Source organism: Streptacidiphilus carbonis (genome assembly GCF_000787775.1).
Classification (GTDB): Bacteria; Actinomycetota; Actinomycetes; order Streptomycetales; family Streptomycetaceae; genus Streptacidiphilus; species Streptacidiphilus carbonis.
On record NZ_BBPM01000008.1, the window covers coordinates 1 to 57,671 of the forward strand.

Annotated in this window: 45 protein-coding genes and 1 pseudogene (1 of these 46 running past the window's edge); 14 read left to right on the forward strand and 32 right to left on the reverse strand. The window is 70.9% G+C overall.

Going from position 1 to position 57,671, the window contains the following annotated elements:
- Both TR46_RS08305 and TR46_RS08310 read right to left on the reverse strand, forming a co-directional pair.
- Window positions 1-438: hypothetical protein (locus tag TR46_RS08305; protein WP_152626349.1), on the reverse strand; the 438-nt coding region annotated here is incomplete at its 3' end.
- 12 nt (window positions 439-450) lie between these two features.
- Window positions 451-915 carry a hypothetical protein gene (locus TR46_RS08310; RefSeq protein ID WP_152626350.1) on the reverse strand — a complete coding sequence of 155 codons (465 nt, stop codon included), beginning with the start codon at window positions 913-915 and terminating at the stop codon, window positions 451-453.
- 912 nt (window positions 916-1,827) lie between these two features.
- On the opposite strand from TR46_RS08310, the gene TR46_RS08315 reads away from it, so the two are divergent.
- A complete protein-coding gene (locus tag TR46_RS08315) occupies window positions 1,828-2,925 on the forward strand; it encodes a glycoside hydrolase family 5 protein (RefSeq protein WP_052432628.1) in 1,098 nt (365 codons plus the stop codon).
- Here the strand turns inward: TR46_RS08315 and TR46_RS08320 are convergent.
- A complete protein-coding gene (locus tag TR46_RS08320; RefSeq protein WP_236655261.1) occupies window positions 2,915-5,260 on the reverse strand; it encodes an FUSC family protein in 2,346 nt (781 codons plus the stop codon). The genes TR46_RS08315 and TR46_RS08320 overlap by 11 nt on opposite strands.
- A 300-nt stretch (window positions 5,261-5,560) precedes the next feature.
- On the opposite strand from TR46_RS08320, the gene TR46_RS08325 reads away from it, so the two are divergent.
- The 3 genes from TR46_RS08325 (at window position 5,561) to TR46_RS08335 (ending at window position 10,056) form a co-directional block, all read left to right on the forward strand.
- Window positions 5,561-6,745: a cytochrome P450 gene (locus TR46_RS08325; protein WP_042396255.1), complete on the forward strand. Its 1,185-nt coding sequence runs from the start codon at window positions 5,561-5,563 to the stop codon at window positions 6,743-6,745.
- Window positions 6,746-6,939: 194 nt separating this feature from the next.
- Complete coding sequence (locus tag TR46_RS08330) at window positions 6,940-8,400, forward strand: aldehyde dehydrogenase family protein (RefSeq protein ID WP_042396256.1); 1,461 nt, start codon at window positions 6,940-6,942, stop codon at window positions 8,398-8,400.
- Between the two features lie 153 nt (window positions 8,401-8,553).
- Entirely contained in the window at window positions 8,554-10,056 is a 1,503-nt protein-coding gene (locus TR46_RS08335; protein ID WP_042396257.1) for an MFS transporter, read from the forward strand.
- 57 nt (window positions 10,057-10,113) lie between these two features.
- Here the strand turns inward: TR46_RS08335 and TR46_RS08340 are convergent, their stop codons facing one another.
- Window positions 10,114-12,450 (reverse strand): D-alanyl-D-alanine carboxypeptidase, encoded by a 2,337-nt coding sequence (locus TR46_RS08340; protein WP_152626351.1) that lies wholly within the window; start codon window positions 12,448-12,450, stop codon window positions 10,114-10,116.
- A gap of 257 nt (window positions 12,451-12,707) precedes the next feature.
- On the opposite strand from TR46_RS08340, the gene TR46_RS08345 reads away from it, so the two are divergent.
- The 3 genes from TR46_RS08345 (at window position 12,708) to TR46_RS08355 (ending at window position 15,120) form a co-directional block, all read left to right on the forward strand.
- Complete coding sequence (locus tag TR46_RS08345) at window positions 12,708-13,433, forward strand: GOLPH3/VPS74 family protein (RefSeq protein ID WP_042396258.1); 726 nt, start codon at window positions 12,708-12,710, stop codon at window positions 13,431-13,433.
- Between the two features lie 278 nt (window positions 13,434-13,711).
- Window positions 13,712-14,611 (forward strand): helix-turn-helix domain-containing protein, encoded by a 900-nt coding sequence (locus TR46_RS08350; protein ID WP_042396498.1) that lies wholly within the window; start codon window positions 13,712-13,714, stop codon window positions 14,609-14,611.
- A 290-nt stretch (window positions 14,612-14,901) separates the two neighbouring features.
- On the forward strand, window positions 14,902-15,120 hold the full coding sequence (locus TR46_RS08355) for a DUF397 domain-containing protein (protein WP_042396260.1): 219 nt from the start codon (window positions 14,902-14,904) through the stop codon (window positions 15,118-15,120).
- Window positions 15,121-15,302: 182 nt separating this feature from the next.
- Here the strand turns inward: TR46_RS08355 and TR46_RS08360 are convergent, their stop codons facing one another.
- On the reverse strand, window positions 15,303-16,139 hold the full coding sequence (locus tag TR46_RS08360; RefSeq protein WP_042396262.1) for a hypothetical protein: 837 nt from the start codon (window positions 16,137-16,139) through the stop codon (window positions 15,303-15,305).
- A gap of 163 nt (window positions 16,140-16,302) precedes the next feature.
- Between TR46_RS08360 and TR46_RS08365 the strand changes: the two genes are divergently transcribed.
- Window positions 16,303-17,031, forward strand: coding sequence for an XRE family transcriptional regulator (locus TR46_RS08365; protein ID WP_152626352.1), 729 nt, complete (start codon window positions 16,303-16,305; stop codon window positions 17,029-17,031).
- On the opposite strand, the gene TR46_RS08370 is transcribed toward TR46_RS08365, so the two are convergent.
- A complete protein-coding gene (locus TR46_RS08370) occupies window positions 17,017-18,291 on the reverse strand; it encodes an amidase (protein ID WP_052432631.1) in 1,275 nt (424 codons plus the stop codon). The two genes, TR46_RS08365 and TR46_RS08370, sit on opposite strands and share 15 nt — an antisense overlap.
- A 144-nt stretch (window positions 18,292-18,435) precedes the next feature.
- On the opposite strand from TR46_RS08370, the gene TR46_RS08375 reads away from it, so the two are divergent.
- From TR46_RS08375 to TR46_RS08385, 3 genes are all read left to right on the forward strand, one after another.
- Window positions 18,436-19,230, forward strand: a complete 795-nt coding sequence (locus TR46_RS08375; protein WP_042396265.1) for an SDR family oxidoreductase — start codon at window positions 18,436-18,438, stop codon at window positions 19,228-19,230.
- A 70-nt stretch (window positions 19,231-19,300) separates the two neighbouring features.
- Window positions 19,301-19,960: an MSMEG_1061 family FMN-dependent PPOX-type flavoprotein gene (locus tag TR46_RS08380; RefSeq protein ID WP_042396267.1), complete on the forward strand. Its 660-nt coding sequence runs from the start codon at window positions 19,301-19,303 to the stop codon at window positions 19,958-19,960.
- A 375-nt stretch (window positions 19,961-20,335) separates the two neighbouring features.
- A complete protein-coding gene (locus TR46_RS08385; RefSeq protein ID WP_042396269.1) occupies window positions 20,336-21,721 on the forward strand; it encodes a sugar porter family MFS transporter in 1,386 nt (461 codons plus the stop codon).
- 101 nt (window positions 21,722-21,822) lie between these two features.
- Here TR46_RS08385 and TR46_RS08390 read toward each other — a convergent pair whose 3' ends face one another.
- Window positions 21,823-24,450 (reverse strand): bifunctional FO biosynthesis protein CofGH, encoded by a 2,628-nt coding sequence (locus tag TR46_RS08390; RefSeq protein ID WP_042396271.1) that lies wholly within the window; start codon window positions 24,448-24,450, stop codon window positions 21,823-21,825.
- Window positions 24,451-24,681: 231 nt separating this feature from the next.
- On the opposite strand from TR46_RS08390, the gene TR46_RS08395 reads away from it, so the two are divergent.
- Together TR46_RS08395 and TR46_RS08400 are read left to right on the forward strand one after the other, a co-directional pair.
- On the forward strand, window positions 24,682-25,929 hold the full coding sequence (locus TR46_RS08395) for a LolA family protein (protein ID WP_052432632.1): 1,248 nt from the start codon (window positions 24,682-24,684) through the stop codon (window positions 25,927-25,929).
- Window positions 25,930-26,285: 356 nt separating this feature from the next.
- Window positions 26,286-27,602 carry an ABC transporter substrate-binding protein gene (locus TR46_RS08400; RefSeq protein ID WP_052432633.1) on the forward strand — a complete coding sequence of 439 codons (1,317 nt, stop codon included), beginning with the start codon at window positions 26,286-26,288 and terminating at the stop codon, window positions 27,600-27,602.
- Window positions 27,603-27,750: 148 nt separating this feature from the next.
- Here the strand turns inward: TR46_RS08400 and rarD are convergent, their stop codons facing one another.
- The 22 genes and pseudogenes from rarD to TR46_RS08505 all read right to left on the reverse strand — a co-directional run bounded on the left by rarD (window position 27,751) and on the right by TR46_RS08505 (window position 55,103).
- Window positions 27,751-28,737 carry an EamA family transporter RarD gene (gene rarD, locus TR46_RS08405; protein WP_042396272.1) on the reverse strand — a complete coding sequence of 329 codons (987 nt, stop codon included), beginning with the start codon at window positions 28,735-28,737 and terminating at the stop codon, window positions 27,751-27,753.
- Between the two features lie 73 nt (window positions 28,738-28,810).
- A complete protein-coding gene (locus TR46_RS08410; RefSeq protein WP_084718103.1) occupies window positions 28,811-30,856 on the reverse strand; it encodes an APC family permease in 2,046 nt (681 codons plus the stop codon).
- A 134-nt stretch (window positions 30,857-30,990) separates the two neighbouring features.
- Window positions 30,991-31,989 (reverse strand): 2-oxoacid:ferredoxin oxidoreductase subunit beta, encoded by a 999-nt coding sequence (locus tag TR46_RS08415; protein ID WP_084718149.1) that lies wholly within the window; start codon window positions 31,987-31,989, stop codon window positions 30,991-30,993.
- A gap of 55 nt (window positions 31,990-32,044) precedes the next feature.
- On the reverse strand, window positions 32,045-34,114 hold the full coding sequence (locus tag TR46_RS08420) for a 2-oxoacid:acceptor oxidoreductase subunit alpha (protein WP_052432634.1): 2,070 nt from the start codon (window positions 34,112-34,114) through the stop codon (window positions 32,045-32,047).
- Between the two features lie 265 nt (window positions 34,115-34,379).
- Window positions 34,380-35,039: a response regulator transcription factor gene (locus TR46_RS08425; protein WP_042396515.1), complete on the reverse strand. Its 660-nt coding sequence runs from the start codon at window positions 35,037-35,039 to the stop codon at window positions 34,380-34,382.
- Between the two features lie 171 nt (window positions 35,040-35,210).
- Complete coding sequence (locus TR46_RS08430; RefSeq protein WP_042396276.1) at window positions 35,211-36,236, reverse strand: polyprenyl synthetase family protein; 1,026 nt, start codon at window positions 36,234-36,236, stop codon at window positions 35,211-35,213.
- 214 nt (window positions 36,237-36,450) lie between these two features.
- Window positions 36,451-38,106 carry an NADH-quinone oxidoreductase subunit NuoN gene (gene nuoN / locus TR46_RS08435; protein WP_042396278.1) on the reverse strand — a complete coding sequence of 552 codons (1,656 nt, stop codon included), beginning with the start codon at window positions 38,104-38,106 and terminating at the stop codon, window positions 36,451-36,453.
- The gene (locus TR46_RS08440; protein ID WP_042396279.1) at window positions 38,103-39,755 is read right to left on the reverse strand and encodes an NADH-quinone oxidoreductase subunit M; all 1,653 of its coding nucleotides are present in this window, start codon (window positions 39,753-39,755) and stop codon (window positions 38,103-38,105) included. The genes nuoN and TR46_RS08440 overlap by 4 nt, the downstream gene beginning before the upstream one ends.
- On the reverse strand, window positions 39,752-41,647 hold the full coding sequence (nuoL, locus tag TR46_RS08445) for an NADH-quinone oxidoreductase subunit L (RefSeq protein WP_042396281.1): 1,896 nt from the start codon (window positions 41,645-41,647) through the stop codon (window positions 39,752-39,754). The genes TR46_RS08440 and nuoL overlap by 4 nt, the downstream gene beginning before the upstream one ends.
- 19 nt (window positions 41,648-41,666) lie before the next feature.
- A complete protein-coding gene (gene nuoK / locus TR46_RS08450) occupies window positions 41,667-41,966 on the reverse strand; it encodes an NADH-quinone oxidoreductase subunit NuoK (protein ID WP_030261239.1) in 300 nt (99 codons plus the stop codon).
- On the reverse strand, window positions 41,963-42,877 hold the full coding sequence (locus TR46_RS08455; protein ID WP_084718151.1) for an NADH-quinone oxidoreductase subunit J: 915 nt from the start codon (window positions 42,875-42,877) through the stop codon (window positions 41,963-41,965). Before TR46_RS08455 ends, nuoK begins: the two co-directional genes overlap by 4 nt.
- A 5-nt stretch (window positions 42,878-42,882) precedes the next feature.
- Entirely contained in the window at window positions 42,883-43,482 is a 600-nt protein-coding gene (gene nuoI, locus TR46_RS08460; protein ID WP_042396284.1) for an NADH-quinone oxidoreductase subunit NuoI, read from the reverse strand.
- Window positions 43,472-44,809 (reverse strand): NADH-quinone oxidoreductase subunit NuoH, encoded by a 1,338-nt coding sequence (gene nuoH, locus TR46_RS08465; RefSeq protein WP_042396286.1) that lies wholly within the window; start codon window positions 44,807-44,809, stop codon window positions 43,472-43,474. The genes nuoI and nuoH overlap by 11 nt, the downstream gene beginning before the upstream one ends.
- Window positions 44,806-47,319 (reverse strand): NADH-quinone oxidoreductase subunit G, encoded by a 2,514-nt coding sequence (locus TR46_RS08470; protein WP_042396288.1) that lies wholly within the window; start codon window positions 47,317-47,319, stop codon window positions 44,806-44,808. Before TR46_RS08470 ends, nuoH begins: the two co-directional genes overlap by 4 nt.
- Complete coding sequence (gene nuoF / locus TR46_RS08475; RefSeq protein ID WP_042396290.1) at window positions 47,316-48,692, reverse strand: NADH-quinone oxidoreductase subunit NuoF; 1,377 nt, start codon at window positions 48,690-48,692, stop codon at window positions 47,316-47,318. Before nuoF ends, TR46_RS08470 begins: the two co-directional genes overlap by 4 nt.
- Window positions 48,689-49,633: an NADH-quinone oxidoreductase subunit NuoE gene (gene nuoE / locus TR46_RS08480; RefSeq protein ID WP_042396291.1), complete on the reverse strand. Its 945-nt coding sequence runs from the start codon at window positions 49,631-49,633 to the stop codon at window positions 48,689-48,691. Before nuoE ends, nuoF begins: the two co-directional genes overlap by 4 nt.
- Window positions 49,630-49,734 (reverse strand): annotated as a pseudogene (locus TR46_RS45295) (NADH-quinone oxidoreductase subunit D-related protein); the annotation flags it as partial. The gene nuoE and the pseudogene TR46_RS45295, both read right to left, overlap by 4 nt.
- A 71-nt stretch (window positions 49,735-49,805) precedes the next feature.
- Complete coding sequence (locus tag TR46_RS08485; protein ID WP_042396293.1) at window positions 49,806-51,149, reverse strand: NADH-quinone oxidoreductase subunit D; 1,344 nt, start codon at window positions 51,147-51,149, stop codon at window positions 49,806-49,808.
- Window positions 51,149-51,871, reverse strand: coding sequence for an NADH-quinone oxidoreductase subunit C (locus tag TR46_RS08490; RefSeq protein ID WP_042396520.1), 723 nt, complete (start codon window positions 51,869-51,871; stop codon window positions 51,149-51,151). Before TR46_RS08490 ends, TR46_RS08485 begins: the two co-directional genes overlap by 1 nt.
- A 68-nt stretch (window positions 51,872-51,939) precedes the next feature.
- Window positions 51,940-52,494, reverse strand: a complete 555-nt coding sequence (locus TR46_RS08495) for a NuoB/complex I 20 kDa subunit family protein (RefSeq protein ID WP_042396295.1) — start codon at window positions 52,492-52,494, stop codon at window positions 51,940-51,942.
- Window positions 52,495-52,569: 75 nt separating this feature from the next.
- Window positions 52,570-52,929, reverse strand: a complete 360-nt coding sequence (locus tag TR46_RS08500; protein WP_030261217.1) for an NADH-quinone oxidoreductase subunit A — start codon at window positions 52,927-52,929, stop codon at window positions 52,570-52,572.
- Window positions 52,930-53,786: 857 nt separating this feature from the next.
- Complete coding sequence (locus TR46_RS08505) at window positions 53,787-55,103, reverse strand: geranylgeranyl reductase family protein (RefSeq protein WP_042396302.1); 1,317 nt, start codon at window positions 55,101-55,103, stop codon at window positions 53,787-53,789.
- A gap of 128 nt (window positions 55,104-55,231) precedes the next feature.
- Between TR46_RS08505 and TR46_RS08510 the strand changes: the two genes are divergently transcribed.
- Entirely contained in the window at window positions 55,232-55,642 is a 411-nt protein-coding gene (locus TR46_RS08510) for a hypothetical protein (RefSeq protein WP_042396303.1), read from the forward strand.
- A gap of 22 nt (window positions 55,643-55,664) precedes the next feature.
- Here TR46_RS08510 and TR46_RS08515 read toward each other — a convergent pair whose 3' ends face one another.
- The 3 genes in view from TR46_RS08515 to mqnC are tightly spaced (at most 42 nt apart) and all read right to left on the reverse strand, a layout consistent with a single transcriptional unit that may run on beyond the window.
- A complete protein-coding gene (locus TR46_RS08515; RefSeq protein WP_042396522.1) occupies window positions 55,665-56,357 on the reverse strand; it encodes a demethylmenaquinone methyltransferase in 693 nt (230 codons plus the stop codon).
- Window positions 56,358-56,399: 42 nt separating this feature from the next.
- Window positions 56,400-56,807: an imidazolonepropionase-like domain-containing protein gene (locus tag TR46_RS08520; protein WP_042396304.1), complete on the reverse strand. Its 408-nt coding sequence runs from the start codon at window positions 56,805-56,807 to the stop codon at window positions 56,400-56,402.
- A 4-nt stretch (window positions 56,808-56,811) separates the two neighbouring features.
- On the reverse strand, window positions 56,812-57,671 hold the 3' portion of the coding sequence (mqnC, locus tag TR46_RS08525; RefSeq protein ID WP_042396305.1) for a cyclic dehypoxanthinyl futalosine synthase. The gene runs 355 nt beyond the window's last position; 860 of the gene's 1,215 nt are visible here — the last part of the coding sequence; the start codon falls outside the window, past its right edge; it ends in the stop codon at window positions 56,812-56,814.

The following is a 57,671-nucleotide window of genomic DNA, read 5'->3' on the forward strand; positions in this document are numbered from 1 at the left end:
CGTACAGCCCTCCAGAATTCCCTCGATCTGTCTGCGGATACAGGTTTCCCGGTCTCGGAGATCCTGACCAATCCGATCCTTGATCATCTGAGCCAAAAACTCGCCCAGCATCCGGTCGGATTCCGACGCCAGCACCCCTACTCGTTCCAGCACTGCGTCCTCAAGTCGGAAACTGAGGCTGACCGATCCGCCCTCGTCTGGGTGCAGCGAAACGATAGCGTCCACCGGGAGGAGTTGATCATCGGCAATGTCAGCCCAGGTCCGCGCGAACGCTTCATCCTGATTTTCCGCCAAGATTACCACTGCGATACGGGACCGGTCCGCAGAAAACGCGAAGTGGCCATCACCGATCAGCTCGACAGCCCGAACCCACCCAATCCCGATGGGCCGCTCCAGCAGAACCTCCAGCGCAAACCCCTGAGGCATTGCAACTCCCATGGATCACCGATTCTATTCGAGACGCAAGTCGCCATCCGGAAGCCGGCCGTCGAAATATCCATCAATGAGGCTGACGATCCCCGGTGGATAGATATGGCGGCGATTCTCAAGCAACTGATCCTGCCCCCACCAGACATGTCGCCCATCATTCAAATGACCGACGCGATCCGGCCGGGAAGTCTCTAGGCGGATAATGAGAACGGTCAGCGCCGTCCTTCGGTCGCATTCCCAGCCCTCCACCGGGCTCGGCCAGAAACGACCACGCATTTCGCCGAACCGAAAGGCAATGTCACCGAAAGCAGCGGACATGAAGGCGCGTGCGGCCGAATAGCAGGTGACTTCCGACTCCAGCAACAACTCGGGAGGCGTCCACCCCCTGCAGCAGGAGCCGCAGAGAAACAGGCTCTTCTCGGCGTCCGCAATCAGGAGCATCGTTCGGCGCGCGAAGCGCGGCTCAGGAATCCACACAGGATCCAAGATCCGATGCTGCTACTTAAATAGCAACTCGACTGGGCTATTCGGGACCTACATGACGAGTGCCCCGAGCTGGAAGGCCTGGCCCCGAGAGGGGCTCTCAGACGCGCTCGCGCCGGCCACCCACAGGGACGCCACGGGCCACAGGTCAGCGCTTCGTCCCATCAATGACAGAGGCCGCCTGACCTGCGCGTTCGCCCTAGGGGCGTTGGAGAATCCAGGGGTACGCGTTGCTCACCCTGACAGCCTGGGCCCACCGACCTGCAGGGTTCGGGTTTCCGACAGATCCCACTAAGGCGGGGTGCACCGCTGGCGTGGTGTACCGGGTCACAGTGTAGCGGCTGTCGACCATCGTCCGGGGCGACGGTCCGGGCGACGTGGACCACGGGCGGATCGTGGTCGTGGTCGCGCTCGGAGTGGTCGGCGATCGGTCACGCCGGGGGGCCTTCCTGCTATGTCGGCATCGGACCGCACATACCCGAACGGATAGCTACACAAACCAATGAGCTGGCCGTACCTGATTGAGTGTTATGCCGGAAATGGTGGTTTCCCAGCCTTCGCACTTCCAACAGAAACCTTCGGGCAACGGTCTTGACATGCACCGGCACCGCATCCCAGACTCACTGACCAGGCAGCCGATGTTCACGTAAACATTGATCCGACCGGTCACTGTGAGCGACGGCGCCCCGTGCTGACCAAGGCCGTTTTTCCATCCGCAGGCGGGCCCGACAGCCCAGTGCTCCACCGTTCACTCGGGCGTCCTCCACCGCCGGCAAGGAAAGCCGGGCCAGCTTCCGTCCCACTCGCGCGAACCGACGCGCAGCACCTCGAAGACCTCCAGCACCGGCTACCAGGTGACCCCTGCCTGGTTCGCTGCTGCCTCCACCCCCGCGAACACCCTGGAGAGGCACGCCCATGCCCAGCAGCAGCAACTCAAGCTCCAGCAACCCCCGCCCCGGGTTCCGGCGCCGGTCGCTGACCGGCGCCGCCCTGGCTGCCGCGGCGGCGGCTCTGGTCTGCGCGGCGGCAGTCCCGGCCGCCGCGGCCGGGACCCCGCACGCACCGGCCCTGGTGCCGGGCCAGTTCCACGGCGTCAACTGGGCCGATCAGCGCGACAACTTCGCCGACGACGCCCTCCTGCTGTCCGGGCTGTCGCCGACTGACGACTACCGGACGACGTTCCACAAGGCCACCCGCATCATCGCGGCCTTCCGGGCCAACCTCGGGGCCAACACCGTCCGAATACCCGTCAACCCCTACACGGTCAACGCCGGTTACTGGAACTCCTACCGCGCCGTGTTCGACGCCGCCACCGCCCAGGGCTTCAACGTCGTCGCCGCCTACTGGGAGGGAACCGGCGCCCAGAAGGACGGCAGGATCGACGACACCGCGCAGTTCTGGCGCATGTGGAGCACCCTCACCCGGACCTACGCGCACAACCCGCAGGTCTACTTCGAGCCCATGAACGAGCCGTTCGGCTACACCCCGGCCGAGTGGGCCGACATCGCCGCCCAGTGGCTGCAGACCTTCCCCGCCGTCCCCCGTGACCGGGTCTTCGTCAGCGGCAGCGGGTACAACGACAACGTCACCTCCGTCTGCGCCGACAGCCGCCTCGACGGCACCTATCTGTCGCTGCACCACTACGGCTACTGGGGCACCCACACCTACGCCGAGTGGCTCGCCGACTTCAAGGTACGGGTCGGCGGCTGCGCCCCGCGCACCGTCGTCGACGAGTTCGGCGCATCGATGACCACCGGCCTGGACTACGACCAGCCGGCCGCCGGCAACAACGAGGTCGCCTTCATGCAGGCAGACACCGACGCCATCCGCGCCCTGCACATGGGCGCGGTCTACTGGCCCGGCCTGCGCACCGACGACACCTACAGCCTGGAGACCCTGATCGGCACCGCCGACCGGCCCTGGCTGGCCACCACCAACCAGTCCGGCGCCGACCGACTGGCCTGGGCCTGGGGCCGTGGCAAGCCCGCCCTGGAGGATCCGGTCACCGGCTGAGCCGTGCTCCCGGCCGGGCCGCGGCGGCCCGGGCCAGGGTGGGTTGGAGGCGGCGGGCGGCGTCCACGTGGTCGCCGGTCCAGATGATGCGGACGGCGGTGGCGGTGCCCTGGCCGTCGGCGCCGGTGAGGTCGTGGCGGACCGACTCGACCAGGCGGGCCGCCGACGCCGGGTCGGGCAGGACCGGGGCCGGGACGGCGGTTGCGTGGTCCAGGCCGGTGGCCAGGTCGCGGTACCAGTCGGTGACCCGGGTCGCCGTCCCCAGGATCTCCAGTCGGGCGTCGGTGCGCTCCACCTCGGTGCGGGCGTCGCCCGGCTCGCGCCAGAGCGAGACCACCGCGTCGGCCGCCAGGCGCAGTCCGACCACGCCGGTGACCAGCGTGGTCATACTGGCCAGCGGGAGTGGCTTGGAACCGCGTTCGGCGAGGTAGCTGCGGAAGGCGTCGTCCAGCCTGCGGGCCGAGGCGGCGGCGTCGCGGCCCTCCTGCAGTGGTGCGGCGGCGGCCGGCATCGGGCCGGCGGTGCAGCAGCCGACCGCGTACTCGACCGCGCCGACCAGGTAGCGGGCGCTGTCGGTGTAGGCGTCCGCCAGCGCCCGGTCGACGGCGGCGTCGGCGCCTCGCGGCCAGAAGAACAGCGCCACCAGCACGCTCACCCCGCAGCCGAGGGCGATGTCCTGGAGCCGCAGCAGCACGATGTGCCAGTCCGGGTTCTGGCCGATGTTGAACAGCACCACCAGGGTGACCGTGAAGGCCGCCTGGCCCGCGGTGAAGGAGATCGCGGCGGGGGCGATGCCGGCGATCAGCACGGCCACCGGCAGCAGGAACCACAGGACGGTGCCGTGATGGCCGATGAGCTGCAGCAGCCCGGCCCCGATCACCGAGCCGATGACGGTGCCGAGTACCGCCCGGGCCGCGTTCTGGCCGGTGTTGAGCGCGTTGGAGCGCAGCACCGAGAGGGTGCCCAGCAGGACCCAGAACGAGTGCTGAGCACTGGTCAGGTCGGCCAGGGTGACCGCGATGCCGAGGCCGACGGCGCCGCGGAGGCTGTTGTGCAGCCACACCGAGTGCGGCTGCAGGTGGGCCGCGGCACGCTCCCGCGCGGCGGCCAGCGGCTCGGTCAGGGCACCGGGCTCGCGGCCGAGCAGGCGCTCCGGCCAGCTGCGGCGCTCGGCCGCCGAGGCCAGGTCGACGTTGCTCGCGATCTGCAGCACCGCGAAGCCCAACTCCTGGGCTCGGAAGGAGAGGTCGAGGGTGGCCAGGAAGCCGTAGACCGCCGTCGCCGCACCGTCGGCGGACGGCCCGTTCGCGACATCGCCCGACGCCCCGACCGACGGCCCGACACCGTCCGACGGCCCGGCACCGTTCACCGGCCGGTCCACCGGCAGGCGCGTGGTGGAGCTGCGTTCCATGCCGTCCATGTCCGCGCGCAGTTCGGCGCAGGCCGCCTGCAGTCTGCCGCCGTCGCCGTGCAGGTCGCCGAGCAGGTCGGCGGCGCGGTCCAGCAGTTCGGCGGCGGCCCGGCGCACGGCGCGGGCCGCCGGGTCGCAGGCCGGGACGTCGTCCGTGTAGGACGCCTTGTCGGCCAGGATGCCGGTGAGCCAGGTGAGTTCGTCGACCAGGCGGACCAGGGCGCGGGAGGTGCTGGACAGTCCCGTGGGCCGGTAGGGAGTGGCGTCGAAGGTCCGCCGGAGGTCGGCCGCCGCGGTGGCGACCCGGCCCGCGGCGGCGTGGCAGTGCTTCGCGTCCGGAGCGCCGGGGCCGCGGTCCAACCGGTCGGCCTCGGTGCGCAGTTGCTCGGCGGCGGCGCGGCAGACCCGGGCCGCGGGCGCGCTGAGCGGGTCCGCGGCAGGTCGGGGCCACAACAGCGAGATCGCCAGCATGGCCGCGGCCGCGGCCAGCCCCGCTCCGGCGAGCCGGTCCGGCAGCTGCGACAGCGGCACCGGGCTGGTCACCGGAAGCACGAAGGCCAGCAGCAGCGCGGTCGCCGATCCCGCCAGCACCGAGCTGACCACACCGGCGAAGAGCACCATGAAGCCGACCGCCACGGTGGCCAGGACGGCGAGCCAGGTCAGCTTGGCGGCCAGGGTGCCCAGGCAGATCAGCACCACCCAGGCCACCCCCAGGCCCAGATGCGCCCGCAGCCGCTGCACCATCCGGCCGGTGAACTCCACCAGCAGCAGCATCGAGAAGGATCCGAAGGCCGCGAAGCTCGCCATCGCCGGCGAATGGAACACCTGGGAGCAGAGGGCGAACAGTGCGGGCATCACCAGCGCGGTGCGCCCGGCCTTGCGCGTCGCCGCCAGCCCCGGGTCATGCGCCCGCAACCACCCCACGGCCCCCCTCACGGCCCCGCTCACGGACCCACCCGCGGCCCCGACGGCTCCACCGACTGCCCGGTCCGGTACCTGCATCAGCCCGTGCACCTCCGGTCTCAGGGCGGCGACCTGCCCCGTCCAGGACGAGTATCCACGCCGACCCGCCCCCGGGCGCGAGGAAGCGCCGCCCCGGGCTGCCCGGTACCCGGCGCGGCGGCGCGTATCAACAGCGCGTGTCGAGCAGCAGGTATCGACAACTGCATCTATCGACAGGTACGCGTATCGACAGCCGGCCGCCGCCCTGGATAGCCTCGGTCGATGATCACTGGCAGCTCTCCGCTCGGGGCGGCCGCGACCCTGGCGGAGCTCACCGAGGACCCCCATCCGCTGCTGGCCCGGCTCAGGGCCGCGGAGCCGGTGTCCTGGCTTCCCACGCTCGGCGGCTGGCTGGTGACCCGTCGCGATCTCGCGGTCGCGGTGATGCGTGACGCGCAGACCTACACCGTGGACGATCCGCGCTTCTCCACGGCCCAGGTGGTGGGCCCGAGCATGCTCTCCCTGGACGGCCCGGAGCACGCCGTCCACCGTGACCCCTTCACCGCGCCGTTCCGGCTGCGCGAGCTGCACGGGGCGGGGTTCGCCGAGCGCATCCAGCAGGAGGCGACGCGGCTGGTGGACGGACTGGGCCCGCACGGGACGGCCGAACTGCGCCGGGCCTTCGCCGGACCGCTGGCCGCCGTGGTGATGACGGACATCCTCGGTCTCGCCGGAGCCGACACCGCCACCGTCCTGGCCTGGTACGACGGCATCGTCCACGCGGTCAACGAGATCACCGAGGGCCGCCCGGCCGGGACCGAGGGCGCCGCCGCTTACACCGAGTTGCGCCAGGCTGTCGCGGACACGGTGCAGGCGGGTGCGCGCGCCGACAGCGGTCGCTCACTGCTCCTCAGCGCCGCCGGGCGGCTCGGCCTGCCCGAGCTGACCTCCAACGCGGCGGTGCTGCTGTTCGGCGGCATCGAGACCACCGAAGCGATGATCGCCAACGCGCTGCTGCACCTGCTGGCCGACCCCGACCTGCCGGCCCGGGTACGCGCCGACGACAGCCTGCTGGACAACGCTGTCGAGGAGTCGCTGCGGCTGGAGCCGGGCGCGGCGGTGGTCGACCGCTACGCCACCCGCGACACCCGGCTGGGCCCGGCCGAGATCCGGCGGGGCGACCTGGTCACCGTCTCCCTCGCCGGGGCCAACCGCGATCCGGCCGTCTTCGAGGACCCGGACACCTTCGACATCGACCGTGCCAACTCCCGTCTGCAGCTGGCCTTCGCGCACGGTCCGCACTACTGCCTCGGCGCGCACCTGGCCCGCCTGGAGACCCGGATCGCGCTGCGCACCCTGCTCGACGCCCTCCCCGGCCTCCGCCTGGACCCGGAACGTCCGAGCGCCCCGCGCGGCCTGGTCTTCCGCAAGCCCCCTACGCTGCACGCGCTCTGGACCGCCACCTGACCGGTCTGCCGCCCGACCTGGCCACCGCCCGCCACCTGCTGCCCGCCACCTGCTGCCTGCCACCTGCTGCCCGCCCCCGACCAGCCCGCCCCCTGACCGTCCTACCGTCCGATCGGGTCCGAACTCCCGTACGGCTACTACGCTCGCGAGCATCCGGCCAGCCACCGCCTCGGACGGCGAAAGAAGGCATTCCCATGACCCTGCACCGTGACCTGCTGATCAACGGCCAGTACGTCCCCGCGCTCTCCGGCCGTACCACCGAGGACCTCAACCCGTTCACCGGCGAGGTCTACGCGACCGTCGCCGCCGCCGGGGTCGAGGACGTCGCCCGCGCCGTGGAAGCGGCCCATGCGGCGTTCCCGTCCTGGGCCGCGAGCAGCCCCTTCGCCCGGCGGGCCGTGCTGCTGGCCGCCGCGGACATCCTGGACGGCCGGGGCAAGGAGGCCGCCGAGCTGATGGCCGGCGAGACCGGCGGGATCACCCCCTGGGCCTACTTCAACGTCGCGCTGGCCGCCAACATCCTGCGCGAGGCCGCCGCCGGAACCACCGCCCCGCGCGGCGAGGTGCTGAACGCCCAGGAGGAGGGCGTGCTCGGCCTGGCGATACGTCGGCCGCTCGGCGTGGTGGCCGCCTTCGCGCCCTGGAACGCCCCGCTGATCCTGGGGATCCGCGCCGTCGCCGCGCCGCTAGCGGTCGGCAACACGGTCGTGGTCAAGGCCAGCGAGGACGCCCCGATCGCCTGCGCCCTGTTCCTGGCGGACATCCTGCGCGAGGCCGGGCTGCCGGACGGCGTGCTGAACGTGATCACCAACGACCGCGCAGACGCCGCCGTGATCGCCGAGGCGCTGATCGCGGACCCCCGGGTCCGCGCCGTCAACTTCACCGGCTCCACCGAGGTCGGACGCGTCATCGGCACCCACGCCGCCCGCCACATCAAGCCCGCCGTGCTCGAACTCGGCGGCAAGAACGCCATCATCGTGCTGGACGACGCGGACGTGGACTACGCGGTGGACGCCGCGGTTTTCGGGGTGTTCATGCACTCCGGCCAGATCTGCATGTCCGGCGACCGGGTACTGGTCCACCGGAGCCTGGCCGAGGAGTTCACCGCCAAGTTCACCGCCAGGGTGGCCGCCCTGCCCGCCGGCGACCCCGCCGACCCCGGCACCGTGATCGGCCCGCTGGTCGGCGCCGGCTCGGCCGCGCGCGTGGCCGCGCTGGTGGCGGACGCCGTCGCCAAGGGTGCGACGGTACTGACCGGCGGCGGCGAGCCGCAGGGCGCGCTGCACCCGGCGACCGTCCTCACCGGCGTCACCGAGGACGCCGACATCCACACCCGCGAGATCTTCGGCCCGGTCTGCGTCGTCGCCACCTTCGCCGACGACGACGAGGCCGTCGCCCTGGCCAATGCCACCGAACAGGGCCTGACCTGCGGAATCATCACCGAGAACGGCACCCACGGCCTCGCCGTGGCCGAGCGCATCGACACCGGCATCGTGCACATCAACGACCAGTCGGTCGCCGACGAGCCGCAGTCGCCGTTCGGCGGCACCAAGTCCAGCGGCTACGGCCGCTTCGGCGGCCACTGGGGCCTGGACGCCTTCACCACCACCCGCTGGGTCACCGTGGCGACCAAGCACGCGCACTACCCGTTCTGACCGTCGGGCCGACCGCCGGGCTGACCGCCAGGCTGACCGTCGGGGCGCCGCGACCACGTCCGGGTCGCACTGCAGCGTTGGGCCGATCGGCTTAGGGTCCTATGTACACCTTTGTACATTTTCGCTGTGGCTTTCCTTATTGGGAGCGGCGCCATGACCCGACCGACCACGACCACAAGCCAGGGTGCATCCGGCCTCACCCGTTCCGCAGGCGAGAACCATCGCTGGTGGGTCCTCGCCGTCATCGGCCTGGCCCAGCTGATGGTGGTGCTCGACGCGACGATCGTGAACATCGCGCTTCCGTCCGCGCAGCAGGACCTGGGCTTCACCAACGGCAACCGGCAGTGGGTGGTCACCGCCTACGCGCTGGCCTTCGGCAGCCTGCTGCTGCTGGGCGGACGCGTCGCGGACCTCGTGGGGCGTAAGCGGATCTTCCTGATCGGCCTGGTCGGGTTCTCGGTCGCCTCCGCCCTCGGCGGCGCCGCGCCCAGCTTCGAGGTCCTGGTCACCGCCCGCGCCCTGCAGGGCGCCTTCGGCGCGCTGCTGGCACCCGCGGCGCTGTCACTGCTGACCACGACCTTCACCGACCCCAAGGAGCGCGCCAAGGCCTTCGGCATCTACGGCGCCATCGCCGGCACCGGCGGCGCGGTCGGCCTGCTGCTCGGCGGGCTGCTCACGGAGTACCTGGACTGGCGCTGGTGCCTGTTCGTCAACCTGATCCTGGCCGCCGTCGCCTTCGCCGGCGCGGTGCGGCTGCTGCACGCCGGCGCGCCGGAGGACCCGCCCAAGCTGGACATCCCCGGCACTGTGCTGGTGTCGCTCGGCCTGTTCGGCCTGGTCTACGGCTTCTCCAACGCCGAGACGCACTCCTGGAGCTCGGTCGGCACCTGGGGGTTCCTGCTCGCCGGGGTGGTCCTGGTCGGCGTCTTCGCCTGGTGGCAGACCCGCACCCCGCATCCGGTGCTGCCGCTGCGGGTGGTGCTGGACCGCAACCGCGGCGCGTCCTTCCTGGCCATGTTCATCGCCGGCGCCGGGATGTTCGGCGTGTTCCTGTTCCTGACCTACTACCTGCAGCAGTCGCTGGCGTACTCGCCGGTGCTGACCGGAGTGGCCTTCCTGCCGATGGTGGTGATGATGATCGTCACCTCGGTCACCGCCACCAACGCGCTGGTGCCCCGGCTCGGTGCCAAGCCGATCGTGCCGGTCGGCATGCTCCTCGGCGCGCTCGCGATGGCCTGGCTGACCAGGCTGGACCTGCACAGCAGTTACGCCGCAGATGTGCTGCCGCCGCTGCTGGTGCTGGGCGTCGGCATGGGCCTGATCTTCGCCCCGGCGATGTCCCTGGCCACCGCGGGCGTGGCCGCCCATGACGCCGGCGTGGCCTCGGCCACCGTCAACACCAGCCAGCAGGTCGGCGGTTCGATCGGCACCTCGCTGCTGAACACCCTGGCCACCAGCGCGGCCACCGCCTACCTGGTCGGCAGGCAGGTGACCCCGGCCAACCAGGCGCAGGCGCAGCTGCACAGCTACTCGACCGCGTACTGGTGGTCGGCCGCGTTCTTCGCCTTCGGGATGGTGGTGTGCGGGCTGATCTACCCGGCCGGCAGGCCGGTCGTCCACGCGGAGCAGGAGGGCGGCGCGCCGGTCCACATGTGACACCTGTGCCGCCTGTGCCATCTGTGACGACGCGCCGCCCCCCGGATCGGGCCGGGTTCACCCCAGCCGGGTGAGCTTCGCCCCGGCGGTGGGCTGCTTCAGCTGGGACTGCAGCTGCACCGGCACCGTCTGGGCGCTGGCCCCGGTGCCGACCACCAGGTTGCCGACCGTGGTCCCGGCGGCGGCCTGGTGCGGCAGGCCGCCGCCGACCGGCTCCAGCGAGATGTCCACGGACAGACCGCCCCAGCCGGCGACGGTGACGTCCTTGGACACCACCACCGGGGTCTTGCCGCCCAGGCCGTCGTCCACGTACCCGACCACGTCGCCCTTCTTGGCGACGGTGTGCGCCTTCAGCGCCCCCTCGGCGCTGATGACGACCTTCTTGCTGTTCTTCAGCACGTTGGGCAGCCAGCCGCCGCCGTCCCCGCCGGTGGCGGGCTGGCTCAGCACCACCCCGACGATGGTCCGGGTGGTGCCGCCGACCTTGGTCTGCGCGGCCCACATCAGGCAGCCCAGGGCGGAACTGCTGGTGCCGGTCTTGACGCCGATCACGCCGTTGCCGCCGAGCAGGCTGTTGTTGTTGTAGGTCAGCGTTCCGCCCGGCGGGGTGAACGAGGGGGTGCTGACGATCTCCCGGAACACCGCGTCCTGCATGACCACCTCGGCCAGCTTGAGCTGGTCGTTCGCGGTGCTCTTGGTGGTGCCCTCAAGGCCGCTGGGGTCGGTGTAGGTGCTCTTGGTCATCGACAGCGCGGTGGCCTCGGCCTGCATCTTGGTGACGAAGGCCGCGTCGGTGCCGGCGTCCCAGCGGCCCAGGAGCCTGGCGATGTTGTTCGCGGACGGGATCAGCAGCATCTCCAGCGCCTGGTACTCGCTGATCTGCTCGCCGACGGTGACCTTGACGACCGACTCCTGGTCCGTGACGCCGGTGTTGTAGTCGTTCACCGCCTGCTGGTCGACGGTGATCGTCGGCCCCTGGTCGCCCTTCTTGAGCGGGTGGTCCTTGAGGATCAGGTGGGCGGTCATCACCTTGGTCACGCTGGCGATCGCCACCGGGTTGTCCGAGCCGGAGTGGCCCAGGGTGCCCAGGCCGGAGACCTCGGCCGTGGCCTGGCCGCTGGCCGGCCAGTCGAGGGTGGGCGCGGAGCCGCCGAACGCGTACGCGGAGTCCGCGGTCATCTTGAGGCTCGGCGAGGGCAGCGGGCGCAGCACCTGGACGATGGCCAGGATCACCAGCAGGAAGCAGAGCAGGACGCCCCAGATGCTGATCCGCTTGATCGCGCGGCGCAGCGGGCTGGACGGCTTGCGGCTGAGCGACGCGAGCACGTCCATGGCCTCGGAGGTGCTCTCCGGGCTGGGGCTGAGCGGGGCGGCCCCGCCGGGGGCGGGCGGCTGGGGGCTGCGGCCCCAGCCGAACTGCCCGAGGCCCGAGGAGGACTCCTCGGCCTGCGGCGGCTGCGACTGCGACTTCGGCGGCTGCGGCGGGGCCTGCTGCCACCCGTAGGCCTGCTGCTCCGGGGCGTCGTACGGGGGGACCTCGGTGTGCTCCCGGGGGCCCTGCGGGATCGAGACCTGGCGCAGCGCCCGGGTGGGTTCGTCCAGCTTGGGGACGCGCAGAGCGGTGGTGTGCTGGTCCGGGACGGCCTCGGCCGGCGCGGGCCGGTCCGACTCGGGCAGGCGCATGGCCGTGGTCAGCTCGTCCGCCCCGTCGGGGGCCGGCTCGGGCCGGTCCGGCTCGGGGAGGCGCAGAGCGGTGGTGGGCGAGTCGATCCTCGGGCCCGGACCGCCGACAGGCTCGTCCGCGGCAGGCCCCGCGGGCCGACCCTCCGAGTCGCCCGCCGGGCGAGCGGGCGTGACGCCGACCGACACGGCCTGCGCCTCGGCATCCGCATCCGGGTCCGCATCGGAGACAGCGTCTCCGTCAGCAGCCTCCACAGCGGACCCCGCAGGCTCGCGCCGGTCCGCAGGCGCGTCGCCGAGCCCCTCCGTCCGCTCCTCACTGCGCGAGCCCGCAGGACGCTCCTCGGCGGGCGCGTCCGCAGAGCGCCCCTCGGCAGGCGCGTCCGCAGAGCGCCCTTCGGAGCGCGCGTCCGCAGGACGCTCTTCGGTGCGCGGGGCCGCGCGCTCCGTGGTCCGCGGGGTCGCTGCCTCGGCTCCGCCCGCAGCTGCGGGCCCCCCGGGGCGCGGGTCCTCCGCGCCGCGCTCGGTACGCGGGTCCGCGGAGCGCTCCGCGGCGGCCCCGGCCGCAGGCCGCTCCTCGGCCGGTCCCGCCGACTCGGCGGGTTCCGCGGGCCGGGACGGTCCGGACGCGCGGCTGAACCATGGCTCCGGCTTCGCCGTCCGGTCCTCGCCCGCTTCGCCGATCCGCTCCACCCTGTCGGGGGACTCGCCCACGTAACCCAACCTCCTCGCACGCCCGGACAGACGTCCATACCCGGACGCCTCTCCCCAAGTTTCTTTCACAACCACGACATCGCTGGTCCGCCGCACCTTCGACCGGCGATTCCTTTGTGATACCAGCCCCTCCTGTGGCAGACGTGGGGCTCATCCGAGCGGTTCCCGAGATCACGGTGTCGTGTCACTCTCGAGGCACTCTCGACAGCAGGGTGTGAGAGGCGTCACTCTGTCTTCATCCACGCGGGGAGGCTTGGATGGGCAAGAGCCGCAGAACAATTCCCGAGGAACTGTTGTTGCTCGCACTGGACCCGACGACCGGGACCACCGCGCAACCGCAGACCCTTGACCTCGGACTGGCCGGAGCACAGCTCGTCGAGCTGGCGATGGCCGGAAGAATAGTCCCGGACGGGGACCGGATAGCCGTGGTGAACCCGCGGCCGACCGGTGATCCGACCCTGGACCACGCGCTCGAACTGCTGCGCCGTCGTGGCAGTGCGGTGCGTGCCGTGCACTGGATCGGCGGGCCCCGGCTGGGGCTGCGCCAGACGTACCTGGCGCACCTGGAGCGGTGCGACATGGTGCGGGCAGTGCCGGGCCAGGTGTGCGGGGTGCTGCCGACGACGCGCTATCAGGCGTCCGACGACTGCACGAACAGCGCGATCAAGGAACGTCTGGACACGGCGATCCGGACCGGCGTACCGCCGGACCCCCGGACGGCCGCCCTGGCAGCCCTGGCCCACGCCGTGGGTCTGGGAAAGCATCTCTACCCGGGTAACGAGGGCCGCTCCTCGAGGTCACGCCTGCGCGACCTGATCCGGTACGACCCGCTGGGCGGCATGGTCGCGCATGCGGTGATGGACGTGCAGAACGGCCTTCCTGCCGCACAGGGCAGGGGTGGGGCACAGCCAGGCGTCGCCCCCGGCCGTACCGCGGCCCGACCGTCGGTGCTGCCCGGAATGGCGCGTGCAGCCGCGCGCTGACGCCGTCCCGCGCAGTACCTGCGATCCGTCCGTGCACCAGTAGCAGCAAGCAGTGGCAGTAGCAGCGGCAGCAGCAGCCGTGCAGTGCCAGGCAGTGACGACGACCGCCGTTCCCGGCCGCGACCACCCTCGCGGCCGGGGGCGGCGGTCGGCGTTTTTGCGCGAGCGCGCGTACGGCAGCGCGAGGCGGCGTACAAGTGTACTCGCGCGCCCCTGATCCGCGCTGATTGCACCACACGGCAACCCCTTGCGGTGGCATGCTGCTGGAACGGAACGGAATGCATTCCAACCAATCCCGAGCGAAAGCCGGAGGACCCGTGTCGTCCGCCAGCATCAACCCCACCGTCCGCCGCCGACGCCTCGGCGCCGAACTGCGCAGGCTCCGTGAGCAGAAGGGCCTGACCGCCGAGGAGGTGGCCCAGCAGCTGCTGGTCTCCCAGTCGAAGATCAGCCGGCTGGAGAACGGCCGACGCAGCATCAGCCAGCGTGATGTGCGCGACCTCTGCGAGGTGTACGGGGTCGGCGACGAGTCGTTGATCGACGGCCTGATGACGATGGCCCGGGAGTCCCGGCAGCGCGGCTGGTGGCACGCCTTCGGCGACGTCCCCTACAGCGTCTACATCGGGCTGGAGGCCGAGGCGATCTCGGTGCGCAACTACGAGTCGCTCTTCGTGCCCGGCCTGCTGCAGACCCGGGAGTACGCCCACGCGGTGGTCACCGGCATCCAGCCGGAGGCGACACCGGAGCAGAACGACAAGCGCACCGACATCAGGATGCTCCGCCAGGATCTGATCAAGGACCGTGAGGACCCGATGCGGCTGTGGGCCGTGGTCGACGAGGCTGCGCTGCACCGGGTGGTCGGCAGCCCCGAGGTGATGCAACGTCAGCTGGCGCACCTGGTCGAGATCAGCCAGCAGCCGCACATCAATGTGCAGGTGCTCCCCTACAGTGTCGGCGCGCACCCCGGGATGAGCGGCACCTTCTCCATCCTGGACTTCCAGGACGCGCTGGACGCCAGCGTGGTCTACCTGGAGGGCGTCACCAGCGACCTCTACCTGGAGAAGGCCTCGGACGTACGGCTCTACTCGATGATGTACGAGCACCTGCGCGCCCAGGCGCTGAACCCGGATCTGACCCGGGAGTTGATCGAGGAACTGGCTCAGTCCTACGAGAGTTGACACCTGCCCCTTGTGGCGGCTCTGTGGCGGACAGCCGCCGAACCTGTGGCTCCGGGCTTCGGGCCCAGCCGCGGCGGGCATGCTACAGCACGAGTGCTTAACCGATCCTTCCCTCTACCGCATTTGCATCCTGCCAGGCGAACATCCGGGGGCACCTTTGCCTCCCGGACAAGCGGAGGGGCAGAGTGAGCCTCAGCACCACCGCAACAGAAACCCACACAGCATCAGAGCACCCATCCAGTACCCGACTGATGGACCGGATCGAGTGCGGAGTCTGGAGCAGGAAAGCCATGACCCAGAACAGCCTCAGCGACAACGACAACGGCCTCAACTGGAAGAAGTCCACCTACTCGGGCAACGGCAACTGCGTCGAGGTGGCCAAGCCGCCCGCCGCGGTCGCGGTCCGCGACTCGAAGGACCCCAGCGGCCCGGCGCTCAGCTTCACGCCGGACGCCTGGACCGCCTTCATCGCGGGCGTCAACGCCGGCGCGTTCGAGCAGGACCGGTAAGGCCCCGTTCCCGGCGTTCGGGAGCGGAGGGGAGATCAGGGCAGCCATATCGGCGGGACCTCGCAGCAGCGACTGCGCGGTCCCGCTTCCTCACATCCGGCGGTGCCATCGACCGGCGGTCTTCGGCGAGCGCGGCCTTCGGCGGCCCTCGGCGGTTGGCGGCCCTCGGCGACCCGCGGCCGTCACCGCAGCTGGTCCACGTACAGGTCGGTGCCGGGGAGCGTGGGCACGAACGGGGCGACCAGTTCCACCCGGGCGCCCGGCACGGCCGCGGCGACCTCGGCGTCCAGGCCGGTGAAGGAGGACCAGCAGCCGCGCGGGTCCTCCTGGAGGAACCAGAGCAGGGTGAGCCTGGTGTCGGTGCCTTCCACCGGCTTGACGTAGGACATCTTGTCGACCGGCAGCGGCAGCGGGCGGAAGGCCACACACATCGCCGCCGGGGCGCCGGTCCGCAGCCGGCCCGGCAGGCCGCGCTCCAGCAGCCAGTCCAGCAGTTGGTCCCGCTGCTCGCCGGTCTCGCAGTCGACCACCTCCAGCACCAGCCCCTGGTACGGCTGGTCCAGCGCATGGACGTCGCGCGGTCCGGCCGCGCCGTCCCGGTAGGCGACGCCGGCGTGCTGCTGGAAGGAGGTGAAGACATGGGTGCGGTCGCGGTAGACCCGGCCGTCCCGGTTGAGCCGCTTGTTGATGCCGATGGTCCAGCGCATGTGTTCGTCGTGCCGGCCCTCGGTGATCCAGTACACCGAGAGGTAGCAGCCCGCCGTCACCGGCTCGGCCACGGCCGACTTCTCGGGGTAGCGCAGCAGTTGCAGGTCGCGGGTGGCAACCCAGCGCCGCCCGGCGAACATCCACGGCATGGCCATCGCGCCCGCGTAGAAGTGGTCGTCCTCGTACCAGCGGTTGTAGCCGTACTCGTGGCCCGGATGCGGCTCCACCATGGTGATCAGCGCGGAGCCGATCGCCACCCCGTACGGTCCGCGCGAGGCCAGTTCGGCGTACTGCGAGAGGTCGTCAGTCATAGCGCCTGACGGTACGTCAGCTATCTCGAACTTCCCAGATCCGTGCGCGAAGTCGGGGCGTGCGGACCGGCGGATCCGCCAAGGCGCACCCCCGCCGGCCCGCCCCGGCTTTGGTGGTTCCTCCCATGCCACGGGGCGGTTTATACCCCTATCGTCAGCGCACATGCGAAGACGCACGCCCGCCCCCGTCGCTGCACCCGTCCCCTTCGATCCCGCCGCCGCCCGGTACGCGCGCCAGGTGCTCGGGCTGAGCCCGGCGATGGCCGCCCGGGCGATGGCCTCGCACGGTGTGCACATCGCCCCGCAGCAGCTGATCGCCTGGGAGGCCGGGCAACTGCTGCCCAGCGAGGCGGAGTTGGTGGCGCTGGCACGGGCAGTGTGGTGTCAGCCCGGGCAGCTGATGGGCGGACGGGCGGTCAGCATCAGGGACCACCGGCTGGCCCTGGACCTGCCGTCGGAGCAGGTCGCACAGACCCTCGGGCTCACCCCGCGGGTCTACGCCCAGTTGGAGGCGGCCCCGCGCTGGGAGGGCGACGAGGACCGGACCCTGCTGCTGGCCCGGGTCCTGCGCCTGGACGGCCGGGCGCTGGTCTCGGCCACCCGGCGCGGCGAGCAGTTGCGGCCGCTGCTGCAGCGGGCCGTCGACGGCCGCTGGCAGCCGCAGGCCAGGGCGGTGGCCCGACTGGTGCCGACGCTGGCGGCCGGGCCGGAGCGGGAGCGGCTGGAGTGGGCGCTGAAGGTGCTCCACGACGAGGGGCAGACCGTCGGGGCCCTGTGGGGCCAGACCGTGGACGCACTGTGGGGGCCGGACGCCCCGGCGCCGGACGCCGCCGAGCGGCCGGGCGGCGCGGCCGAGCTGGAGCAGCGCTTCTGGCAGCTACTCGAAGGCTGACTCCGGGGACGACCGGGCGCCGGAGGCGACGACAGGGGCCAGCTCCGCGCCCCAGTCCAGCAGTTGCTCGTCCCTGCCCAGGCGGCCGACCAGCTGAAGGCCCAGCGGCAGCCCGTTGGCGGCGCTGCCCGCGGGGAGCGACAGCGAGGGCAGGCCGGCGTTGCTCCAGGGCAGGCACATGATCGAGCTGCCGGTGCTGTCCAGCCCGAGCGGGGCGGGGCCGGTGGCGGACGGGGTGATCCAGAGGTCGACGGCGGCGGCCTCCATGGTGCAGAGGATCAGGTCCCGGAACTCCTCGCGGGCGGCCAGCGCCCGGCCGTACTCGGCGCGGTCCACGGCCTGTCCCTCGCGGAAGGCGGCGACCGACTCGGGGCGGTAGAGGTCCCCGTACCGGGCGAACCACTCGGCGTGGGTGCGGGTGAACTCATGGCGGTTGGCAGTGAAGAGCTGCTTCACGGTCACGTCGAAGTCGCACATCACCGGCGTCTCCCGGACCGGGTAGCCCGCCTCGCGGACCAGCTCGACCTGGGCGGCGAAGGCCGCCAGCGCCTCGGGTTCGGCGCGCTGCAGATAGGGCCCGACCGGGATCCCCAGCACCGGCCGAACACCGGCCGGTGCGGCGGACGGCGCGGGCGACGGCGTCTGCCGCCACCCGTCGCACAGCACCGCCGCGGCCAGGGCCGCTCCGGCCACGTCCGTGGCGAAGACGCCGAGCGTGTCGAAGCTCGGCGCATTGGGGACGACGCCGTCCACCGGGATCCGCCCGTAGGTCGGCTTGAAGCCGACCACCCCGCAGTAGGCGGCCGGGCGGATCATCGAGCCCACCGTCTGGGTGCCGACGGCCAGCGGCACCATCCCGGCGGCGACCGCCGCGGCGGAGCCGCTGCTGGAGCCGCCGGGGGTGTGCGCGGGGTTGTGCGGGTTGCGGGTGGGTCCCGGCGCCAGCGCGGCGAACTCCGCGGTCACCGTCTTGCCGGCGATCAGGGCCCCGGCCGCGCGCAGCCGGTCGACCACGGCCGCCTGCGGTCCTGCGAAGACCTCGGGCGGCAGCGCGGAGCCGGCCCGGGTCGGCAGCCCGTCCACCCGGATGACGTCCTTGACCCCCACCGCGACCCTGTACAGCGGCGGACGTCCGGCCGGGTCCGGCCAACGCGCGGCGAGAGCCGCCGCCTCCGCGGCCAGGCGTTCGCGCCGCCCCGGCTCGGGCAGGAAGGCCTGCACCGCCGGGTCCCGTTCCTCGATCAGTTCGAACAGTCCCATAGGCGCCCAGCCTAGGACAGGCAGGCCCGTCGGACAGGTCCGACAGACGGGCCCCAGCGCCTGCCCGGAGGCCGCACGGCTCTGGCCTTCGCCGGGCGGCCGCCCTAAGCTGACGCACCGTCAGTTTCTCTGGAGGGTTGGGCCATGTCGCTTCTCGAAGGTCGTACCGTCATCGTCTCCGGGGTCGGCCCGGGCCTGGGCCAGCAGGTGGCCGTCAGGGCGGCCCGGGAGGGCGCCAATGTGGTGCTCGGGGCCCGCACCGAGGAGAACCTCGCCAAGGCCGGGGCCGAGATCGAGGCCTCGCACCCAGGTGCGGGCCGGGTGGTCTGGCGCTCCACCGACATCGCCGAGGAGGACGCCTGCACGGCGCTGGCCGCGCTGGCCGTCGAGCGCTACGGCCGGATCGACGCGATCGTCCATGTCGCCGCGCTGGACAGCTACTTCGGCGGCCTCGCCGACGCCGACTTCGCCTCCTGGCGGCGGGTGCTGGACGTCAACCTGATCGGGACGCTGCAGCTCACCCGGGCCTGCCTGCCCGCTCTGAAGGAGCGCGGCGGCTCGGTGGTGATCATCGGCACCCAGTCCGCGATCGCCGCGCCCAGCCAGGTCCGCCAGGCCGCCTACGCGGCCTCCAAGGGCGCACTGACCTCGGCCATGTACTCGATGGCCCGCGAGCTGGGCCCGGACCGGATCAGGGTCAACACGGTGCTGCCCGGCTGGATGTGGGGGCCGGCGGTGGAGATGTACGTGCAGTGGACGGCGGGGACCGAGGAGATCCCGGAGGAGCAGGTCAGGGGTCGGCTGTCGGAGCGGATGGCGCTGCCCGAACTGGCCACCGACGGCGACGTCGCCGAGGCCGCCCTGTTCTTCGCCTCCGACCGGGCCAGGTCGATCACCGGCCAGTCGCTGCTGGTCAACGCCGGGGAGATCATGCGCTGAACGCCCTCCGGCCCCGACAATCCCGGGCGGGACCGGCGGCCCGGAACGTAGGGTCGTCAGCATGACGACCATGACCACCAGCAGCGACACCAGTGTCTTCGCAACCCTGCGGGCCGACGCCATCACCGACCCGGCCCGGCTGCGCGAGGTCTACCCGGAGCCCAGCGACGCCGCCGTCCGCAAGCAGACCGACGAACTTACGCCGCAGACCATCGCGCTCATCGGCTGTTCCTCGCTGGTCCTGGTCGCCAGCGCCGATCCCGACGGCCGCTGCGATGTGTCGCCGCGCGGCGGCCCGGCGGGATTTGTCGCGGTGCTGGACTCCCGGACCCTGGCCGTCCCGGACGCCACCGGCAACAAGCGGCTGGACACCCTGCACAATGTGATCGCCACCGGCCGCGCCGGACTGCTGTTCCTGATCCCCGGCCGCCCGACCACCCTGCGGGTCAACGGCCGCGCCTGCGTGTCGACCAGGCCGGACCTGCTGGAGCAGCTGACCGCGGTGGGAAAGCCGCCGGCCAGCGCACTGGTGGTGGAGGTCGAGGAGGTCTACCCGCACTGCCCCAAGTCGCTGATGCGGTCCTCGGCCTGGAAGCCGGAGCAGTGGCTCGCCAAGGACGCCCAGCCCTCCTCGGCGGAGGTGACCCTGGCCCAGCTCCGGGCACCGGAGCTGACGATCGCGGACATCGAGCAGGCCGAGGCCGAGTCCCTGAAGTACCGGTACGAGTGACCCCCTGCTCTGCTCCCCCTGCTCTGATCCCCTCCTCGGGCACGGTGCGGTCGGTCCTGACGAAGCGTGGATTCATCGTGCTGAGCGGCTGACCCTTCAAGCAATCACCACGACAGTCAAAGGGAAGTAAAATCGTTCCACCCGTAGATCAGTGTTCAGGGATATGAACTTATACATCCGGTCAATTGCCACCAATGCTGACATCGTGCCTTGCCGAACGATCCCGGATGTGAACGCACGCTCTTGACCCATGGTCAGGAGCGCGCTTCAATCCGGAAGCGGAACAAGCAAGGCAAGCTCCTTTACCTACCCGGTCGGTCCTGCGAAGCGCGCTGACGACCATCCAGGTGAGTAAACGAGACAAGGCGACCGGCCATGACCCAGACCGCAACAGCACCGCCGTCCGCACTGCGCAGGATCAACCCAGCGACCCTCTACTTCTTCGGTGCCCTGGGCGGCATCCTCTTCGGCTACGACCTCGGAATCATCTCCGGCATCCTGGTCGTGATCAACAAGGTATGGAGCCTGACCGGCTTCGAGAAGGGCGTGGTCACCGCCAGCCTCTCGGTCGGCGCCATGGTCGGCGCCGGGCTGGCCGGCCGGCTGTGCAACCGGGTCGGCCGCAGGCAGACCATCATGGTGGCCGGCGCGGTGGTGATCCTGGGGACCGTCGCCTGCTCGCTGGCGCCCAACTTCAACTCCCTGGTGGGCTTCCGCACCGTGCTCGGCGTCGGCATCGGCCTGTCCTCCGCGACGGTGCCGACCTACATGTCCGAGCTGGCCCCGGCCCGGATCCGCGGCGCGATGGGCGCGCTCAACCAGATCTTCATCGTCAGCGGCATCCTGATCGCCTTCCTGGTCAGCTACTGGCTGCAGCCGCACCACCTGTGGCGCTGGATGTTCGCCGGCGCGATCGTGCCCGCGGCGATCCTGATCGTCGGGCTGACCTTCCTCCCGGAGACCCCGCGCTGGCTGCTCAACACGGGCAAGGAGGACGAGGCCCGCGCGGTGCTCGCCAGCACCCACGGCCGCGAGGGCGACGACATCGACGCGGAGGTCGCGTCCATCCGCGAGGTCATCGCCCTGGACAGCCAGCAGAGCGGTCGGGTGCGCGACCTGGGAGCCGCATGGGTGCGGCCGATGCTGTTCGTCGCACTGCTGCTCGCCGTCGGCCAGCAGTTCAGCGGGGTCAACGCGATCAACGCCTACTTCCCGACCATGCTGATCTCGCTGGGCTTCACGGCGAACACCGCGCTGCTCTCGGCGATCATCCTGGGGATCACCAAGCTGGCCTTCACCGCGTGGGTGGTGTTCGTGGTCGACCGCTGGGGGCGGAAGCCGCTGCTGCTGATCGGCAATGTGGTGATGGTGGTGACGCTGGGGCTGACCGGCTGGGTGGTCATCAACGTCCACGACAAGAACACCCTGGGCACGCTCGCGGTGATCCTGCTGGTGCTGTACCTGGCCGGGTACGAGCTGGGCTGGGGCGCGGTGGTCTGGGTGATGATGGCCGAAGTCTTCCCCCTGAAGGTCCGGAGCATCGGCATGGGCGTCGGCGCGGTCGTGCTGTGGGCGGCGACCGGGATCATCACGGCGGTCTTCCCGATCATGTCCGACCACAACCATCTGGGGCTCGGCAAGTCGATGTACGTCTTCGCCGGGATCAACGCTCTGCTCTTCGTCCTGACCTGGCTCCTGGTCAAGGAGACCAAGCAGCAGAGCCTGGAGCAGATCGAACTGGGCCTCCGCGACGCCGTCTGATCCGTCTTCAGGGGCGCGGGCAACTGCGCTGCCGACCATGCACCTCCGTAGAGGGCTGGTCGCGCGCGCAGTTGATCGAGCAGTTCCCCGCGCCCCTGTTGCTAATCCGCGAGTGGCAGGAGCTGTGGAAGGTGCCCGTCCGACGCCAGAGCCGCCGCGCGGCGTTCCGCGGGGACCTCGCCGTAGAGGGTCGTGCGCTGCCGCGCGGGCCGTCCCGCCTTGGCGGCGATGGCTTCGAGCCCGTGGATGGACTCGTAGCTGCCGTAGGCGCTCCCGGCCATCCGGGAGATGGTCTCCTCCATCAGCGTCCCACCGAGGTCGTTCGCGCCGCTGCGGAGCATCTCCGCGGCGCCGTCCGCCCCCAGCTTGACCCAGCTGGTCTGGATGTTGGGGATCCGCTCGTGCAGCAGCAGCCGCGCCATCGCGGTGACCGCGCGGTTGTCCCGCTGGGTCGGTCCCGGGCGGGCGATCCCGGCGAGGTAGACCGGGGCGTTGGTGTGGATGAACGGCAGCGTCACGAACTCGGTGAAGCCGCCCGTCCCTGTCTTCTCAAGAGAACGCAGCTGGATCCGCGCCAGCAGCCGCAGATGGCCGAGCCAGTGCCGGGGCTGGTCCACATGCCCGTACATCATCGTGGACGAGGACCGCAGGCCCAGCTCATGGGCGGTGGAGACGACCTCCACCCAGGTCGCGGCCGGGAGCTTGCCCTTGGTCAGGATCCAGCGGACCTCGTCGTCCAGGATCTCCGCCGCCGTCCCCGGGATGGAGTCGAGCCCGGCCTCCTTGGCCTGCTGCAGCCACTCCCTGATGGACAGTCCGGTGCGGGTCGCGCCGTTGACGACCTCCATCGGCGAGAAGGCGTGCACATGGATGCCGGGGACCCGGGCCTTCACCGCCGCGGCGATGTCGAAGTAGGCGGTGCCGGGCAGGTCGGGGTGGATGCCGCCCTGCATGCAGACCTCGGTGGCGCCGACCTCCCAGGCCTGGGCCGCCCGGTCTGCGACCTGCTCCAGCGAGAGGGTGTAGGCGTCGGCGTCGGTGCGGCGCTGCGCGAAGGCGCAGAAGCGGCAGCCGGTGTAGCAGACGTTGGTGAAGTTGATGTTCCTGGTCACGCAGTAGGTGACGGTGTCCCCCACCGCGGCCCGGCGGACGTCGTCGGCGATGCCGCACAGCGCGTCCAGGGCCGGTCCTTCCGCGTGGAACAGCGCCAGCGCCTCGTCGTCGGTCAGCCGGGTCGGGTCGTCCGCGGCGGTCCGCAGCGCTCCTCGGACGTCCGCGTCGATCCGCGACGGGGCCGAGTGCTCGGCGGCCTGCTCGCGCAGGGCCTCCCAGTCGCCGTAGACCTCGTCGAAGTCGGCGCGGCGGTCGCTTGTACGGCCCTCGGTGTCGATGCCGGTGTGGAGGTCGGTGCGGCCGGACGGCGTGAAGGCCTCCTCCGGCTCCTGCCAGGGCCGGCCGACCACGGGTGCGTCCGCTCGCGCCAGGCCGGTCTCAGGGTCCGCCAGGGCCCGTACATGGGGCAGTACGCGCGGATCCAGCCAGGGCTCGCCGTGTCGGACGTACTCGGGGTAGACGGTGAGCCGCTCGCGCAGCTCGAACCCGGACTCGGCGGTGCGGGCGGCCAGCTCGTCGATGTGCGGCCAGGGGCGCTCGGGGTTGACGTGATCCGGCGTCATCGGGGAGACACCGCCCCAGTCGTCGATGCCCGCGCCGATGATCAGCGCGTACTCGCCCGCGGCGGAGCCGCTGATCGATGCTGTGACCAGGTTCGGCGGGGCCTGGATCCGGGCGGACGGGCCGAGGATCACCCGGGCCACGGCGATGGTCGCGGCCAGCTCCTCCAGCTCGGCGTCGGGCATCGCCCGCATCGCGGTGTCGGGCTTGGCCCGGAAGTTCTGGACGATCACCTCCTGCAGCCCGTGGTACTGCCGCGAGATCCGCCTCAGCGCGAACAGCGCGTCCGCGCGCTCCTCGTGGGTCTCGCCGATGCCGATCAGCACACCGCTGGTGAACGGGACGTTGGAGCGGCCCGCGTCCTCCAGCACCCGCAGCCGGACGGCCGGCTCCTTGTCGGGCGAGCCGTGGTGCGGGCCGCCGGGCTCGGACCAGAGCCGGGTCGCGGTGGTCTCCAGCATCATCCCCATGGACGGCGCCACCGGCTTCAGCCGCTGGAAGTCGGTCCAGCTGAGCACCCCGGGGTTGAGGTGCGGCAGCAGCCCGGTCTCCTCCAGCACCCGCACCGACATGGCGCGGACATAGGCCAGGGTGTCGTCGTAGCCGTGCGCGTCCAGCCACTCCCGGGCCTCGGGCCAGCGGTCCTCCGGGCGGTCGCCCAGCGTGAACAGCGCCTCCTTGCAGCCCAGCGCCGCGCCCTTGCGGGCGATGTCCAGCACCTCGTCCGGCGAGAGGTAGAGGCCGTGGCCCTCGGCCCGGAGCTTCCCCGGGACGGTCACGAAGGTGCAGTAGTGGCAGCGGTCCCGGCAGAGCCGGGTGAGCGGGATGAAGACCTTCTTCGAGTAGGTCACCACCCCGGGCCGCCCCGCCGCAGCCAGCCCGGCGTCACGGATCCGGGACGCGGTGCCGCACAGGTCCCGCAGGTCCTCGCCGCGCGCCCGCAGCAGTACCGCCGCCTCGCCGGCGTCCAGCGCCACGCCCTCGCGGGCGCGGTGCAGCGCCCGGCGCATGGCGTTGGCGGTCGGCGTTCCCTGCGGGGCTCCCTGATCCTTCATGTGCTGAACCTTAACCGGGCCGCATCCCGACAGGGCAGTGTGTCCCGACAGGGCAGTGTGTCCCGGGGGAACCCTGAGACCGTCTCAGGGTCGGCTGCATCGTCAGGGGGACCCGACTTCCCCCGCGGGAGCGATCCGAACGGAACCGGGTAGGCGTCTAATGGAGAACAAGGGCACGGGCCGTCGAGGGGAGCGGTGCGGCCAGGCCGCGCAGACGGAGGGAAGAGCACCATGACGAACGACGACAACGGGAACGCGAACGGGATCGGCCCCGTGCGCATCCCGCCGCCCGGCGCAGGACAGGACCTGCCCGGAGCGGCGACGGCCGCCGAGGGTATCCCGCGCGGCAGGAGCCGGCGCAGGGTGCTGATCCCGGCCGCGATCGCGGTGGTCGCGGTGGCGGGGGTGGCCGCCGTACCGGCGCTCGCCGCGAGTTCGGACTTGCCGTCGGTCACCGCACAGCAGTTGCTCACCAAGATGCTGTCCAGCAGGACGCAGACCTTCTCCGGGACCGTCCAGGCCAAGGTCGACCTGGGCATCCCCTCGCAGATCGCCTCGGCCATCCCGTCCGCCGTGGCGGGCTCGGGCGGCAGCACCGGCCAGGCCTCGCAGGCCCAGCTGGCGGAGAAGCAGCTGGTCGCACTGGTCTCGGGCGGAACGCACAGCTTCCAGGTGGCGGCGGACGGCCAGGAGCGGCAGCTGGTCTCGTCCACCGACTCCGGCTCGGCCTTCACCCTGGTCCACAACGGCAGCTCGGCCTGGGCATACGACGCGCAGGGGAAGTCGGCGACCCACGTCACCGGACTGGGCTCCGGTGCCGCCGCCACCCAGGAGTCCAAGGGCCTGACCGATCCGCAGCAGGCAGCCACCCAGGCGCTGGCCGCGCTCGGTCCCTCCACCACCGTGTCGGTGGCCGGCACCTCCAAGGTCGCGGGCCACGCGGTGTACGAGCTCAGCGTGAAGCCGAAGGGCTCGGGCTCCACCATCGGCGAGGTCCGGATCGCCGTGGACGCGGACAACGGGCTGCCGCTGCAGGTGCGGGTGAACCCGTCGGACGGCAGCGACTCGATCCTCAACATCGGCTTCAGCAAGGTCTCCTTCGCCACCCCGGCGGCGGGCACCTTCGCCTTCACCCCGCCGAGCGGCACCAAGGTGGTGCAGCAGTCGGGCGGCGCCGGCTCGTCCGAGGCCAAGGGTTCCAAGGTCGTTCCGGGGAAGTCCGGCGCCGACGATCACAACGTCAATACGATCGGCACCGGTTGGAGCACGATCTACCGCTTCGACGCGACCGCCGGCGGCAGCGCCGCAAGCGGCAAGTCCGGCGCGTCGGACCGGATGGGCGCGATCAAGTCGTTCGGCAAGCAGGTGCCGGGCGGCACGCTGATCTCCACCAAGCTCGTCAATGTGCTGGTCACCGACAAGGGGACGGTCTACGCCGGGGCGGTCACCCCTGCTCTGCTGGAGCAGGCAGCCAAGTAGCAGCAGGTCGACTGCGTAGCGGAACTCCCCTGTCACACAGGGGAATCACGGGGGGCGCCCAGGCTCTGGGCGCCCCCCTGCAGCATTTGCACCACCCGGAGTGGTGTCATTTTCGGAGTCGAATGTATCCGAAATGTGCCCGGATTCCGTCTCACCGAGCGATTCCTGACTTGACGCACGGGCTTGCCGGACTGTCAGATGATGCCTATTCATCTGAACGTGTGAAGGTAATCTGTGCCGGGTCGTGTGGATCCCCCTCCCTCAGTTCCTGACCGAGCGGCGGCACGGACACCTGTGGCGTCCGTGTGCGACGGCGGCACCGCACGATCAACAGGCACGACAGGAGTCATCCACACATGGCCATGAGCCGCCGCACCTTCCTCGCCGCCTCCGGAGTCGCGGGAGCAGCCACTGGCACCGGGCTGCTCTCCGCGTGCAGCTCGGGCACCAAGACCACCGCCGGCGCCAACGGAGCACCCACCGATCTCGAGGTGTTCTCCTGGTGGACCGCGGGTGGCGAGAAGGACGCGCTCGCCGCCCTGGTCGCGGTGTTCACCCAGAACAACCCGCACGTGGCCTTCGTCAACCGGGCCGTCACCGGCGGCGCCGGCGCCAACGCCCAGGCGGTGCTGGCCAAGCGGCTGGCCGCCAAGAACCCGCCGGACACCTTCCAGGCCCAGGCCGGCGCCATGGTCGGCGACTACATCACCGCCGGACAGGTCGAGGACCTCACCTTCCTCTACCAGCAGCAGGGGTGGGACAAGCAGTTCAACCCGCAGGTGCTGAAGCTGATCCAGCGCGACAGCAAGTACTACTCGGTCCCGGTGGACATCCACCACATCAACGTGCTCTGGTCCAACATCAACCTCTGCCGCGGGCTGGGCATCAGCACCGCCCCCAAGACCATGACCGAGTTCATCGGCAACCTGGCGAAGGTCAAGGCCCACGGGAAGATGCCGCTGGCCGTCTCCCGCGACCCCGGCCAGGACTGGCAGGTCAAGCACATCATGGAGACGGTGCTGGTGAGCACCCTCAAGGCGGACGAGTGGGCGGCCCTGTGGAAGAAGGGCGGCAACTGGAGCTCCGCCAAGGTCAGCAGCGCGCTGAGCACCTTCCACGAGATCATGGGCTACGCGCCCGGCACCGGCAGCCAGAACACCAGCTGGGACCAGGTGAGCTCCCTGGTCGGCAGCGGCGACGCCGCCTACCAGATCATGGGCGACTGGACCGAGGCCAACTTCGCGGTGACCCTCAAGCTCACCGGCGGCGTCGACTACTCCTGGGCCCCGGTCCCCGGCACCCAGGGCACCTTCCTCTTCGCGGCGGACTGCTTCACCCTGCCGGTCGGCGCCAAGGACCGGGAGGCGGCCATCGCCTGGCTGACCACCTGCGGCAGCCAGACCGGGCAGGACGACTTCACCTCGGTGAAGGGCGCGATCCCGCCGCGGTCGTCCATCACCACGGATGAGCGCGGCCTGTTCGACAGCTACCTGCAGTGGTCCCTGGACGAGTGGCGGAAGGACACCATCGCCGGCTCGCTCACCCACGGCGTGGTCGCCTCCGGCGCGTGGAACACGGCGATCGACACCGCGGTGATCGGGTACCTCAAGGACAACAGCATCCAGACGCTGCAGAACGCGCTGGTCGCCGCGGCGGCCAAGTACCAGGTCTGAGGAGTTGTCAACTGCGGCGTGTGCCTGGCTGGGCGCGCGGTTCCCCGCGCCCCTGTGTAGGTGCAACTGACCCACAGCGGTTCAGTTGCAGACCCCCAGGGGCGCGGGGAACTGCGCGACAAGCCATGCACACGCCGCACCCGCGAATTCAGCCGTGCGCCTCCACCGGGGACTCCACGGTGGCCCCGACGGCGCCAGGAGCAACCGCCGTCGGCGCGGGCCGCCCCGCCCTGCGGTCGCGGAGCGCATCGCGGAGCGCGTCCCGGGTGAGCAGCGCCAGCGCCACCCAGACCAGGGCGAAGCCGGCCCAGCGGGCCGGCGGCATGTGCTCGTGGAAGACAGTGATGCCGATCGCGAACTGGAACACCGGGGCCAGGTACTGCAGCAGCCCCAGCGTGGTCAGCGGGACCCGGACCGCCGCCGCGCCGAACGCCAGCAGCGGCAGCGCGGTGACCAGCCCGCACAGCACCAGCAGCACGCTGTGGCCCCAGCCGTAGGAGCCGGGCTCGGTGCGGCCCAGGGTTCCGCTGCCGCTGACCGCGAGGTAGACCAGGAAGCCGAAGGCGGGGAAGAACTGGAACGCGGTCTCGCCGGCCAGGCTCTCCAGGCCGCCCAGCCCGACCTTCTTCTTGATCAGCCCGTAGCCGCCGAAGCTGAGGGCCAGCACCATCGCGATCCAGGGCAGCCGTCCGTACCCGACCGTCAGCACCACCACCGCGAGCGCGCCGGTGCCGACCGCCACCCACTGCGCCCGGCGCAGTCGCTCCTTCAGCAGCAGCACCCCGAAGGCGATGGTGACCAGCGGGTTGATGAAGTAGCCCAGCGAGGTCTCGACGACATGGTCGCTGTTGACGGCCCAGATGTAGACGCCCCAGTTCACCGACACCAGCGCCGCCGCCGAGCCGATCATCAGCAGCCGGCGCGGCTGCCGCAGCAGCGGCCGTATCCAGCCCCAGTGACGTTGGAACAGCAGGATCGCCGCCACCGCCGCCAGTGACCAGACCATCCGGTTGGCCAGGATCTCCAGCGCACCGCTCGGCTTCAGCAGCGGCCAGTACAGCGGGAACAGCCCCCACAGCCCGTACGCCGCCACCCCGAACCAGAACCCGCGCCGCTGCTCGCCCGCTTCGCCCATGCCGACCCGCCCCTTCCACCGCTCGTCCCTATGTCAGGAAGGTAGAGGGCGGAGGGGCAGGCTGTCATGTCCGTTAGACGGCTATGGTGCTGTCGGCCTCGGCCCGGCCCGGGTGCTCCGCGAGGATCACGTCGAACGGGACGATGGTCGCCACCACATTGGGCAGCTTGCCGACCGCGCGGGCGATGTGGTCGGCGGTGCGGCGGTGCAGCAGCCGGCCGAGGACCGGTGAGTAGTTGCGCTCCGGGATCAGCAGGGTGATCTGGCTCTTCCTGTCGGCCGTGTTGCGGGCGATCAGCTCCAGCAGCGAGCGGGTGATCCGGCGGTCCGGGCACTGGACGATCTCCAGCGGCAGGTCGCCCACCTCGGCGTCGGCCCACTGGGCCGCGAGCTTCTCGGCCTCACGGTTGTCGATCATGAAGTGGATCGCCCGGATCTCCTGCGGCCGCAGCGAGCGGGCGTAGGCGATGGCTTTGAGCGCGGCCAGGTCGACCCGGTCCACCAGGATGTACATCAGCTGGCGGCGGTGGCGCGGGGCGGTGGTGTCGGCGGGGGCGGTGGCCAGCGCCTCGGCCTCCTCGCGGTAGCGGCGGTTCACCCGGATCAGCGAGAAGACGCCGATCGGGAAGAGCACGACCACCATCCAGGCGCCCTCGGTGAACTTGGTGATGGCGAAGATCGCCACGATGGAGATGGAGGCGGCGGCGGCGAGCGCGTTGACGATCAGCTTGGCGGTGCGGCCGCGCTCGCGGCGGGTCCAGTGGTGCTTCACCAGTCCGGTGCCGGCCATGAAGAAGCCGGTGAAGACGCCGATCGCATACAGCCCCAGCAGCTTGTCCAGCTTGGCGTCGGTGCCGATCAGCAGGGCCAGCGAGACGCCGGTGAGCGTGAGGATGCCGGAGGAGAAGGCCAGCCGGTGGCCGCGGCGGGTGAGCTGGCGCGGCAGGAAGGAGTCCTCGGCGACGAAGCTGGCCAGGAACGGGAAGCCGTTGAACGAGGTGTTGGCGCCGGTGTAGAGGATCAGCGCGGTGGCCAACTGCAGGAAGACCAGGGCGGCCTGGCCGATCCAGGTGTGGCCGAAGACCAGGTCGGCCTCCTGCGACAGCACGCTGGGGTTGCCGCTGCCGAACGGGATGGAGTGGGTCAGGTAGGCCAGACCGGAGACGCCCAGCACCAGGACGCCCAGCGTGACCGACATCGCCACCAGGGTCTTCCGGGCGTTGGGGCCCTGCGGGTTGCGGAAGGCGCTGACGCCGTTGGAGATGGCCTCCAGGCCGGTCAGTGAGGTGCCCCCGTTGGCGAAGGCCTTGAGCACCAGGAAGACCGAAGCGCCCATCAGCAGGCTGCTGTGGTTGCCGTCCAGGCCCAGCCCCAGCGCGCCGTTGGCATGCACGTCCGCCTTGGGCAGGTCCCCGGAGAGCAGCCGGATACCGGCCACCGCGAACAGCAGCCCCATCCCGGCCATGAACAGGTACGCCGGCAGCGCGAACGCCTTGCCCGCCTCCCTGATACCGCGCAGATTGCCCCAGCAGAGCAGCAGCACGATGCAGACGGAGATCAGCAACTGGTAGTTGTCGATCCAGTTGTAGGCGTCACCGCCGAGCAGGTGCACCAGCGACAGCAGCGCGGTGGTGCCGGCCGCGGTCTGCACGGCGACCGTGACGATGTAGTCGATCAGCAGCGCGACGGCCGCGATCTGGGCCACGTTGGGCCCGAAGTTCTCCCTGGCGACCACGTAGGAGCCGCCGGCCCGGGTGTAGGCCATCACCACGTCGCGGTAGGAGAGCGTGAGCAGGGTCAGCACGCAGAGGATCGCCAGCGTGACCGGCAGCAGCAGGGTGAAGGCGGCGACGCCGATCACCGGGATCAGGATGGTGAGCATCGCCTCGGAGCCGTACGCCGAGGACGATATGCAGTCCGAGGCGAGGACGCCGAGGGCGACCGGGTTGGAGAGCTTCTCGTGGCTCAGCTGCTCGGTGACGAGGGGCTTCCCGAGCAAACCTTTCTTCACCCGGTAGCCGAGGCTCTCCGGCAGCACCGCGAGCGCGGTCGGCGGCACGGACGGCGGCCCGTCCGCGGCTGCGGGGGCGGGGCTGCTCACGCTGGTGTGGCTGTCCATGACGGGGTCCGATCGGCGAGTGCTGCTGTTTGTCCGATGCCATGGTTACCCCTGCACAAACGGACAAACAGGACATAAGTACCCACCGTTAAGGATTCGTCGCGGATCTTAGCGACTCTCTAACGCGAGATGCCTCAGTCGACGCTCCAGGTGTCGCTGCCGGTGAGGAGGGTGGCGAGGTCGCCGGGGCCGCGTTGGGCGACGGCCTGGTCCAGCTGGGTCTGCATCTGGATGTCGTAGACCGGGCGCTGGACGCTGCGCAGCACGCCGATCGGGGTGTTGTGCAGCGTGTCCTGGGCGGCCAGCCGGGTCAGTGCGAAGGCGGTGGTGGGGCCGGCCGCGTGGGCGTCGTGCACCAGCACCCGGTCGGCGTTGTCCGCGGTGACCTCGGCGACCGCCAGGTCGCCGGTGGCAGGGTCGCGGAAGACGCCCTGGCCGTTGCCGGCCCCGAAGCGGATCGGCTGCCCGTGCTCCAGCCGGATCAGCGCGTCGTCCCGGGTGGCCGGCTCCTTGAGTGCGTCGAAGGCGCCGTCGTTGAAGATGTTGCAGTTCTGGTAGATCTCCACCAGCGCGGTGCCCTGGTGCTCGGCCGCGGCACGCAGCACCGACTGCAGGTGCTTGCGGTCCGAGTCGATGGTGCGGGCGACGAAGCCGGCTTCGGCGCCCAGCGCCAGCGAGAGCGGGTTGAACGGGGCGTCCAGCGAGCCCATCGGGGTGGACTTGGTGATCTTCCCGACCTCGCTGGTGGGGCTGTACTGGCCCTTGGTCAGACCGTAGATCCGGTTGTTGAACAGCAGGATCTTGAGGTTGACGTTGCGGCGCAGCGCGTGGATCAGGTGGTTGCCGCCGATCGACAGCGCGTCGCCGTCGCCGGTGACCACCCAGACCGACAGGTCGGGGCGGGAGGCGGCCAGGCCGGTGGCGATGGCCGGGGCGCGGCCGTGGATGGAGTGCATCCCGTAGGTGTTGAGGTAGTACGGGAAGCGCGAGGAGCAGCCGATGCCGGAGACGAACACGATGTTCTCCCGGGCCAGGCCGAGCTCGGGCAGGAAGGACTGCACCGCGGCCAGGATCGCGTAGTCCCCGCAGCCGGGGCACCAGCGCACCTCCTGGTCGGACTTGAAGTCCTTCATGCTCTGCGGGGCGGCGGCCTTGGGGACCAGGCTCAGCGAGGGAAAGGCGTGCGTCTCAGCGGTCACGGCCCGCCTCCGGGGTGGTGTCGACGGCGTCAGCGGTGTCAGTGTCGTCAGCGGTGCGCAGGTGCGCGGTCAGCGCGTCGGCGAGCTGCTCGGCCTTGAAGGGCAGGCCGGTGACCTGGGTGAACGATTCGGCGTCGACCAGGTACTTGGCCCGCAGCAGATGGGCGAGCTGGCCCAGGTTCATCTCGGGGACCAGCACCCGGTCGTAGCCGGCCAGCACCTCGCCGAGGTTGGCCGGGAAGGGGTTGAGGTGGCGCAGGTGCGCCTGGGCCACCCGGCCGCCGGCCGCCCTGACCCGGCGCACCGCCGCGGCGATCGGACCGTAGGTGGAGCCCCAGCCGAGCACCAGCAGCCCGGCCCCGCCAGTGGGGCCTCCCCGGCCGGAGGCTGGGGAAGGATCGTCAACCGTAAGGTCCGGCACCGTGATTCCGTCGACCTTGGCCTGCCGGATCCGGACCATGTGGTCGTGGTTGGCCGGGTCGTAGGAGATGTTGCCGGAGCCGTCCTGCTTCTCGATGCCGCCGACCCGGTGCTCCAGGCCGGGGGTGCCCGGGACGGCCCAGGGACGGGCCAGCGTCTCCGGGTCGCGCAGATAGGGCCAGAAGCTGCCGTCCGGGCGGTTGGGCTCGGTGGCGAACGGGACCCGCAGGTCCGGCAGCTCCTGCGGCTCAGGGATCCGCCAGGGCTCCGAGCCGTTGGCCAGGTAGCCGTCCGAGAGCAGGAACACCGGGGTGCGGTAGGTCAGCGCGATCCGGGCCGCCTCCAGCGCCGCGGTGAAGCACTCGGCGGCCGTGGCCGGAGCGACGATCGGCACCGGCGCCTCGCCGTTGCGCCCGTACATCGCCTGCAGCAGGTCGGCCTGCTCGGTCTTGGTCGGCAGGCCGGTGCTGGGGCCGCCGCGCTGGATGTCGATCACCAGCAGCGGCAGCTCCAGCGAGACCGCCAGCCCGATGGTCTCCGATTTCAGCGCCACGCCGGGCCCCGAGGTCGTGGTCACCCCCAGCGAGCCGCCGAAGGCCGCTCCCAGGGCGGCGCCGATGCCGGCGATCTCGTCCTCGGCCTGGAAGGTCCGCACCCCGAAGTTCTTGTGCTTGCTGAGCTCGTGCAGGATGTCGCTGGCCGGGGTGATCGGGTACGAGCCCAGGAACAGCGGCAGCCCGGACTGCTGCGAGGCGGCCACCAGCCCGTAGGCCAGCGCCAGGTTGCCGGAGATGTTGCGGTAGCGGCCGGCCGGGAAGGCCGCCGTGGCGGGAGCGACCTCGTAGGAGACGGCGAAGTCCTCGGTGGTCTCGCCGTAGTTCCAGCCCGCCCGGAAGGCGGTGACATTGGCCTCGGCGATGTCCGGCTTGTTCGCGAACTTCACCCGTAGGAAGCGCTCGGTTCCCTCGGTCGGCCGGTGGTACATCCAGCTCAGCAGGCCCAGCGCGAACATGTTCTTGGCCCGCTCGGCGTCCTTGCGGGCCAGGCCACTGTCCTTGAGCGCCTCCACGGTGAGCGTGGTCAGCGGCACCGGGTGCACCGAGTAGGCGTCCAGCGCGCCGTCGCCCAGCGGGTCGGCCGCATAGCCGACCTTGGCCAGCGCCCGCTTGGTGAACTCGTCGGTGTTGACGATGATCTCCGCGCCGCGCGGCACGTCGCCCAGGTTGGCCTTCAGCGCGGCCGGGTTCATCGCCACCAGCACGTGCGGGGCGTCGCCGGGGGTCAGGATATCGTGGTCGGCGAAGTGCAGCTGGAACGAGGAGACCCCGGGCAGGGTGCCTGCGGGGGCGCGGATCTCGGCCGGGAAGTTGGGCAGCGTGGACAGGTCGTTGCCGAAGCCCGCCGTCTCCGTGGTGAAGCGGTCACCGGTGAGCTGCATGCCGTCGCCGGAGTCGCCCGCGAAGCGGATCACCACCCGGTCGAGCTTCGTCACCCGCTTGCCGTCGCCGCGCTGCCCGTCCCTGCCGGGCCGGTCGCTGCCGGGCCTGTCGCCGCCCGATCCGAGCATCCCCGCGCCCGGCGACGGCTCGGACAGCGGCTCGCCCTCCGTGGACTCGGCTACGTCAACCTGACTGGTCACCGCACTGGCCTCCCTCGACGCCCGACACCGTCAAACCGGTGCCCTGCTTCGCATCCTATGCCGGTCTCCGACCGCTGCGGGGCAAGCCTGAAACGTGCCATCGTCCTTGCCGAGCCGCTTATCTCACAATGCGTCATATGGGCTGATGAGGTTTGGAGTACGACGGCTCGGGGGGCGGGACGGGGGCCCGGGAGTGGATCAGAAGTCGACCGGTCATGGATCGGAAGTCGAGGGCCCGGAAGTCGCGGGCCCGGAAGTCGCGGGCTCAGGAGTTGAGGTGGGTGAGCACCGCGAGCACCCGGCGGTGGTCGTCGGAGCTCTGGGTCAGGCCCAGCTTCATGAAGATGTTGCTGACGTGCTTCTCCACGGCGCCGTCGGACACCACCAGCTGCTTGGCGATGGCGCTGTTGGTGCGCCCCTCGGCCATCAGCCCGAGCACCTCGCGCTCGCGGGGCGTCAGCGCGTCCAGTACGTCGTGCCTGCGGCTCCGGCCGAGCAGCTGCGCCACCACCTCGGGGTCCAGCGCCGTCCCGCCCTCGGCGACCCGCACCACCGCTTCGGTGAACTCGCGGACGTCGGCCACCCGGTCCTTGAGCAGGTAGCCCACCCCGCGGGTGGACCCGGCCAGCAGCTCGGAGGCGTACCGCTCCTCGACGTACTGGGACAGCACCAGGGTCGCCACCTTCGGATGCCGCCTGCGCAGCTCCACACAGGCCCTGACGCCCTCATCGGTGTGGGTCGGCGGCATCCGCACATCGGCCACCACCACGTCCGGCAGAGCGCCGTCGGCTGCGAGGGCGTCTATCAGTGCGAGCAGTTCCTCCCCGTCGCCGACCCCGCCGACGACCTCCAGGCCCCGGTCACCCAGCAGCCGGGTCAGGCCTTCCCTCAGCAGAACCGAATCCTCGGCGATCACTACTCGCAGCACTGTGCGCTCCCCCTGTCGGGCTCAGGTCCGTTAAGCGGTGCGGGCAGTGCCTGGCCGGGGTTCGCGCAGTTCCCCGCGCCCCGGGCCGGTTGCAAGCGGGCCGGTTGCACCACCTGGGGGCGCGGGGAACTGCGCGAACAGCAACCACCGACAGGGCCGCACTCGAAGTCACATCGTACGCAGGGCGACTACGTCGCAAAGCCCTTCAAGGGCCGCCCTCGCGGGGCAGTCGGGCAGCGGCGCCAGCAGCGCGCGGGCCTCCTCCGCATAGCGAAGCGTGGACTCGCGGGCTCGGGTCAGCGCCGGGTGGGCGCGGAACAGGGTCAGCGCCTCGGCGTGGCGCTCGTCCGCGGTCGGGTCGTCGGCCGGGAAGCCGGCGTCCAGGAGCTCGCGCAGCCGCAGGTCGCCGGGGATCGAGGGGTCCGGTGCCGCGGCCCGCAGCAGCAGTTCGGGGAGGGTCGGCACGCCCTCGCGCAGGTCCGTGCCGGGGGTCTTGCCGGACTCGTCGCTGTCGCTGGTGATGTCCAGCAGGTCGTCGGCGATCTGGAACGCGGTGCCGATCCGCTCGCCGTACTGGGTGACGATGTCGACCACCGACTCGTCCGCGCCGGCCATCAGCGCGCCGAGGTGGCCCGAGACGGCGATCAGCGAGCCGGTCTTGCCGGAGATGACGTCCAGGTAGTGCTGGACCGGGTCGTCCTCGGGGCGGGGTCCTGCCGTCTCCAGGATCTGGCCGGTGACCAGCCGTTCGAACGCGTCGGCCTGGACCCGGACCGCCTCGGGGCCCAGGTCGGCGAGGATCTTGGAGGCACGGGAGAAGAGGAAGTCGCCGGTGAGGATGGCGACCGAGTTGTCCCAGCGGGCGTTGGCGCTGGGAGTGCCGCGGCGCATCACGGCCTCGTCCATGACATCGTCGTGGTAGAGGGTGGCCAGGTGGGTCAGCTCCACCACCACGGCGGAGGGGACCACACCGGGTGCGTTGGGGTCGCCGAACTGCGCGGCGAGCAGCACCAGCAGCGGGCGCAGGCGCTTGCCCCCGGCTTCCTTGAGGTGCTGGGCGGTGACTGTGATGAACGGCACGTCGCTCTTGGTGGCCTCGGAGAGCGCCTGCTCGACGGCGGCCAGTCCGAGCTGGACGTCTGCTTCCAGTGCCTGGTTCTGCACGCTCAGCCCGAAGGGCCCCACGACGGTCACCGGGAACTCTCCTGTCGCTGGTCGGTCCATATGTCGATTCTTCCCACACGACGTCTACCCCGAGCCCGCCGCGCCCATGGTGGCAGCGTATCCGGTCCGAAGAGGATCTCCGCGCCTGGCTGGCGTACCGGTCGCGGTGCGACGCGCCGGGGCACGTGCCCAGGCCGGGCCTCCGCGGTGAGCGGAGGCCCGGCCTGGCGGCGCGTTGCGGATGTCAGCGGACGAAGACGGAGGCCTGGTCGGCCAGATGGAGGAAGTACTGGGGCAGGATCCCCAGCCCGAGGGTGACCAGCACGCCCAGGGCGATGGCGGTGGCCGTGAAGGCGCTGGGGACCGCGACCGTGGGCCCGTCCGGCCGCGGGTCGGAGAAGAACATCAGCACGATCACCCGGATGTAGAAGAACGCCGCGACCGCCGAGGAGAGCACACCGACGATCACCAGCGGGGTCGCCCCACTGCTCGCCGCCGCCTGGAACACGGCGAACTTCCCGGCGAAGCCACTGGTCAGCGGGATGCCGGCGAAGGCGAGCAGGAAGAGCGCGAAGGTGGCCGCGACCAGCGGCGAGCGGCGGCCCAGACCGGCCCAGCGGGACAGGTGGGTGGCCTCGCCGCCGGCGTCGCGGACCAGGGTGACCACGGCGAAGGCGCCGAGGGTCACGAAGGAGTAGGCGCCGAGGTAGAACAGCACCGCCGACACGCCCGCCTTGTTCATGGCGATCACGCCGGTGAGGATGAACCCCGCGTGGGCGATCGAGGAGTAGGCCAGCAGCCGCTTCACATCGGTCTGGGTGACCGCGATGATCGCGCCGACCACCATGGTGAGGATCGCCACGCCCCACAGCACCGGGCGCCAGTCCCAGGTGACGCCGGGGAAGGCCGCGTAGAGCAGCCGCAGCGTGGCGCCGAAGGCGGCGACCTTGGTGGCGGACGCCATGAAGCCGGTGACCGGGGTCGGGGCGCCCTGGTAGACGTCGGGCGTCCAGGCGTGGAAGGGGACCGCGCCGACCTTGAACAGCAGGCCGACGCCCAGCATGGCCAGCCCGATCAGCAGCAGTGCGTCATTGGCGGTGGTGTTGGCCAGCGCCGGGGTCGGCGTGGCCGTCCCCGAGACGACGTCGGCGATGCCGCCGATCGAGACGGTGCCCGCGTAGCCGTAGATCAGCGCCAGGCCGAACAGGAAGAAGGCCGAGGAGAAGGCGCCGAGCAGGAAGTACTTGACCGCTGCCTCCTGCGAGAGCAGCCGCCGGCGCCGGGCCAGGGCGCACAGCAGGTAGAGCGGGAGCGAGAAGACCTCCAGCGCCACGAACATCGTCAGCAGGTCGCTGGCGGCCGGGAAGAGCAGCATCCCGCCGACCGCGAACATGGTGAGCGGGAAGACCTCGGTGGTGGCGAAGCCGGAGCGGGCGGCGGACTTCTCCGCGTCGCTGCCGGGGACGGTCGCCGCCTGCGGGGCGAAGGCGTCCACGGGTGCGCCGGTGGAGCTGCGCGGCTCCAGGTGGCGTTCGGCGAAGCCCAGCACCGAGACCACCGCGATCAGCACGATGGTGCCCTGCAGGAAGAGTGACGGTCCGTCGACGGCGACCGCGCCCATCGCGGCCAGGTGCGCCTTGGTGCCGGCGTAGCCCTGGGCGGCGAGCACCACGACGGCGACGAAGGCGCCGACCAGCCCGGCCATGGCGATGCCGATCTGGGCCCAGTAGCGGTTGCGCCGGGGCAGGAAGGCCTCGGCCAGGATGCCGAGCGCCGCCGCGCCGAAGACCGCCAGCATCGGCGAGAGCTGGCCGTACTCGATGTGCGGGGTCGGGATGGTCTGCGTCGTGGACGACGCGGCCACTGTCCACAGGCTGTGGACGGTATCGGGCACGCTCACTGGCCACCTCCCTGGCTGTTGGTGGCTGCCACCTGGGCGGCCGTGATCGGGTGCGCGGGCGCGGGGTCGGTGCGGTGGACGTCCGACATGGTGTCCCGCACCGCCGGGTTGACGATGTCCGAGACCGGCTTGGGGTAGACGCCGAGGAACAGCAGCAGCGCGATCAGCGGGGTGACCACGACCAGCTCGCGGGCGTGCAGGTCGCGGAAGCCGGACACCTCGGGCTTGACCGGCCCGGTCATGGTGCGCTGGTAGAGCACCAGCACGTACAGCGCCGCCAGCACGATGCCGATGGTGGCGACGATGCCGATGGCCGGGTAGCGGGTGAAGGTGCCGACCAGGACCAGGAACTCGCTGACGAAGGGCGCCAGCCCGGGCAGCGAGAGAGTGGCCAGTCCGCCGATCATGAACGTCCCGGCGAGCACCGGGGCGACCTTCTGCACGCCGCCGTAGTCGGCGATCAGCCTGCTCCCCCGACGGGACATCAGGAAGCCCGCCACCAGCAGCAGGGCGGCGGTGGAGATGCCGTGGTTGACCATGTAGAGGGTCGCCCCTGCCTGGCCCTGGCTGGTCATCGCGAAGATGCCCATGATGATGAAGCCGAAGTGCGAGATCGAGGCGTAGGCGATCAGCCGCTTGATGTCCTTCTGGCCCACCGCTAGCAGCGCCCCGTAGATGATCCCGATCAGCGAGAGCACCAGGATCGCCGGACCGAAGGTCTTGGACGCGTCCGGGAAGAGCTGCAGGCAGAAGCGGAGCATCGCGTAGGTGCCGACCTTGTCGACCACCGCGGTGATCAGCACGGCGACTCCGGGGGTGGCCTCGCCCATGGCGTTGGGCAGCCAGGTGTGCAGCGGCCACAGCGGGGCCTTCACCGCGAAGGCGAACATGAAGCCCAGGAACAGCGCCTTCTCGGCGACCGGGGAGAAGTGCAGCTTCCCGGAGGCCAGCGCCTGGGTGATGGTGCTGAGGTCGAAGGTGCCGTGGCCGTCGGTGCCGATGCCCTGCTTGGCGGTGATGACGTAGAGGCCGATCACCGCGGCCAGCATGATCAGGCCGCCGAGCAGGTTGTAGAGCAGGAACTTGACGGCGGCGTAGGAGCGCTGGCGGGCGTCCTCGCCCACGGTGCGGTCGCCGAAGCCGCCGATCAGGAAGTACATCGGGATCAGCATGGCTTCGAAGAAGACGTAGAACAGGAAGACGTCGGTGGCCTCGAAGGAGAGCACCACCATCGCCTCGACCGCCAGGATCAGGGCGAAGAAGCCCTGGGTGCGGCGGTTGCGCTCGAAGGTCCCGGCGTCATTGGCGACCGGATCGGCGTCGTGCCAGGAGGCCAGCATCACCACCGGCACCAGCACGGCGGTGAGCAGGATCAGGACGACCGCGATGCCGTCCACGCCGAGGCTGTAGCCGATGCCGAAGTCCGAGATCCAGGAGTGGTGCTCGGTCATCTGGTAGCGCGCGCCGCCCGGCTTGAAGCGGATCGCGACGACGGCTGCCAGCACCAGGGTGAGGACCGAGATCCCCAGCGGCAGCGTCTTGTTGATGTCCCGTCGCTTGGCCGAGGTCGCGGCGGGCAGCGCGGCGGTGAGGACCGCGCCGACCGCCGGGAGCGCGGCGGCGACCGTGAGGAGAGGAAAGGAACTCATACGGCCCTCATCAGAAGAGTGGTGGCGACCAGCACCAGCGCACCGCCGAACATCGACAGCGCGTAGGAGCGGACGTAGCCGTTCTGCAGCTTGCGCATCCGGCCCGAGGTCCCGCCGACGGCGGCGGCGATGCCGTTGACCACGCCGTCGAAGCCCTTGGCGTCCAGGTAGACCAGGAAGCGGGTGAGGTGCTGACCGCCGCCGACCAGGACGACGTGGTTGAAGTCGTCCTGCAGAAGGTCGCGGCGGGCCGCGCGGGTGAGCAGCGAGCCCACCGGCGGGGTGGCCTGGACCGGCTGCCGTCCGTACATCGTCCAGGCGACCAGCACGCCGAGTGCGATCACCGCGAAGGTGATCCCGGAGACCGTCCAACTGCTCAGCGGGGAGTGGCCCTCGTCATGGCCGGTGACCGGGGTCAGCCACTTGACGAAGGAGCTGTTCCAGGCGAACAGGGCGCCGGCGCCGACCGAGCCGACGGCCAGGACCACCATCGGGATGCCCATGGTGGACGGCGACTCGTGCGGATGCGGCTCATGGCCCTCCGCGTCGGGCTGCCAGCGCTTCTCGCCGAAGAAGGTCATCAGCATCACCCGGGTCATGTAGAACGCGGTGACCGCGGCGCCGACCAGGGCGGCGGTGCCGAGGATCCAGCCCTCCGTGCCGCCGTGGGCGAAGGCCGCCTCGATGATCTTGTCCTTGGAGAAGTACCCGGACAGGCCCGGGAAGCCGATGATGGCCAGGTAGCCCAGGCCGAAGGTGACGAAAGTCAGCGGCATGTGCTTGCGCAGGCCGCCGTACCTGCGCATGTCGACCTCGTCGTTCATGCCGTGCATCACCGAGCCGGCGCCGAGGAACAGGCCGGCCTTGAAGAAGCCGTGGGTGACCAGGTGCATGATCGCGAAGACATAGCCGATCGGGCCGAGTCCGGCCGCCATCACCATGTAGCCGATCTGCGACATCGTCGATCCGGCCAGGGCCTTCTTGATGTCGTCCTTGGCGCAACCGACGATCGCACCGAAGAGCAGCGTCACCGCGCCCACGCAGACCGTCGCCAGCTGCGCGGTCGGCGCCAGGTTGAAGACGGCGCTGGAGCGGGTGATCAGGTAGACGCCGGCGGTGACCATGGTGGCCGCGTGGATCAGGGCCGAGACCGGGGTCGGGCCCTCCATCGCGTCGCCGAGCCAGGACTGCAACGGCACCTGGGCCGACTTGCCGCAGGCGGCCAGCAGCAGCATCAGGCCGATGCCGGTGAGGGTGCCCTGGGAGGCTGTGTGCGCCGCGCCGAAGACCGGGCCGAAGGCGAAGGTCCCGAAGGTGCTGAACATCAGCATGATGGCGACCGAGAGGCCGATGTCGCCGACCCGGTTGACCAGGAACGCCTTCTTGGCGGCGGTGGCCGCGCTGGGCTTGTGCTGCCAGAACCCGATCAGCAGGTACGAGGCCAGGCCCACGCCCTCCCAGCCCACGTACAGCAGCAGGTAGTTGTCGGCGAGGACCAGCAGCAGCATGGCTGCCAGGAACAGGTTGAGATACCCGAAGAAGCGGCGGCGGCGCTCGTCGTGCGCCATGTAGCCGACCGAGTAGAGGTGGATCAGCGAGCCGACGCCGGTGATCAGCAGTACGAACACGACCGAGAGCTGGTCGAGTTGGAAGCCGACCTGGGCCTGGAAGCCCGCGACCGGCACCCAGGTGAACAGGTGCTCGAAGGCCGGCCGCTGTGCGGTCGAACGGCTCAGCATGTCGAAGAACAGGACCAGCCCCACGCCGAAGGAGGCGGTGGAGGCGAGGACGCCCAGCCAGTGGCCGAAGCGGTCCAGGCGGCGACCGCCCAGCAGGAGCACGGCGGCTCCGGCCAGCGGTAGCCCGACCAGTACGGGGATGAGATTGTCCACGGTGTGTCAGCCTCCGCCGCTACAGCTTCATGAGGTTGGTGTCGTCGACCGAGGCCGAGTGACGGGTGCGGAAGACACTCACGATGATCGCGAGACCGACGACGACCTCGGCCGCGGCGACCACCATGGTGAAGAAGGCGATGATCTGCCCGTCCAGGTTGCCGTGCAGCCGGGAGAAGGTGACCAGGGCCAGGTTGGAGGCGTTCAGCATCAGCTCGACGCACATGAAGAGCACGATCGCGTTGCGCCGGACCAGCACACCCGTGGCGCCGATGGTGAACAGCAGCGCCGCCAGGTAGAGGTAGTTGACGGGGTTCATTCGCTCTCCTCCACATCCGGTGCCGAAGCCGGTGCCGGTGCCGAAGCCGGTGCCTGGGCAGGCGCCGAGGCCGGTGCCTCGGCCAGTTCGGTGCTGTGCCGGGGCTTGGGCGTCCGGCGGCCGAGCCACCCTGCGGTGCTCGCCTCCAGCTCGCCCATCCGGTCCACCAGCTCGCCGCTGACGTCGCGCATCTGGCCGCGGGCCCGCAGCGTCGGGTTGACGGTGAGCTCGGACGGGGTGCCGTCCGGCAGCAGGCCGGGTACGTCCACCGCGTTGTGCCGGGCGTAGACGCCGGGGGCCGGCAGCGGGGTGACCTGGGTGCCCAGCCGGACCCGGCGCTCGGCCAGCTCGCGCTGGGTCTGCCGCTCCTCGGTGAGCTCACGGTGCGTCAGCACCATGGCGCCGATGGCGGCGGTGATCAGCAGCGCGCCGGTGACCTCGAAGGCCCAGACGTACTTGGTGAAGATCAGCGCGGCCAGGCCCTGGACGTTGCCGCCGGCCTTGGCGTCGGCGGCGCCGACCCCGGTGAAGGTCCGCAGCTTGGCGTTGGCGATCCCGGCGATCAGCAGCACGCCGAAGCCGAGCCCGGCGACCACGGCCGCGATCCGCTGCCCGCGCAGCGCGTCCTTCACCGTGTCCTCGGCGGAGACGCCAACGAGCATCACCACGAAGAGGAACAGCATCATGATCGCGCCGGTGTAGACGACGATCTGCACGACGCCCAGGAAGACCGCGCCCTGGGCCATGTAGCAGACCGCCAGCGCGATCATCGTCCCGGCCAGGCAGAGCGCTGAGTGCACCGCCTTGCGGCAGAGCACCATGCCCAGCGCCCCGGCGACCGCGATCACCGCGAGGATCCAGAACTGGACGGCCTCCCCGGTGGACGCGGCGCCGGTGAGGGGGGTGGCGATCTCGATCACGCCGACGCACCTTCCTCCGTGGGCTGTTCGCCCTTGCTGACGGCGACCTGACGGACCGTCCCGGGCGCGGCCTCGGTGACCAGGCCCCGGTAGTAGTCGCCCTCGTCCATGCCGGGGAAGATCGAGTGCGGTGACTCGACCATGCCCTCGGTCAGCCCGGCGAGCAGCTGCTCCTTGGTGAAGATCAGCGACTCGCGGCTGCTGTCCGCCAGCTCGTACTCGTTGGTCATCGTCAGCGCCCGGGTGGGGCAGGCCTCGATGCACAGTCCGCAGAGGATGCAGCGGGCGTAGTTGATCTGGTAGACGCGGCCGTAGCGCTCACCCGGGGAGTAACGCTCCTCCTCGGTGTTGTCGGCCCCCTCCACGTAGATCGCGTCCGCCGGACAGGCCCAGGCGCACAGCTCGCAGCCGACGCACTTCTCCAGCCCGTCCGGGTGCCGGTTCAGCTGGTGCCGGCCGTGGAAGCGCGGCGCGGTGGGCTTCTTGTACTCCGGGTACTGCTCCGTGAGCCGCTTCTTGAACATGGCCGAGAAGGTCACGCCGAAGCCGGCCGCGGGGCCCAGGATGCTGCGCTTGTCAGAGTCTTCAGTTGGCATCCTCGTCCGCTCCCTTCAGTGCTGCGACGGATTGGGACGTCGTACGGGACCTGCGGCGAGGTACCGGAGGCAGTTGCTGGCCCGGCAGCGGAGGCACCGGGAAGCCGCCCGCCATCGGGTCGAAGGCCTCGCTCGGGGAGGCCGCCGCGGGCTCCTCCCGCTTGCGGGTCATGTCCCAGACGATGGAGAGCAGCAGCAGGACCACCACGGCCCCGCCCACGTACAGCACATCGGTGCCGAAGCTGTAGCCCTTGTTCCGCAGCGCCCGGAAGGTGGCGACCATCACCAGCCACACCAGCGACACCGGGATGAGGACCTTCCACCCCAGCTTCATGAACTGGTCGTAGCGCAGCCGGGGCAGGGTGCCGCGGAGCCAGATGAAGAAGAACAGCAGCAGCTGGATCTTGACGATCATCCACAGCAGCGGCCACCAGCCGTGGTTGGCACCCTCCCAGAAGGTGCTGATCGGCCACGGGGCCCGCCAGCCGCCCAGGAAGAGGATGGAGGCGACGGCGGAGACGGTGACCATGTTGATGTACTCGGCCAGCATGAACATCGCGAACTTCAGCGAGGAGTACTCGGTGTTGAAGCCGCCGACCAGCTCGCCCTCGGCCTCGGGGAGGTCGAAGGGGGCCCGGTTGGTCTCGCCGACCATCGAGATGACGTAGATGACGAAGCTGACCGGCAGCAGGCAGACGAACCAGGTGTGCTTCTGCGCGTCCACGATGGCCGAGGTGGACATCGAGCCCGAGTAGATGAACACCGCCGCGAACGACAGGCCCATCGCGATCTCGTAGGACACCATCTGCGCCGCCGAGCGCACCCCGCCGAGCAGCGGGTAGGTCGATCCGGAGGCCCAGCCGGCCAGCACGATGCCGTAGATCCCGACGGAGGCGGCGGCCAGGATGTAGAGCAGCGCCACCGGGAGGTCGGTGAGCTGCATCGTGGTCCTGGTGCCGAAGATGCTGATCTCGTGGTCGGCCGGCCCGAACGGGATCACCGCGACGGCCAGGAAGGCCGGGATCGCGGAGATCACCGGGGCCAGGATGAACACCACCTTGTCGGAGGCGGTGACCACCAGGTCTTCCTTGAGCGCGAGCTTCACGCCGTCGGCGAGGCTCTGCAGCATGCCCCAGGGGCCGTGCCGGTTGGGGCCGATCCGCAGCTGCATCCAGGCGACGACCTTGCGCTCCCACACGATGGCGATGAGCACGGTGACGACCAGGAACGCGAAGCAGAACACGGCCTTGATGACGACCAGCCACCAGGGGTCGACCCCGAAGACCGAGAGGTCCTCGGTCGCGAGTTGGAGTGCGGGTGAGCTCATCGGTTCGCCTCCGTGCTGACGGCGCTGCCGGCGGCGCTCGCCTGCGCGAGACCGACCACCCGGCCCGGGGTCGCGCCGAGGGTGCGGTAGGAGCCGCCGGGGGTGGAGTTGAGCGGGATCCACACCACCCGGTCGGGCAGTTCGGGGGTGATCAGCAGCGGCAGGGTGAGGCTGCCGGCCGGTCCGGTGACGCTGAGCGGCGCGCCGTCGGCGATGCCGACCTCGGCCGCGGTGGCGGGCGAGAGCCGGGCCACGGCGGGGTGCCTGGTCCCGGCGAGGGCGGGGTCGCCCTGCTGCAGCACCCCGTTGTCGAGCAGCATCCGCCATCCGCCCAGCACGGCCTCGCCGGCACTGGGCCGCGGCAGCGGCCGGGCCGGCTCGGCCGGGGCGTCGACCCGGTCGCCGTGCCAGGGGCCGAGCCCGTCCAGCTCGCACCGGGCGGCGGTGATGTCCGGCAGGCCCAACGCACTTGCACCCATCGCATCGGCGATCATGTGCAGCACCCGAAGGTCCGAGGACAGATGACGGGTGATCAGCTGATCGGCCTTCAGGGCCGGCTCGAAGAACCTGATCCGGCCCTCCCAGTCCATGAACGCCCCGGCCTTCTCGGCGACCGCCGCGACCGGGAACACCACGTCGGCGTGCTCGGTGACGGCGGAGGGCCGCAGCTCCAGGCTGACCACGAAGCCCGCCCTGGCCAGGGCCTCCTCGGCGGCCGCCGGGTCCGGCAGGTCCGCGGTCTCGACGCCGCCGACGACCAGGGCGTCCAGGTCGCCGTTGGCCGCGGCGGTGAGGATGCCGGCGGTGTCCCGGCCGAAGCGCTCGGGCAGTTCGTCCAGGCCCCAGGCGGCCGCGACGGCCCGCCGGGCGTCCGGGTCGGTGACCGGCCGGCCGCCGGGCAGCAGGCCCGGCAGCGCGCCGGCCTCCACCGCTCCGCGCTCGCCCGCGCGCCGCGGGATCCAGGCCAGCCGCGCGCCGGAGGCCCGGGCCAGCCGGACCGCGGCGCTCAGCGCGCCGGGCGTCCCGGCCAGCCGCTCGCCGACCAGCAGCACCGCGCCGGGCTGCCGCAGCAGCTCGGCGGCACGCCCGGCGTCGCCGTCCAGCGGGTCGCCCTCGGCCAGTGCCTCCAGCCATTCCGCCTCGGTGCCGGGCGCGGCCGGGAGCAGCTTGCCGCCGAGCTTGCCCAGCCCGCGCGAGGCGTAGGCGGCCACCGAGAAGACCTTGAGCCCCTTGGTACGGGCGGCCTTGCGGAGCCGCAGGAAGACGATCGGCGACTCCTCCTCCGGCTCGAAGCCGACCAGCAGTGCCGCCGGGGCGGCCTCCAACTGCTGGTAGCTCACCCCGCTGCCGTCCACGTCCACACCGCGACCGGCGACCGCGGCGGCCAGGAAGTCGGCCTCCTCGGGGCTGTGGATCCGGGCCCGGAAGTCGACGTCGTTGGTGCCCAGCGCGACCCTGGCGAACTTGGCGTAGGCGTAGGCGTCCTCGACCGTGGCCCGGCCGCCGACCAGCACCCCGGTCCGGCCGCGCACCAGTCCGGCCGCGGCCGCCCGCAGCGCCTCCGGCCAGCTCGCCGGGGCCAGTTCACCGTCCGCACCGCGTACCAGCGGGGTGGTCAGCCGCTCCCGCGACTGGCCGTAGCGGAAGCCGAAGCGGCCCTTGTCGCAGGACCACTCCTCGTTCACCGCCGGGTCGTCGCCCGCCAGCCGGCGCATCACCTTGCCGCGCCGGTGGTCGGTGCGGATCGCGCAGCCGGACGAGCAGTGCTCGCACACGCTGGGCGAGGAGACCAGGTCGAAGGGGCGGGAGCGGAACCGGTAGGCGGCTGAGGTCAGCGCGCCCACCGGGCAGATCTGGATGGTGTTGCCGGAGAAGTAGGAGCGGAAGTCGTCACCGGGGCCGATGCCGACCTGCTCATTGGCGCCGCGCTCCAGCAGGTCGATGAAGGGGTCGCCGGCGATCTGCTCGCTGAAGCGGGTGCAGCGGGCGCACAACACGCAGCGCTCGCGGTCCAGCAGCACCTGGGTGCTGATCGGGATCGGCTTCTCATAGGTCCGCTTGACGCCCTCGAAGCGGCTGTCGGACTGGCCGTGCGACAGCGCCTGGTTCTGCAGCGGGCACTCGCCGCCCTTGTCGCAGACCGGGCAGTCCAGCGGGTGGTTGATCAGCAGCAGCTCCATCACGCCGTGCTGCGCCTTCTCCGCGACCGGCGAGGTGACCTGGGTGTTGACCACCATGCCGTCGGTCACCGTCATGGTGCAGGAGGCGACCGGCTTGCGCTGGCCCTCCACCTCGACGATGCACTGGCGGCAGGCGCCGACCGGGTCCAGCAGCGGGTGGTCGCAGAAGCGCGGGACCTGCACGCCGATCATCTCGGCGGCGCGGATGATGAGGGTGCCCTTCGGCACGTGCACCTGGACGCCGTCGATGGTGACGGCCAGAAGCTCCTCGGGTGGCGGGGCCGTCGGCGAACCGGTCGGCGTTCCAGGGGTGTTGGCCACGGTCGTCATGCGAGCACCCCCTTCTCCTGGGCGGTCTGATGGGTGGGTACGTAGCCGCGCCGGCCGCGGCCGTCGTCGGCCCAGACCGTGGAGGCGGCCGGGTCGAACGGGCAGCGTCCCTCGCGGAGGTGCTGCTCGTACTCCTCGCGGAAGTACTGGAGCGAGGAGAAGATCGGGCTGGCCGCGCCGTCGCCGAGGGCGCAGAAGGACTTGCCGTTGATGTTGTCGGCGATGTCGTTGAGCTTCTCCAGGTCGCCCTCGACGCCGTGCCCTGCCTCGATCCGGCGCAGCAGCTGGACCAGCCAGTAGGTGCCCTCGCGGCAAGGGGTGCACTTGCCGCAGGACTCATGGGCGTAGAACTCGGTCCAGCGGGTGACGGCGCGGACCACGCAGGTGGTCTCGTCGAAGATCTGCAAGGCCTTCGTGCCGAGCATCGACCCGGCCGCGCCGACGCCCTCGTAGTCGAGGGCGACGTCGAGGTGCTCGTCGGTGAACATCGGGGTGGAGGAGCCGCCCGGGGTCCAGAACTTCAGCCGGTGCCCCTCGCGCACCCCGCCGGTCATGTCCAGCAGTTGACGGAGCGTGATGCCGAGCGGGGCCTCGTACTGGCCGGGGTTGGTGACATGGCCGGAGAGCGAGTACAGCGTGAAGCCGGGGGACTTCTCGCTGCCCATCGAGCGGAACCACTCCTTGCCCCGGTGCAGGATGCTGGGCACCGAGGCGATGGACTCCACGTTGTTGACCACGGTCGGGCAGGCGTAGAGGCCGGCGATGGCCGGGAACGGCGGCCGCAGCCGCGGCTGGCCGCGCCGGCCCTCCAGCGAGTCCAGCAGCGCCGTCTCCTCGCCGCAGATGTAGGCGCCGGCGCCGGCGTGCACGGTGATGTCCAGGTCGAACCCGGACCCCAGCACGTCCTTGCCGAGGTACCCGGCGGCGTAGGCCTCGGCCACCGCGGCGTGCAGCCGGCGCAGCACGGGGACGGTCTCGCCACGCAGGTAGATGAAGGCGTGGCTGCAGCGGATCGCATAGCTCGCGATGATCATGCCTTCGATCAGCGAGTGCGGGTTGGCGAACAGCAGCGGGATGTCCTTGCAGGTGCCCGGCTCGGACTCGTCCGCGTTGACCACCAGGTAGTGCGGCTTGCCGTCGCCCTGCGGGATGAACTGCCACTTCATCCCGGTCGGGAACCCGGCGCCGCCCCTTCCGCGCAGCCCGGCGTCCTTGACCAGCGCGATCACGGCGTCGGGGTCCATCCGCAGAGCCTCGTGCAGGCCCTTGTAGCCGTCATGGCGGCGATAGGTGTCCAGGGTCCAGGGACGGTCGTCGTCCCAGCTGTCGGACAGGACCGGGGAGAGCAGCTTCTCCGGGTGCTCGGCGGTCACTCTTCGGCTCCTTCGTTGTCGCCGGGTGCGGCGTCGCCGACCGGACCTGCGGGGTGCGCAGGATCGGAGGCCGCGGTCTGCTCCGGCGCGTCCGCGTCGTGCGCGCTCGGCGCCGAGGCCGGGGACGGTGAGGTGCCCCCGCCCGGTGCGGCGTCCTGCGGGCTGTCGTGCGCCGCTTCCTCGTGCCGCGGGGCGACGACCCGCCTCGCGGCGGCGGTGCCCGGCAGGGTCTCGCCGCGGGCCAGCCGCAGCCCGGCCAGCGTCGGGGCGCCGCCGGCGCCGGACTCGTCCACCGCGCCCTCGCGCCCGTCCGGGAAGCCGGCCAGGATCCGCGAGGTCTCCTTGAAGCTGCAGAGCCGGGCGCCGCGGGTGGGCTGCACCTCGCCGCCCTGGCCCGACCGCAGCCGGTCGACCAGCTCCTTGGCGCTCTCCGGGGTCTGGTTGTCGAAGAACTCCCAGTTGACCATCACCACCGGGGCGTAGTCGCAGGCGGCGTTGCACTCGATGTGCTCCAGCGAGACCGCGCCGTCGCCGGTGGTCTCGTTGTTGCCGATGCCCAGGTGCTGCTGCAGCTCGGCGAAGATCTCGTCGCCGCCGAGCACCGCGCACAGGGTGTTGGTGCAGACGCCCACGTGGTACTCGCCGGCCGGACGCCGCCGGTACATGGTGTAGAAGGTCGCCACCGCGGTGACCTCGGCCGTGGTCAGCCCCAACTGCTCGGCGCAGTACCGGATCCCGGTGCGGCTGACGAAGCCCTCGGCGGACTGCACCAGGTGCAGCAGCGGCAGCAGCGCCGAGCGGCTGTCCGGGTACCGGGCGATCAGTTCGGCCGCGTCCGGGTCCAGCGCGGCCCGCACCTCGGCCGGGAAGGCCGGGGCCGGCAGCTCGGGCAGCCCGAGCAGCGTCGGCCCGGCCCCTGCCTCGTTGTCAGTGGTGGTCACCGGTCCACGCCTCCCATCACAGGGTCGATCCCGGCCACCGCGACGATGACGTCCGCGACCTGACCGCCCTCGCACATCGCCGCCATCGACTGAAGATTGGTGCTGCAACCCCCCGGGGAGCGACCCCCCGTACCCCCACGTGACCCCGAGCCCGCGGGCCGAAAGCGCACACTCATCGGTCCACACCCCCCATCACCGGGTCGATCCCGGCCACCGCGACAATGACGTCCGCGACCTGACCGCCCTCGCACATCGCCGCCATCGACTGAAGATTGGTGAAGCTGGGATCGCGGAAGTGCACCCGGTAGGGCCTTGTCCCGCCGTCGCTGACGACATGCACGCCCAGCTCGCCCTTGGGCGACTCCACCGCCGCGTAGGCCTGTCCGGCCGGGACGTGGAAGCCCTCGGTCACCAGCTTGAAGTGGTGGATCAGGGCTTCCATGGACTCGCCCATGATCGTGCGGATGTGGTCCAGCGAGTTGCCCATGCCGTCCGGGCCCAGCGCCAGCTGGGCCGGCCAGGCGATCTTCCTGTCCTCGACCATCACCCGCCCCGGGCCGCCGCGCAGCTGGTCCAGGCACTGCTCGACGATGCGCAGCGACTGCTCCATCTCCGCCAGCCGGATCAGGAAGCGGCCGTAGGAGTCGCAGGTGTCGGCGGTCGGCACCTCGAACTCGTACTGCTCGTAGCCGCAGTAGGGGTCGGACTTGCGCAGGTCGTGCGGCAGCCCGGTGGAGCGCAGGATCGGCCCGGTCGCGCCGAGCGCCATGCAGCCGGCCAGGTCCAGATAGCCGACGTCCACCAACCGGGCCTTGAACACCGGGTTGTTGGTCGCCAGCTTGTCGTACTCGTGCATCCGCCCGCGCAGCGTCTTCACGCCCTCGCGGATCTGGTCCAGCGCACCGGGCGGCAGGTCCTGCGCCAGCCCGCCGGGGCGGACGTAGGCGTGGTTCATCCGCAGCCCGGTGACCAGCTCGAAGATGTCGAGGATGATCTCGCGGTCGCGGAACCCGTAGATCATCAGGGTGGTGGAGCCGATCTCCATCCCGCCGGTGGCCAGGCAGACCAGGTGCGAGGAGATCCGGTTGAGCTCCATCATCAGCACCCGGATGACGGTGGCCCGCTCCGGGATGTCGTCGGTGATCCCGAGCAGCCGCTCCACCGCCAGGCAGTAGGCGGCCTCGTTGAACAGCGGGGTCAGGTAGTCCATCCGGGTCACGAAGGTCGTGCCCTGGGTCCAGTTCCTGAACTCCATGTTCTTCTCGATGCCGGTGTGCAGATAGCCGATCCCGCACCTGGCCTCGGTGACGGTCTCGCCGTCGATCTCCAGGATCAGCCGCAGCACTCCGTGGGTGGAGGGGTGCTGCGGACCCATGTTGACGATGATCCGCTCGTCGTCGGCCTTGGCCGCCGCCGTGACGATCTCGTCCCAGTCCCCGCCGGTGACGGTGTAGACCCGCCCCTCGGTGGTCTCCCGACCGGGGGCCTCCGCCTGCTGTTGAGTCTGACTCTCCATCAGTTGTACGACCTCCGCTGGTCGGGAGCCGGGATCTGCGCGCCCTTGTACTCGACGGCGATGCCGCCGAGCGGGTAGTCCTTGCGCTGCGGGTGACCCAGCCAGTCGTCCGGCATCATGATCCGGGTGAGCGCCGGGTGGCCCTCGAAGACGATGCCGAAGAAGTCGTACGTCTCCCGCTCGTGCCAGTCGTTGGTGGGATACACCAGGCAGGTGGAGGGGATCACCGGATCGTCGTCCGGCGCCGAGGTCTCCACCCGGATCAGCCGGTTGTGGGTGATCGAGCGCAGGTGGTAGACCGCGTGCAGCTCGCGCCCCTTGTCGCCGGGGTAGTGCACCCCGCTGACGCCGGTGCACAGCTCGAAGCGCAGCGCCGGGTCGTCCCGCAGGGTCTTCATCACCTGCGGCAGGAACTGCCGCTCGACGTGGAAGGTGATCTCGCCGCGGTCCACGACCGTCTTGTCGATCACCGAGCCCACGTCCAGGCCCTGCTCCTCCAGCGCGCCCTCGAACTCGTCGGCGCACTCGTCGAACCAGCCGTGCCCGTAGGGACGGGGCGAGGCCCCCGGCAGCACGATCGGCCTGACCAGCCGGCCGTAGCCCGAGGTGTCGCCGCTGTTCCCGCCGACCCCGGCCTGCTCGCTGGGGTTGGACCCGCCGAACATCCCGTGCCGGACGCCGACGATCTCCAGCTCCGTCGCACCGCCGCGGGGGGTGGGCACCGAGCCCTCCTCGGTACTGCCCGTCTCACCCGTCGTGTTGCCGGTGCCGTTTTCCCCGGTGGAGTCACTCACCGCAGCAGCCCCTTCATCTCGATCGTCGGGACCGCCTGCAGCGCCTGCTGCTCCGCCTCGTCCTCGGCCTTCGCCTTCTGTGCGCCGAGCTTCCCGTGGCGGATCTGCTCATGGAGCTTGAGGATGGCGTCCATCAGCATCTCCGGCCGGGGCGGACAGCCCGGCAGGTAGATGTCCACGGGGATGACGTGGTCGACGCCCTGGACGATCGCGTAGTTGTTGAACATCCCGCCCGAGGAGGCGCAGACCCCCATCGAGATCACCCACTTGGGATTCGCCATCTGGTCGTAGACCTGGCGGACGACCGGCGCCATCTTCTGGCTGACCCGGCCCGCCACGATCATCAGATCGGCCTGGCGCGGGGAGCCGCGGAAGACCTCCATGCCGAAGCGGGCCAGGTCGTAACGGCCCGCGCCCGTCGTCATCATCTCGATGGCGCAGCAGGCGAGGCCGAAGGTGGCGGGGAAGAGCGAACTCTTCCGCACCCACCCGGCGGCCTGCTCGACCGAGGTGAGCAGGAAGCCGCTGGGCAGCTTCTCCTCGATACCCATCTGGTGGTCCTCTCAGCTCGTCAGCTCGTCCCGACCGGTTGCTTGCGGTGTGCGATCAGTGCCACTCGGCCCCACTCAGTCCCACTCCAGGCCCCCGCGCCGCCAGACGTACGCATAGGCGACGAAGACCGTGGCGATGAACAGCACCATCTCCACCAGGCCGAAGATCCCCAACGAGTCGAAGGAGACGGCCCAGGGGTAGAGGAAGACGATCTCGATGTCGAAGACGATGAAGAGCATCGCCGTCAGGTAGTACTTGATCGGGAACCGACCACCGCCGACCGGCTGCGGCGTCGGCTCGATACCGCACTCGTAGGCGTCCAATTTGGCGCGGTTGTACCGCTTCGGACCGGTCAGCGCGGCCATCGCCACGGACCCGATCGCGAAGGCAGCCGCGAGGGCGCCAAGTACCAGAATCGGCGCATATGCGTTCATACCGAACGACCTCCCAGGCGTCAGTCGGGTCCGACGTCCCTGTCGGTGACTGCAGGTCCTCACAGCTCGGGGGCTTGATCAACCCATGTGAGGCAGTTCACAAGCCCCCAAGACGGCTGCATCCTATGCCCGTTCGCATGTGATCTGCGACACGGGGGTCAGCCCCTTCAATGTGATCTACGCCACCTGACGAATGATCATGAGGTCATGGGGAGGCAAAATCAGCCACTCCCCGTGTGCTTGTATTCACAAAGAGCCAACAGAGGGGGCATCAGTGCAGGTTGGAGGCCATGTCGTTTATCAGACGAGGAGCTTCCATCGCAACTTTTGCCGGTGGCAGCGGCACGTGTTATTGATCGCCACCCCGGGAGGGTGGCGGCACAGGCGGCACGTTGACGGGGAAGCCGGAGGGGGCATCGGGACGGCAGGACTGCAACGCTGCGTGACGCGACGACTGCGTCTTGCTCATGCAGCACCACCCTTGCCGCCGCTCGACTCCGCCTCGCCGGCCATCTACGCCTCGGGGGAGGGAGACGGGGCGCGCACGATTGCCGGGTGCGAGGGTGTGCGGCGGGGATGCAGGAACGTTCCGTCAGGCCGACTTCCGCAGAACTCGGGTCACTTTTTGCGGAATGCCAAGCTGTGTCCGATGGCCCGGGTTCGCGGAGATGCGCCCCGGCCGCGCGGGCCAACGGGCCACGGCCGAGGTCCGGCTCCCCTCTCGTCGGCCCGCGAGCGGAGCGCGCAACAGCAACAAGCCGGGGGCGGGGCGGGCGGCGGGGGCGCGGTGCAAGCCGCCCACGGCTGCCGAAAACAGCAGCGGCGACGTCCTGCCGCCCCCGCCGCCCGGGAAACGGTCAGGCTCGGGGGGCCACCTTCGCCAGGCCGTTGATGATCCGGTCCATCGCGTCGCCGCCCTGCGTATCGGTGAGGTTGGCCAGCAGCTTCAGGACGAACTTCATCAGCACGGGGTGGGTCAGGCCGTGCTGGGCCGCCATCCGCATCACCAGCGGGTTGCCGATGGCCTTCACGAAGCCGCGGCCCAGCGAGTAGTAGCCGCCGTAGATGTCCTTGAGGATGCTCGGGTACGCCTCCAGCGCCCGCTCCCGGCCCAGGTCGGTCTGCCGGGCCAGGGCCTGGACGATGACGCCGGCCGCCAGCTGGCCGGACTCCATCGCATAGGCGATGCCCTCGCCGTTGAACGGGTTGACCATCCCGCCCGCGTCGCCGACCAGCAGGAAGCCGCGGGTGTAGTGCGGCTGGCGGTTGAACGCCATCGGCAGGGCCGCGCCGCGGATCGGCTCGGTCATGTTGTCCGGGGTGTAGCCCCACTCCTCGGGCATCCCCGCGCACCACACCTTGAGCAGCTCGCGGTAGTCGATGTCCTTGAAGGACTTGGTGGTGTTCAGCAGGCCCAGGCCGACGTTGCTGGTGCCGTCGCCCATGCCGAAGATCCAGCCGTACCCCGGGAGCAGCTTCTCCTGCCCGGACCTGCGGTCCCACAGCTCCAGCCAGGACTCCAGGTAGTCGTCCTCGCTGCGCGGGGAGTTGAAGTAGGTGCGGTACGCCACGCCCATCGGGCGGTCGTCGCGCCGGTGCAGGCCCATGGCCAGCGAGAGCCGGGTGGAGTTGCCGTCGGCGGCCACCACCAGCGGGGCCTTGAAGACGACCTCGCGCTTCTCCTCGCCGAGCTTCGCGGTCACCCCGGTGATCCGTCCGGTCCGCGGGTCGACCACCGGCCCGGTGACATTGCACAGCTGGTGCAGCTTGGCGCCGGCCTTCTCCGCCTGGGAGGCCAGCAGTTCGTCGAAGTCGGCGCGCTTGCGGACCAGCCCGTAGTCGGGGAAGCTCGCCAGCTCCGGCCAGTCCAGTTCCAGCCGCACCCCGCCGCCGATGATCCGCAGGCCCTTGTTGCGCAGCCAGCCGGCCTCCTCGGAGATGTCGATCCCCATGTCCACCAACTGCTTGACGGCGCGCGGCGTCAGCCCGTCCCCGCACACCTTCTCCCTGGGGAACTGCGCCTTCTCCAGCAGCAGCACCTCCAGACCGGCCCGGGCCAGGTGATAGGCCGTGGTCGAGCCCGCGGGGCCGGCTCCGACGACGATCACATCGGCCTCGGCCTCGACGGCGGCGCTCTGCGCGGTCTGCTGGGTCTGCTGGGTCGACTGCGACACCGGGGACTCCTGCTGCTCTCGGGGGAAGGCACGGCGGCCCCGCAGGGGCCACTGCGCAGTCTAGGAGATGCCGCCTACCCTGCTGGGGATCACCCGCCACATCCGCCGACCGTCTGTGAGGAGCAACGATGCACCTGGGAGTCATGGGGCACCACGACCTGTCCGAGATCACCGAGATGCTGGTCCGCGGTGAGCTCTGGAGACTGGTGACCGGCTACCAGACCTACGGCCTGGTCGGCGTCAGCCCGTTGGGGCCGGGCCCGGAGAGCTGGTTCGCCACCGCGGTGCTGGAGCACGGCGGGACGTTGGAGGTGGTCGGCGGGCCGCCGCCGTCCCCGCTGCTGCGCCGGGCGCGCGCGGTGCACCGGCTGGCGCCGGGGCTGGACCCGGCCGACTCGCTGCTCAGCCTGGTCGACGAACTGGTCGCGGTCTGGGACGGCAGCCCCGACGGCCGGATCTCCGGCGCGGTCGCCCGCGCGGAGGCGCAGGGCATCCATGTCCACCGCGTCTGGCCCGAGGGCTCGGCGCACGCCGGCTGAACGGGCGTACTCCAGAAAGGCCCTAGCCGCGGATCCCGCGGTGCAGGGCGACGATGCCGCCGGTGAGGTTGCGCCAGGCGACCTTCGACCAGCCGGCCTGCTGGAGCAGCGCGCCGAGGGCGGCCTGGTCGGGCCAGGCGCGGATGGAGTCGGCCAAGTAGACGTAGGCGTCCGGGTTGCTGCTGACCGCGGTGGCCACCGGCGGCAGCGCGCGCATCAGGTACTCCGAGTAGACGGTGCGGAACGGCGCCCAGACCGGGTGGCTGAACTCGCAGATGACGACCCGGCCGCCGGGCCTGGTGACGCGCAGCAGCTCACGCAGGGCGGCGTCGGTGTCCTGGACGTTGCGCAGCCCGAAGGAGATGGTGACGGCGTCGAACACGCCGTCGGCGAAGGGCAGCCGGGTGGCGTCGCCGGCCGTGAGCGGCAGTTCGGGGTGGCGGCGCTTGCCCTCGCGCAGCATCCCGAGCGAGAAGTCGCAGGGCACCACCGTCGCGCCGGCCTCGGCGAAGGGCAGCGAGGAGGTCGCCGTCCCGGCGGCGAGGTCGAGCACCCGCTCCCCCGGCCTGGCGTCCACCGCGCGGGCGACGGCCTTGCGCCACAGCCGGGTCTGGCCCAGCGAGAGCACATCGTTGGTGATGTCGTACTTGGCCGCGACGTCGTCGAACATGGAGGCGACTTCGTGCGGCTGCTTGTCCAGGGAGGCTCGGGTCACGGACCCCATTGTTCACCCATGGGGGACGTGCTCCGGCACCGCTCAGGCCCGGCGGTGGACGAGTCGGCCGCCGAGGACGGTGGCCAGGCAGCTGCCGTCCGGGGCGCGGACCGCCAGGTCGGCCCGGCTGCCGACGGCCAGGACGGGCGTGCGTCCGTCCACGGCCAGGCCGTTGCGGTGCGCGGCGGCCCGCAGCTCGGGGTCGGTGAAAGCGGCGGGTTGGGCCGCGGTCGCGCCGGAGCGCAGCAGGGCGTACACCCGCTCCCGCGCGCTGGGCGCGTCCGGCAGCGCGCCCTGGTGCAGTGCGCCGGGCGCGACCACCCCGTCCCAGCGCCGCACCCGTGCCCGCGGGTAGGCGGACTCCAGCTCGGCCGCCGGGCCGACCGCGGCGATGCGCTCGCCGTCCACGGCCACGGCGGTGCCGTCCGAACCGGTATGAAGGGTCAGCAAGACGTCAGTTGGCGTTCAGGAGCTTGAGCTCCGGGTGCGCCGTGCCCCCGCTGATCGCGGTGGACGCGATGTGCGAGTACGCGTGGTCGTTGACCGGGTCGTTCGCAGGGTCGTCGTGGACCACGATGTGCTCGTAGGTGGTGGCGCGCTGCGCGGGGACGCGGCCGGCCGAGCGGATCAGGTTGATCAGCTCCATCCGGTTGGAGCGGTGCTTGGCGCCGGCCGAGGAGACCACGTTCTCCTCCAGCATCACCGAGCCCAGGTCGTCCGCGCCGTAGTGCAGCGTCAGCTGCCCCATCTCCTTGCCGACGGTCAGCCAGGAGCCCTGGATGTGGGCGACGTTGTCGAGGAACAGCCGGGCCACCGCGATCAGCCGCAGGTACTCGAACAGCGTGGCCTGGGTGCGGCCCTTGAGGTGGTTGTTCTCGGGCTGGTAGGTGTACGGGATGAAGGCGCGGAAGCCGCCGGTGCGGTCCTGCACCTCGCGGATCATATGCAGGTGCTCGATCCGCTCGGCGTTGGTCTCGCCGGTGCCCATCAGCATGGTGGAGGTGGACTCGACGCCCAGGTTGTGGGCGATCTCCATGATCTCCAGCCAGCGCTCCCCGGACTCCTTCAACGGCGCGATGGCCTTGCGGGGGCGCTCGGGCAGCAGCTCCGCGCCGGCGCCCGCGAACGAGTCGAGCCCGGCCGCGTGGATCCGGCGGATCGCCTCCTCGGCGGTGACCCCGGAGATCCGCGACATGTGCTCGACCTCGGAGGCGCCGAGGGAGTGGATCACCAGCTGCGGGAAGTCCTTCTTGATCGCGGAGAAGGCCCGCTCGTAGTACTCCACCCCGTAGTCGGGGTGGTGGCCGCCCTGGA

What these genes read in the sequence shown, in the direction of transcription:
- TR46_RS08315 (WP_052432628.1), top strand. Translation starts at nt 1,828, where the DNA reads ATGCCCAGCAGCAGCAACTCAAGCTCCAGCAACCCCCGCCCCGGGTTC.
- TR46_RS08325 (WP_042396255.1), top strand. Translation starts at nt 5,561, where the DNA reads ATGATCACTGGCAGCTCTCCGCTCGGGGCGGCCGCGACCCTGGCGGAG.
- TR46_RS08330 (WP_042396256.1), top strand. Translation starts at nt 6,940, where the DNA reads ATGACCCTGCACCGTGACCTGCTGATCAACGGCCAGTACGTCCCCGCG.
- TR46_RS08335 (WP_042396257.1), top strand. Translation starts at nt 8,554, where the DNA reads ATGACCCGACCGACCACGACCACAAGCCAGGGTGCATCCGGCCTCACC.
- TR46_RS08345 (WP_042396258.1), top strand. Translation starts at nt 12,708, where the DNA reads ATGGGCAAGAGCCGCAGAACAATTCCCGAGGAACTGTTGTTGCTCGCA.
- TR46_RS08350 (WP_042396498.1), top strand. Translation starts at nt 13,712, where the DNA reads ATGCATTCCAACCAATCCCGAGCGAAAGCCGGAGGACCCGTGTCGTCC.
- TR46_RS08355 (WP_042396260.1), top strand. Translation starts at nt 14,902, where the DNA reads ATGACCCAGAACAGCCTCAGCGACAACGACAACGGCCTCAACTGGAAG.
- TR46_RS08360 (WP_042396262.1), bottom strand. Translation starts at nt 16,139, where the DNA reads ATGACTGACGACCTCTCGCAGTACGCCGAACTGGCCTCGCGCGGACCG.
- TR46_RS08365 (WP_152626352.1), top strand. Translation starts at nt 16,303, where the DNA reads ATGCGAAGACGCACGCCCGCCCCCGTCGCTGCACCCGTCCCCTTCGAT.
- TR46_RS08370 (WP_052432631.1), bottom strand. Translation starts at nt 18,291, where the DNA reads ATGGGACTGTTCGAACTGATCGAGGAACGGGACCCGGCGGTGCAGGCC.
- TR46_RS08375 (WP_042396265.1), top strand. Translation starts at nt 18,436, where the DNA reads ATGTCGCTTCTCGAAGGTCGTACCGTCATCGTCTCCGGGGTCGGCCCG.
- TR46_RS08380 (WP_042396267.1), top strand. Translation starts at nt 19,301, where the DNA reads ATGACCACCAGCAGCGACACCAGTGTCTTCGCAACCCTGCGGGCCGAC.
- TR46_RS08385 (WP_042396269.1), top strand. Translation starts at nt 20,336, where the DNA reads ATGACCCAGACCGCAACAGCACCGCCGTCCGCACTGCGCAGGATCAAC.
- TR46_RS08390 (WP_042396271.1), bottom strand. Translation starts at nt 24,450, where the DNA reads ATGAAGGATCAGGGAGCCCCGCAGGGAACGCCGACCGCCAACGCCATG.
- TR46_RS08395 (WP_052432632.1), top strand. Translation starts at nt 24,682, where the DNA reads ATGACGAACGACGACAACGGGAACGCGAACGGGATCGGCCCCGTGCGC.
- TR46_RS08400 (WP_052432633.1), top strand. Translation starts at nt 26,286, where the DNA reads ATGGCCATGAGCCGCCGCACCTTCCTCGCCGCCTCCGGAGTCGCGGGA.
- rarD (WP_042396272.1), bottom strand. Translation starts at nt 28,737, where the DNA reads ATGGGCGAAGCGGGCGAGCAGCGGCGCGGGTTCTGGTTCGGGGTGGCG.
- TR46_RS08410 (WP_084718103.1), bottom strand. Translation starts at nt 30,856, where the DNA reads ATGGACAGCCACACCAGCGTGAGCAGCCCCGCCCCCGCAGCCGCGGAC.
- TR46_RS08415 (WP_084718149.1), bottom strand. Translation starts at nt 31,989, where the DNA reads ATGAAGGACTTCAAGTCCGACCAGGAGGTGCGCTGGTGCCCCGGCTGC.
- TR46_RS08440 (WP_042396279.1), bottom strand. Translation starts at nt 39,755, where the DNA reads ATGAGTTCCTTTCCTCTCCTCACGGTCGCCGCCGCGCTCCCGGCGGTC.
- nuoK (WP_030261239.1), bottom strand. Translation starts at nt 41,966, where the DNA reads ATGAACCCCGTCAACTACCTCTACCTGGCGGCGCTGCTGTTCACCATC.
- nuoI (WP_042396284.1), bottom strand. Translation starts at nt 43,482, where the DNA reads ATGCCAACTGAAGACTCTGACAAGCGCAGCATCCTGGGCCCCGCGGCC.
- nuoH (WP_042396286.1), bottom strand. Translation starts at nt 44,809, where the DNA reads ATGAGCTCACCCGCACTCCAACTCGCGACCGAGGACCTCTCGGTCTTC.
- TR46_RS08470 (WP_042396288.1), bottom strand. Translation starts at nt 47,319, where the DNA reads ATGACGACCGTGGCCAACACCCCTGGAACGCCGACCGGTTCGCCGACG.
- TR46_RS08485 (WP_042396293.1), bottom strand. Translation starts at nt 51,149, where the DNA reads ATGGAGAGTCAGACTCAACAGCAGGCGGAGGCCCCCGGTCGGGAGACC.
- TR46_RS08495 (WP_042396295.1), bottom strand. Translation starts at nt 52,494, where the DNA reads ATGGGTATCGAGGAGAAGCTGCCCAGCGGCTTCCTGCTCACCTCGGTC.
- TR46_RS08500 (WP_030261217.1), bottom strand. Translation starts at nt 52,929, where the DNA reads ATGAACGCATATGCGCCGATTCTGGTACTTGGCGCCCTCGCGGCTGCC.
- TR46_RS08510 (WP_042396303.1), top strand. Translation starts at nt 55,232, where the DNA reads ATGCACCTGGGAGTCATGGGGCACCACGACCTGTCCGAGATCACCGAG.